The organism is Janthinobacterium sp. GW822-FHT07H10 (assembly GCF_058798675.1).
On sequence record NZ_JBXAKS010000003.1, the window covers coordinates 54,227 to 111,394 of the forward strand.

The following is a 57,168-nucleotide window of genomic DNA, read 5'->3' on the forward strand; positions in this document are numbered from 1 at the left end:
TTCCGCGTCACACAACAAGGTGGGGGTGAGCAAGCCGCGATTCAAGAGGCGGTCGCGGCCCACACGCAGCATCGATTCATTGATATCGGTCAACCAGACTTCGCCCGTGGGGCCCGCCTGCTTGGCGAACGCTTTCGACAGGTCGCCCGTGCCGCCGGCGATGTCGAGCACCTTGAAACCAGGGCGCACGCCCGCGTTGGCAATCGTAAACGTCTTCCACAGACGGTGCAGCCCGCCCGACATCAAGTCGTTCATCACGTCGTATTTGGCAGCGACGGAATGGAACACCTTGGCGACTTCGCGCACTTTGTCGTCTTCTGCAACTGTTTTGTATCCGAAATGGGTCGTATTGGTCATGGTAGGCAGTCTGTTTGAACTTGCGTGCATTATACAAGCGGCAGGCGCATTTCCCCGTGACGCCGGAGAAGGTATTGCCTTTCGACCGCATTCGAGGCCAGCATTGCCGCCCGGGCATACGCCGCCAGCGCCCCCGCGCGGTCGCCCTGGCGGCGCAGCAGGTCGGCCCTGGCCGCGTGCAGGTAGTGCGACTGGGCCAGGCTGGGCACGGCTTCCAGGCGCGCCAGCCATGCCAGCCCATGTTCGGCGCCATGCGCCATGGCGCAGGCGATGACGGCATTAAGCAAGACCAACGGTTCCGGCTTGTGCCGCAGCAAGGCGCCGTACAGGGCACTGATCTGGCGCCAGTCCGTCTGCCCGGCCGTGGCGGCCTTGGCATGCAGGGCGGCAATGGCCGCGTGCAACTGGTACGCCCCCGGCGCCCGGGCCGGCAAGGCTTGCTCCAGCAGCGCAAGCCCTTCGGCGATCAAGTCAGCGTGCCACAGGCGGCGATCCTGCTCTTCCAGGGTCAGCAGATAGCCTGCGGGCGACAGCCGCGCCGCGCCGCGCGACGCCTGCAGCAGCATCAGGGCCAGCAAGCCCTGCACTTCCGGCTCGCCGGGCAGCAAGGTATCGAGCAGCCGTCCCAGCCGCAGCGCTTCCGCGCACAGGTCCGGGCGCAGCAAGGCGTCGCCGCCGCTGGCGCAATAGCCTTCGCTGAACACCAGGTAAATCACGTGCATGACTTGCGCCAGCCGCGGCGGCCAGTCCGGCGCCGGCGGCAACTCGAACGGGATGGCCGCCTCGGCGATCTTGCGCTTGGCGCGCAGCAGGCGCTGCGACAGGGCCGCTTCGGCCAGGCCAAAGGCGCGCGCGATCTCGCCCGTGGACAGGCCGCACAGGGTGCGCAGGGCCAGCGCCACCTGCGCCTCGGGCGCCAGCGCCGGATGGCAGCAGATGAACAGCAGGCGCAAACGGTCATCCTCGATGGCTTGCGCTTCCTCCGCCTGGGCTGCCGACAGGCTGGACAGCACGGCGTCGGCATCGATGACGCCCTTGCCCGCGCGGCGCACGTGATCGAGGGCCGCGTGGCGCGCCACCGACGTCAGCCAGGCCGCCGGATTATCGGGCACGCCCGCCTGCGGCCACAGTTCCAGCGCCTTGCGGCACGCTTCCTGCAACACATCTTCCGCCAGGCCCAGGTCGCCGAAGCGCCGCATCAGGCCGGCCAGCACCTTGCCCCGCTCCTGGCGAAAGACGTGTTCGACGGCCGAGGTGGCGTCGCCGCCCATGCTCACGCCGTGACGGGCCGCACTTCGATGGTACCCAGGGATGCTACCGGGCAACGCCCGGCCCAGACCAGCGCCTCGTCCAGATTGGCACAGGCCAGCAGGTAGTAGCCGCCCAGCTGCTCCTTGGTTTCCGCGAACGGCCCGTCCGTGACGACAGGTTTGCCATTGCGCACCCGCACGCTGGTGGCGCTGCCCACGGGCGCCAGCTCGCCGCCGCCGCGCAGCACGCCGGCCGCCTCCAGTGCCTGCGTGTAACTTGCGAACTCGGCCATCAGGCTGGCCATCTGCCCTTCCTCCATCGCTTCATAACGCGCCTCGTCGGCGTAGATCAGGATCATGTATTCCATAGTCTCTTCTCCAAAAGAAAAATGCCCGCAAGCGCGGGCATCCATACGACGAACGGGGCGGCGGCAATCCGACAAGATTACCGCATTATTTTTTTAGCTTAATGTTTATGCCCGCAGCTCGGTCCGTGGACATGGCCGGAAGATTGCTTGACCGTCATGTCCGCCTTGGCGTCGCGGCCGCTGTCGCCGGGGTAGCCGGCCGCCGTCAGGCGGTCCAGGTAATCCTGCCACAGCTTTGGCTGTTCCACGCCCAGCTTGTACAGGTAGGCCCAGGTGTACAGGCCGGAATTGTGGCCATCGCTGAAGGTCGGTTGCACGGCGTAGTTGCCAACCGGCTCCAGGCCGGTGATGCCGACCAGGCGTTTTCCTAACTGCAAGGTTTCCTGGCCCTTGCCATGGCCCTGCACTTCGGCCGACGGCGAATACACGCGCAGGTATTCGAACGGCAGCGCGAATTCGCTGCCATCGTCGAAAGCCACGTCGAGCACGCGCGACTGGTTGTGCACGGTCAAGCCGGTCGGTTGGGGTGTTGCTACTTTTTCAGTCATGACAATACTTTATGCGGATAAACGTTGAATGATGGCATCGCGCAAGGCCGGCAACAGGGCGCGGCGCGCGGCCAATACCTCGGGCGCCGTCTCGCGCTGCACCACGGCCCAGCTCGGGCTGGGGAAATGCGCATCGTCGCGGTAGCGGGGAATCACGTGCCAATGCACGTGCGGCGTCATGTTGCCGAAACTGGCCACATTGACCTTTTCCGGCTGCATCACTTCACGCACGGCCAGCTCGACTTGCCACACGACTTCCATGACATAGTTGCGCTCGCCCGGCGTCAAATCCGTCATTTCCTTCACATGCCTGTTCCAGATCACGCGGCAAAAGCCGGGATAGGCAGGATCGTCGACGGCCACCACGGACAGGCGTTCGCTGCGCCACAGCAGGGTCTCCAGACCCTGCTTGTTGGCGTAGCCGTCCAGCAGGCTGCACAGATCGCAGGTCACACCAGCACCCGCTCGATGCCGCCGTCATTGGCGCGTTTCACGTAATCCGGCATCCAGTTCTCTCCCAGCAAGTGTTTGGCGATCTCGACGACGATGTAGTCGGCCGTCGTGCCCGAATCATCATTGTAGCGCGACAAGCCTTGCAGGCACGACGGGCAGCTGGTGAGGATTTTCACGTCACCCGTGAAGCCATCGCCGCGCAGCTTGTCGGCGCCCTTGACCATTTCCTCTTCCTTGCGGAAACGCACTTGCGTGGAAATGTCCGGGCGCGTGACGGCCAGCGAACCCGATTCACCGCAGCAACGATCGTTCTTCTCGATCTTCACGTTGTCCACCGTGCTGATCAGGGAATTGATGGTCTTGCCCGATTCCTGCAGCTTCATCGGATTGTGGCAAGGCTCGTGGTACATATAGCGCGTGCCGTTGACGCCTTCCAGCTTGACGTTTTTCTCCAGCAAATACTCATGGATATCCATGATGCGGCAGCCGGGGAAAATCTTTTCAAACTGATACGTGGCCAGCTGGTCGTAGCAGGTGCCGCACGACACGAGCACCGTCTTGATATCCAGGTAATTGAGCGTGTTGGCCATGCGGTGGAACAGGACGCGGTTGTCCGTCATCATCTTCTCGGCCTTGTCGAACTCGCCCGCGCCACGCTGCGGATAACCGCAGCACAGGTAGCCAGGCGGCAAGACCGTCTGCACGCCCACTTCCCACAGCATCGCCTGCGTGGCCAGGCCCACTTGCGAGAACAAACGCTCCGAACCGCAACCGGGGAAGTAGAACACGGCTTCCGTATCGGCCGTGGTCGTCTTCGGATTGCGGATGATCGGGATGACTTTATCGTCTTCGATGTCGAGCAGCGCGCGCGCCGATTTCTTCGGCAGGTTGCCCGGCATCTTTTTATTGATGAAATGGATCACCTGCGCCTTGACGGGCGGCTTGCCCGTCGATGGCGGCGGTGCCTTGGTTTGCTTCTTGGCAAATTTCTTCAACAAATCGTGGCCCAGGCGCTGCGCCTTGTAGCCCCAGCCGATCATGACCTTGCGCGTGGCATTGATGGTCACGGGATCGGTGGCGTTGAGGAACATCATCGTGGCCTTGGTACCAGGATTAAAGCTCTTCTTGTCCATCTTGCGCAGCAAGTTGCGCATGTTCATCGACACGTCGCCGAAGTCGATATTGACCGGGCAAGGCGTGACGCACTTGTGGCATACCGTGCAATGGTCCGCCACGTCCTCGAATTCCTCCCAATGCTTGATGGAAATACCGCGGCGCGTCTGCTCTTCGTACAGGAACGCTTCGATCAGGGACGACGTCGCCAGGATCTTGTCGCGTGGCGAGTACAGCAAGTTGGCGCGTGGCACGTGCGTCGAGCACACGGGCTTGCACTTGCCGCAGCGCAAGCAATCCTTGACGCTGTCGGCGATGGCGCCGATATCGCTTTGCTGCATGATCAGCGATTCATGGCCCATCAGGCCGAACGATGGCGTGTAGGCATTGCGCAAGTCGGCGCCCATGCCTGGCAGGTTCAGCAATTTACCCTTGTTGAAACGGCCTTCCGGATCGATGCGCTGCTTGTAGCTGCGGAACTCGCCGATTTCCTCTTCCGTCAGGAATTCCAGCTTGGTGATGCCGATACCATGCTCACCGGAAATGACGCCGTTGAGCGAGCGGGCCAGGATCATGATGCGGCCCACGGCTTCGTGGGCGTCCTGCAGCATTTCGTAATTGTCCGAGTTGACGGGCAAGTTCGTGTGCACGTTGCCATCGCCCGCATGCATGTGCAGCGCGACAAACACGCGCGAACGCAGGATGCGCGCGTGGATGGCGGTGGCCTCGTCGAGGATCAGCTTGAACGCGGCGCCGTTGAAGATCTGGCGCAGCTGGGCGCGGATTTCCTGCTTCCAGGTAATGCGCACGGTGCGGTCCTGCACCACGTCAAACAGGGTGGCGGCCGGCTGCGTTTCCAGGCGCGCATCGAAGACGGGCAGCAAGCGCTCCATGCCCAGCTCGGCCAGTTCGCCCTTCACGTCGGCCAGCGGACGGTCCAGCTGTGCCAGCAGATAGGTCCAGCGTGCCGTGACTTGCGCCAGCAACTGCTGCGCCTGCTCAGCACGGTCGCCCAGCATTTCCGCATCGTCGACACGGTCGTCGGACGCGTCGTCGCTCTTGCCAACAGGCAAATTACCCTTGCCAAAGAATTCGCTCAAGGCCTCTGCCAGCTGCAGCTTGTTCTTGATCGACAGCTCGATATTGATGCGTTCGATGCCATCCGTGTATTCGCCCATGCGGTTGAGCGGGATCACCACGTCTTCATTGATTTTAAAGGCGTTGGTATGCTTGGCAATGGCGGCCGTGCGGGCACGATCGAGCCAGAATTTCTTGCGCGCCTCGGGGCTGACGGCCACAAAGCCTTCGCCCACGCGCGTGTTGGCGATGCGCACCACTTCCGACGCCGCCTGGGCGACGGCGTTTTCATCGTCGCCGACGATGTCGCCGAACAGGGCCATCTTCGGCAGCACACCCCGTTTCGACTTGGTGGCGTAGCCGACGGCGCGCAGGTAGCGCTCGTCCAGATGCTCGAGGCCCGCCAGGCGGATGGTCGTGTATTGCTCGCCCTTGGCCGGCAAGCCATCGAGGTAATCCTTGATTTCCACGATCGACGGGATCGCATCGCGCGCCTGGCCGAAGAATTCCAGGCAGACGGTGCGGGCGAATTTCGGCATCTTGTGCAGGATCCAGCGCGCCGACGTGATGAGGCCGTCGCAGCCTTCCTTCTGGATGCCCGGCAAGCCGGCGAGGAACTTGTCCGTCACGTCCTTGCCCAGGCCTTCCTTGCGGAACTTGCGGCCAGGAATTTCCAGGATTTCCGTCTTGAACGGTGCGTTCGGCTTGGTGGCCTCGCGCGTGCTCGGGTGGCGCCATTCCAGCTGGAAACGTGCCAGCGCGATATCGTGGATCTTGCCCAGGTTATGGTCGAGGCGCGTGACGTCGAGCCAGTCGCCGTTCGGGTCGACCATGCGCCACGACGCCAGATTGTCGAGCGCCGTGCCCCACAGCACGGCTTTCTTGCCGCCCGCATTCATGGCGACATTGCCGCCGATGCAGGAAGCGTGGGCCGAGGTCGGATCGACGGCAAACACGAAACCGGCCTTTTCCGCCGCTTCCGATACCTTGTTCGTGATCACGCCGGCGCCCGAATTGATGGTCGCGTACTCGTGCGTGAGGCCGGGCAAGACCGTCATTTCCACGGCGCCCAGGGTGATCAGCTTTTCCGTGTTGATGACGGCCGACATCGGTGTCAGGGGAATCGCGCCGCCCGTGTAGCCGGTGCCGCCGCCGCGCGGGATGATGGTCAGTCCCAGCTCGATACAGCCCTTCACCAGGCCGGCCATTTCCTCTTCCGTGTCGGGCGTGAGCACGACGAACGGGTATTCCACGCGCCAGTCGGTGGCATCGGTCACGTGCGACACGCGCGTCATGCCGTCGAAGCGCACGTTGTGCTTTTCCGTGTAGCGGCCCAGTACCTTGACCGTGCGCTTGCGCAAGTCGTAGATCTTGCGGAATTCGTCGCCAAAATCGGCCACGGCCTTGCTGGCCGCCTTCAGCAGCAGCTCCACATTGGCACTGCGCGCCTTGGCGACTTCCGGCGCTTCGCCACTGGCCGCGACGTCGCTGCCGGCCGCATCGATGCCCAGGCGGCGCTTGTCGACCTCGGCCAGGCGATGATGCAAGGCATCGATCAAGCCCTGGCGGCGCTTCGGATTGTCGAGCAAGTCATCCTGCAGGTAGGGATTGCGGCGCACGACCCAGATGTCGCCCAGCACCTCGTACAGCATGCGGGCCGAACGGCCCGTCTGGCGGGCGCCGCGCAGCTCGTCGAGCAGGCGCCAGGAATCCTCTCCCAACAGGCGGATGACGATCTCGCGATCGGAAAACGACGTGTAGTTATACGGGATTTCGCGCAGGCGGCTTGCTGCGGGACCATTGGGCGTTTCTGCCAGTAAAGCTTGGATATGTGCGGGAGCGTTCATGGAGTGTGGTGACGATGTGGACTGGACCCTAAAGACCCATTTTATCTTATTGCGCCGCACCATGCGGGAACAGCCTTATGCCGCCCAAGGTTTAAGCAGGGTCGGCACAACCATAGCAAATATGGTCAAGCCACAATTTCCATGAATAAAAAATCAGTCCCCTTGCCTTTTTCGCGCAAAAATGCCAAGAATCAGACTCGACCACAAACTATCAAACTGCCCAAAAACAGGGCAAACAGGCGTTGCAATGCACACGATACGGCATCGCCATCACGCCAGCATTTGCCCGATCCGGTGCCAGACGCCATCGGGCACGTACAGCAGCAAGCCCGTCATCGTCAGGTAACGCGCGCACTTGCCGACGGCCATGTACGCCACGCTGGGCCAGAACGGCAGCTTGAGCCAGCCTGCCAGCGTGCACAGCGGGTCGCCCACGAGGGGCAGCCAGGCCAGCAGCATGGTCTTGGCGCCATAGCGGGCCAGCCAGCGGAACCAGCGCGTGTTGCGCTCCTTGGCGAACGCCTGCTTGGCCCGGTAGCCCATCCAGTAATCGACGATACCGCCCAGCGTGTTGCCCAGGGTGGCGACGGCAATGGCGGCCCAGAACAGGGAAGGATTGGCCTTGATGACGGCAAAAACGGCCGGCTCTGAGCCGAGCGGCAACAAGGTGGCGGAAATAAAGCTGATCAGAAAGACCGAGGTCAGCCCGACTTCCGGCGCTGCAATCAGTTGCAGCAACCAGGCGATTGCGGATTCGATCATTGAACACTTCGCGATGCGGTAAGGCTCTCCATTATAATGAAGAGCAGCTTGGGCGCCGCACAAACCGCGCCTGCCGGCAAGGGCGCACCCGCCCCGCGTTCTACACAGCATGATTGTTGCCTGGTTATCCGCCGCGGCACAGCCGATATCGACCACCACGCTCCAGCAAGAGACTGTCACAGTAGAGACGCATCGACCTACTGTGGTAGGCTCATCGTCCCTGGCCCAGAATCACTCGCTTGCAGACTATGAACATCGACTACCTCAAGAAAATCCTGACCGCCCGCGTCTATGACGTTGCCTCCGAAACGCCGCTGGAACTGGCCCCTGCCCTGTCGCAGCGCCTGAACAACCAGATTTACTTCAAGCGCGAAGACATGCAAAGCGTGTTCAGCTTCAAGATTCGTGGCGCCTACAACAAGATGTCCAAGCTCAGCGAAGCGGACCGCAAGCGCGGCGTGATTTGCGCCTCGGCCGGCAACCATGCCCAGGGCGTGGCCCTGTCGGCCGCGCGCATGGGTTGCCGCGCCGTCATCGTCATGCCCACCACCACGCCGCTGGTGAAAGTCGAGGCCGTCAAAGGACGGGGCGGCGTGAACGTGGAAGTGGTGCTGCACGGCGAATCCTATACGGATGCCTACAACCACGCGCTGACCCTGGAAAAGGAGCAGAAGCTGACCTTCGTGCACCCGTTCGACGATCCGGACGTCATCGCCGGCCAGGGCACGATCGGCATGGAAATCCTGCGACAGCACGCCGGCCCCATCCATGCCATCTTCGCCCCCATCGGCGGCGGCGGCCTGATCGCCGGCATTGCCGCGTATGTAAAACAGATCCGTCCCGACATCAAGATCATCGGCGTGCAAAGCGTCGATTCGAACGCCATGGCCCGTTCGCTGAAGGCCGGCGAGCGCGTCACCCTGAACGACGTGGGCCTGTTTGCCGACGGCACGGCCGTGCGCCTGGCCGGCGAGGAAACCTTCCGCCTGGTGCAGGCCTATGTCGATGAAATCATCACGGTCGACACGGACGCCATCTGCGCCGCCATCAAGGATGTGTTTACGGATACGCGCTCGATCCTCGAACCGTCGGGCGCACTGGCCGTGGCCGGCGCCAAGGCGTACGTGGAGCGGGCCAGCCTGTCAAAGCACCCGGTCAACCATGAAACCCTGATCACCATCGCCAGCGGCGCGAACATGAATTTCGACCGCCTGCGCTTTGTCGCGGAACGGGCCGAGCTGGGCGAATTCCGCGAAGCCGTGTTTGCCGTCACCATGCGCGAACAGCGGGGCAGTTTCAAGCGATTCTGCTCGCTCATCGGCGCGCGCAACGTGACGGAATTTAACTACCGTATCAGCGACGAGAAGGAAGCGCACGTGTTTGTCGGCATCCAGATTGCCGACCGGCATGAATCGGGCGTGCTGGCGAAGAAATTCGAAGAGCACGAATTCAAGACCCTGGACCTGACGCATGACGAGCTGGCCAAGTCGCATATCCGCCACCTGGTCGGTGGCAAGAGCCGGCTGGCGCAGGATGAGCTGCTATACCGCTTCGAGTTCCCCGAGCGCCCCGGCGCACTCATGCGTTTCCTCGACAGCATGGCGCCGAACTGGAATATTTCCCTGTGTCATTACCGCAGCCAGGGCGGCGACGTGGGGCGCATCCTGATCGGCCTGCAAGTGCCGCCCGATGAAATGGGCGAATTTGCCCGTTTCCTCGATACCCTCGGCTACCGTTACTGGGATGAGAGCAGCAATCCCGTCTACAAACTGTTTTTAGGATAGATGGCGAATCGCCCCGGTATTTGCACCGGGGTGAAATAGGCTACCATGCGTGCTTGACTGAACTTCGCCACACGACCATGACCACCACCAACGACCTCGCCGAACAATCGCCCCTGGGCAAAAGCTCCGCCTACCGCACCGATTACGCGCCGGAATTGCTGTTTCCCATTCCGCGCCAGGGCAAGCGCGACGAGCTGGCATTGCACGGCACGCTGCCATTCTTCGGCCTCGACATCTGGAATGCCTACGAACTGTCGTGGCTGAACCAGCGCGGCAAGCCGCAAGTGGCCATTGCCAAGGTCAGTGCGCCGGCCGATTCGCCCAACATCATCGAATCGAAGTCGTTCAAGCTGTACCTGAACTCGTTCAACCAGACCCGGCTCGAGAATCCGCGAGCGCTGTTGACCCTGCTCAAGCAGGATCTGTCCAAAGGCTTTGGCGCCCCCGTGCAAGTGGAACTGACCTTGCAGGAAGACTTCGGCAAGCTGAAGATGGGCGAGTTCGACGGCGTGCTGCTGGATCGCCTGGACCTGGAAATCACGCAATACACGCCATCGCCGCAGTTGCTGAAGGCGGCCCTGGATGAAGCGCCCGTGGAAGAAAAACTCGTCTCGCACCTGTTGAAATCGAATTGCCTGGTGACAGGCCAGCCGGACTGGGGCAGCGTGCAGATCGAGTACGCGGGACCGCAGATCGACCAGGAAAGCCTGCTGCGCTACCTGATCGGTTTCCGTGAACACAATGAATTTCACGAGCAATGCGTGGAGCGCATCTTTGTCGACATCTTGCGCCAGTGCAAGCCACAGAAACTGTCCGTGTACGCGCGCTATACGCGTCGTGGCGGACTCGACATTAATCCGTGGCGCAGCAACTACAGCACGGGCACCGTGCCGGGCAACCTGCGCAACGCGCGCCAGTAGCCTCACGCGTCCGTGCACAAACAATGCCGCAGGGAATACACGCTGTGTTTTAAAACAACGTTGCGGTCATACTCTGAGGCATCATAAAAGCGCTGAAAAGTCGGAAAATCGGCATTCAGCGACGGAAAAACCGGCGCGCCCCGTGTTTTTAATCAGGAAATAGCCGATACACCCCGATGTTATTTTTTTGCTAAAATGAGGGTGACATGGGCCGTAGCGCCCACTGCGCCCGCAGCGGGCGTATACTGTTGAGAATTGGCGTTACAGGCCGCGGAAACAGGCCTATAATTCGGCTCGCAAGCCCTCTGCGCATTGCACCATTTCATTGAGTGTCATGACTAATCTTAGCAAAATACTATCTCTCGAAAATGTCCTGTTGGATCTGGAAGTGTCCAGCAAAAAGCGCGCTTTCGAGCAAGCCGGCCTGATCTTCGAAAACAATTACGGCATCGCCCGCTCTACCGTCTCGGACAATCTGTTTGCCCGTGAACGCCTGGGTTCGACTGGCCTCGGTCATGGCGTGGCCGTGCCGCATGGCCGCATCAAGGGCATGAAGACGCTGAAAGCGCCACTGGGCGCCTTCGTGCGCCTGGCCGAGCCGATTCCGTTCGAGTCGCCCGATGGCAAGCCCGTCAATCTGCTGTTTTTCCTGCTGATTCCCGATCATGTCACCCAGCAACATCTGGAAATCCTGTCGGAAATCGCCGAAATGTTTTCCGACGACGCCTTCCGCACGGCCCTGGCCACGGATCCGGAACCGAAATCCGTGCATTCGCGCATCGTCAATTGGCAACCTAGTCTTCAAGCGGCGGGTTAAACTTCAGGTATTCCTCCACTCCTGAAGAAGACTGCCATGTTGCAAACGCCGCTGACGATACAACGCCTGTACGACGACAATCGTGAAAGTCTGCAACTGGGCTGGTTCGCCGGCTTCCCCGGCGGCGAACGCCTGATCTCGGGCGACGTCTCGTCAGCCGCCGACCAGGTGGGCCACTTGAACCTGATCCATCCGGGCCGCATCCAGGTCTTCGGCCACCAGGAAATCAATTACTACCAGCGCCTGAAGGTCAATACGCGCACCCACGTGATTGGCGAGCTGATCGCCGGCGGTCCGCCCGCGCTGATCATCGCGCAAGGGCTGGAAACGCCACCCGACATCCTCGCCATCTGCGACGAGCAAAACATTCCCCTGTTCTCGACCCCGCTGCCGGCCGCGCAGGTGATCGACTTCCTGCGCGTCTACCTGTCGAAGAAGTTGGCGCAGCGCATCATCATGCATGGCGTGTTCATGGACGTGCTGGGCGTCGGCGTGCTGATCACGGGCGACTCGGGCCTGGGCAAGAGCGAACTGGGCCTGGAACTGATCTCGCGCAGCCATGGCCTGGTGGCCGACGACGCCGTCGAGTTCTCGCGCATCGCGCCGAACATGATCGAAGGCCGCTGCCCGCCCCTGCTGCAAAACCTGCTGGAAGTGCGGGGCCTGGGTTTGCTCGACATCAAGGCCATCTTTGGCGAAACGGCCGTGCGCCGCAAGATGCGCCTGAAACTGATCGTGCACCTTGTGCGCCGCAACGCGCTGGAAGAGGAAGTCGAGCGCCTGCCATTCCTGTTTCCCACGGAAGACGTGCTGGGCTTGCCCGTGCGCAAGGTCGTCATCCCCGTCGCCGCCGGCCGCAACATCGCCGTGCTGCTGGAAGCGGCCGTGCGCAATACCATCTTGCAACTGCGCGGCATCGACACCTTGCAGGAGTTCATGGAGCGGCAACGACTCGCCATGAGTGGCGATTAATGTTGCCAAGGAGTCCGCCCTTGCAAGGGCGAACCGTGACGCAGGCACGCAGCCATGCTGCGTCAGTTCCCTGCTGCACCAACGACTCGCCATGAGTGGCGATTAATGTTGCCAAGGAGTTCGCCCTGGCAAGGGCGAACCGTGACGCAGGCACGCAGCCATGCTGCGTCAGTTCCCTGCTGCACCAGCAACGCGCCATGAGTGGCGATGACTGCTGGAGGCAGACCCGTCGACAATAATTAAATGTAACCAATACTAAGACCCCAAATGCAATAATTTGTAAAGATAATTGCCTTCGAGGCAGAGGGCCGATCTTTATTGTATGATCGGCGTATGCATATTGTCCTTATTACCGGAATATCCGGCTCCGGCAAATCCGTGGCACTCAATGTGCTGGAAGATACCGGCTACTATTGTGTCGACAACCTGCCGCCGGCGCTGCTACCCAGCCTGGTGCAAACCCTGCTCGATGAAGGCGCGCCGCAACTGGCCGTGGCCGTCGATGCGCGCAGCGCCGAGTCGCTGACCAGCCTGCCGCACAATGTAGCGCTGCTGCGCGACCAGGGGCATGACGTGAAGGTCATGTTCCTGACAGCCACCACGCACTCGCTGGTGGCGCGCTTCTCGGAAACGCGGCGCAGCCATCCGCTGTCGCATGAACTGCGTCCGAACCAGAACCCGGCCAGCCGCCGCACCCTGATCGAATGCATCTCGGAAGAGCGCGAACGCCTGTCGGCCATCGAACAGCTGGGCCATGTGATCGACACCTCGGAACTGAGCGCCAACAAGCTGCGCGCCTGGATCAAGGATATCGTCGCCTCCGAACGGGCGCCGCTGACCCTGTTCTTCGAATCGTTCGCCTTCAAGCTGGGCGTGCCGCTCGATGCCGATTTCGTCTTCGACGTGCGGGCCCTGCCGAATCCCTATTACGACCTGGCCTTGCGCCCGCTCGACGGCCGCGACGCGCCCGTGATCGCCTTCCTCGATGCGCAACCGAGCGCACTCGAGCTGCTGGCCGACATACGCACCTTCATCGAGAAATGGCTGCCATCATTCAAATCCGACAACCGCAGCTACCTGACCGTGGCGCTCGGCTGCACGGGCGGCCAGCACCGCTCCGTGTACATGGCGGAACGGCTGGCGCAGTATTTCAGCCCGAATGAACGCGTCGTCCTGCGCCACCGCGAACGTAGCTAGAACGCCAGGCGACCGCGCGTCGCTTGTATGTGGCCCTGTTAATTCAGATGGCAAAGCGGATGCACTTGCGCCGGCCAGACCGGTGCAAAGAAGCGCGCCACCATGGCCGCATCGACCTCGTCCAGGCTGGCCGGCTGCCAGCGCGGCGCATTGTCCTTGTCGACCACCAGCGCGCGCACGCCTTCGAGCACCTCGCCATGCGCAAAATTGTGGCGCACCAGCGTGCGCTCCATGCGCAGGCAATCGGCCACGCCCAGGTGTGCGCCGCGCTGCAGTAATTCCAGGGTGACCGACATCATCAGCGGCGAGCGCAAACGCATTGCCGCCAGCGCCTTGGCCGCGAACGCACTGTCATCCTGCGCCAGCGATGCCATGATGGCCGCCACGGAAGCGGCACTGAAATGGCGGTCCAGCGCCGTGCGCGCGGCCGCCAGCACAGAGACGCCAGCCTGCGCCTGGAATGGCGCCGCCAGGGCCTTGATGGCCACCGGCAAGCCTTCACCGGGCGTCGACTCGAACAGGGCCGTCAGCGCCTCCATGGCCGTCTCCGGCAGATACACATCGGCCAGGCCTGTATACAGCGCATCGGCCGCGCCGATGGTCAGGCCCGTCAAGCCCAGGTACAGACCCAGCTGGCCAGGCAGGCGCGACAGAAAATAGCTGCCGCCCACATCGGGGAACAGGCCAATATTGACTTCTGGCATGGCCATGCGCGTGCGGCCCGTCACGATGCGCAAGCGGTTGCCGGGGCCGGCCTGCGCCACGCCCATGCCGCCGCCCATCACCACGCCATCCATCACGGCGATATACGGTTTCGGATAGAAATGGATTAAATGATTTAAAGCATATTCTTCTGTAAAGAAATCTTCCAGCAATGCACTGCCACCCTGCGGCGTGGCCCGGCCCGCATCGTAAAAGAAGCGGATGTCGCCGCCGGCGCACAGGGCTTTTTCGCTGCTCGAGCGTATCACCACGGCGTCCACCTGCGGATCGTCGCGCCAGGCCAGCAAGGCGGCACTCATGGTGCGCACCATCTCCAGCGACAGGGAATTCAAGGCTTTCGGGCGGTCGAGCACGATGTGCGCGGTGCGGTTGCGGATGGAGGTGTGGACGAAGTCGCTCATGGCAGGCAGGCAAGAAGTGAAAGTGCCAACATTCTAGCGCCTGCAGGAGCAACCTTGCGTTCGGCCAGGCGATCCGTGCGCAAGGGTGACGGGCGCAAAAAAGGGCGCAAGATGTGCGCCCTTAGTTGATCACAACTGCGAGAAGCGGGTGGCCTTAGACGGCGACGACGGCTTCATCCTCTGAGTTGTCTGGCAGATGCTTGATCGCCTCTTTACCGTGCCCTTGCACTTTGCTTTTGTATTTCATCACTTGCCGGTCCAGCTTGTCGATCAGGGTATCGATCGCGGCATACAGGTCTTGCGCCAGGCTTTCCACATAGACGGTCTTGCCACTCAGACGCAGGTTGACTTCGGCCTTTTGACGCTTTTCTTTCTCTTTGAGGTTGTCCACGGTCAGAATCACGGCGATATCGATAACGTGATCGAAATGACGTTTCACGCGCTCCAGCTTCGTTTGTACGTATTCACGAATGGCTGGTGTCACTTCGAGATGATGTCCGCTGATGGTGAGATTCATACACACTCCTAAAGATGATCGGGTTCGTGCGGTATCCATCGTATCCGGCCCGCAGAGGAACCGAAAAAACTACAAGCACTTACGCAGACTCACTGGCGGAATTTTCAACGCTTCCCGGTATTTGGCAACAGTACGTCGCGCAATCACCATGCCTTGTTCTCCCAGCATGTCCGCAATCTTACTGTCGGATAAAGGATTTTTAGGGTCTTCTGCTCCTGTCAGTTGCACGATCAATGCCCGTATCGCCGTCGATGACGCTTCGCCCCCCGCTTCGGTGGCGACGTGGCTACCAAAGAAATATTTCAACTCGAACATGCCGTGCGGGGTCAGCATGTACTTTTGAGTTGTTACCCGCGAGATAGTACTCTCGTGTAAACCCAGTGTATCAGCTATTTCACGGAGCACAAGGGGGCGCATGGCAACGGCCCCATGCGAGAAAAAGTTCTTTTGTCTTTCTACTATCGCCTGCGCCACGCGCAGGATCGTGTCGAAGCGCTGGCGCATATTCTTGATCAGCCACTTGGCTTCCTGCAACTGTGCACCCATGGCGCCTTCGCCCTTGCCCTGCTTGAGCAGGTTGGCATACATGGCATTGACGCGCAGGCGCGGCATGACGTCATTGTTCAGCGTCACCTGCCAGCCATTGCGCGCGCGCTTGACAACCACGTCCGGCACCACGTAGTCGGAAACGTCGGAGGCGAACACGGCGCCCGGGTGCGGATTGCACAGGCGAATCACGGTCTGCGCCTCGCGCAAGTCTTCGTCGTCGCAATCGAGGGCTTTTTTCAGCTTGTTGAAATCGCGCTGGGCAAACCAGGCCAGGTGCTTTTCCACGATGACGATGGCCATGCGGCGCGTCACCAGGGCGATATGCGGCAAACGCTTGATTTGCAGCGCCAGGCATTCGGAGGCGTTGCGCGCCCCCACGCCTGGCGGATCGAAGCTTTGCAGCAGCGCCAGTGCCGTGCGCAGCTCGTCGGCGTCGATGTCCAGCTCCGCCGGCAGGCGCGCCAGGATGTCGTCGAGCGACTCTTCCAGGTAGCCATTGTCGTCGAGGGCGTCGATGATCAGCTCGACCAGCGCGCGGTCGCGCAATTCTAGCACCGTCACGCGCATCTGCTCCATCAGGTGTTCGCGCAAGGTGCAGTGATGGGCTTCGAGTTGCGGACGGGCATCTTCGTCGTCGGGCGCCTTGCCACGGCTCGCTTCGCTCCAGTCGCTGTCGCCGCCATCCATGGCGGCCGGACTCTCGCCCGCCTCGCCGTCAAACCCATCCGCTTCGGCCGGCGCGGCGGGCGCCTCCTGGCTCGGTGGCTGAGGCGGTGCCTCGGCCGGCGCGGCCGTCGAACTCAAGGCGCCATCGGACAGCAGGCGCAACGAGCGGTCGAGCGGATCGTCGAGACGCTCGAGCAGGGGATTGTCCGTCAACAGCTGCTCTAGCTCCTGGTGCAATTCCAGGGTAGACAATTGCAACAGGCGTATCGATTGCTGCAACTGCGGCGTCAGTGCCAAGTGCTGCGAGGTGCGCAGCTGCAATGATTGTTTCATTGGCTCACATGCGGAAGTGTTCGCCCAGATAGACCCGGCGTACCGACTCGTTCGCGATGATGTCGTCGGGGCGTCCCGACGCCAGCACCGAGCCCTGGTTGATGATGTAGGCACGGTCGCAGATACCCAGCGTCTCGCGTACATTATGGTCGGTGATCAGCACACCGATATTGCGCTCCTTCAAGAAACGCACGATGCGCTGGATTTCGATCACGGCGATCGGATCGACGCCGGCGAACGGTTCGTCGAGCAGCACGAAACGCGGGTCCGTGGCCAGCGCACGGGCGATTTCCACGCGGCGGCGCTCGCCGCCCGACAGCGACAGGGCCTGGTTCTCGCGCAGCTTTTCAATCTGCAAGTCGGCCAGCAATTTATCCAGGCGCTCCTCGATCTCGGCCTTCGTCAACGGACGGCCTTCGACGGTCTGGATTTCCAGCACGGCGCGGATATTGTCTTCCACCGTCAGCTTGCGGAAAACGGACGCTTCCTGCGGCAGATAGGACAGGCCCATCTGCGCGCGGCGGTGGATCGGCAGCCTGGAAATATCCACGCCGCTGATATCGATGGTACCGCCATCCGACGGCACCAGGCCGACGATCATGTAGAACGAGGTGGTCTTGCCGGCGCCGTTCGGCCCCAGCAGACCCACCACTTCACCGCATTCGACTTGCAGCGAAACATCATGCACGACTTGCCGCTTGCCATAGGTCTTTTGCAGCCCGCGGACGATCAGGGTACTGCCGCAACGTGTATTTTCCATTATTTCTTTCCTGGCGCGGGCGCCGCCGGCGCTTTCTCCGCCGCGGGTGCCTTGGTCTTCGGCTGGATCACCATGCGCACGCTACCGGCGCCCGGGGCGCTGGTGCCGCTGTCACTGTTTTCCATCTTGAACACTTCGTTGCGGCTGTCATATGAAATGAAGGCGCCATTGGCCACATCGGTGATTTTCGTGCCTTCCAGGCGCGTCAGCTTGGCCTTGGAAAACAGTTTCACCACTTCCGTCTTGTTATCGTATTCCACGCGCTCCGCTTCGCCTTCGACCCACAGGTCGCCCGCGCCATCGCGCTTCTGGCGGAAGGTGGCCAGCTTGCCCGGATCGGCCCAGAAGGTGATGAACTGGTAGCCTTGCGGGTCTTCCGTGATCAGGGCCCGCCCCGCCTTCATGGTCAAGGTGCCCTTCACCAGCACCACGTCGCCCGTCAGAGTACGGACTTGCTTGATGTCATCCATCTGGCCGCGCTGGGCCGTGATGACGGCTTCCTTCTCGGAATCGGCCTTCTCGGCATGCGCCGCACCCATCACGCCCAGCGAGCAGACGGTCGACAATAGAGTCAACAGCAAGATGTTCTTCATATTATGGTTTCCTTGTTTCATTCTGTCAGTGTGCCGCCGCGGCCGGGCGCGGTTTCGGCGGGAGGACGATGCGCAGCGCCTGCTGCACTTCCACCACACCGGTGGCGTTATTGGCTTTCATGCCCACGCCGGTCACGTGGGAGACCCCCATCAGCATGTCGACCGGCACGTCCGTTTCCATGCGCTCTTCATCGGGGAACACCGTCAGTGCTTCCGTCTTGAGCGTCAGGTTCTGCGCCTTGGGACTGGCCACGCGGTCGATCACGACCTTGCGGTGCAGCTGCAATCGGGTATTGCCCTCGTCGATATGCGCCAGCTCCGCGTTCATGTTCATCGGCGGCATGCCGGGCGTCAGCTTGCGCACGAAAGGCTGGTCGATATCGGATGAATCATCGGCCGGGTAATGCGTGAGCTTGGTGCCGGATACGATATAGCTGGGCTTGCCAGTCAAATCCATGCGCACCAGGCTGAAATTGGTGATGAAATAGTCGGGTTCGTCCAGGTGCTTGCTGGCCGTGATGTCCTGGCCATTCTTGTTCATCACTTCGAGCAGCCAAAAGCTGCCCAGCGCGAACACGACCGCTCCCAGCACGGTAAAAATCATGCGCCAGCGATGGGCGCCTCCTGGCTTACGCATATTGCTTCACTCTTTCAAATGTTACTGGCGGCAAGGCTCGCGCCTCACTCCAGGAACGGCGCCATGACGCGCGCATAGTTGTCCTGTGCACGCAGCAGGAATTCGCAAATCTCGCGCACGGCGCCACGGCCGCCGCCGGCCTGCGTCACGTGGTGCGCCAGGCCCTGCACTTCCGGGCGTCCGCCCGGCACGCTGACGGCAAAACCGACGCGCTTGAGGATGGGTGCATCGATGACGTCGTCGCCGATATAGCCGCATTGTTCTTCCGTCAAGCCCGTCAGCGCCAGCAATTCGCGAAACGGCGTCAGCTTGTCGTGGCCGCCCTGATGCACATGGGTAATACCCAAATCTTGCGCGCGGCGCGCCGTGATGGCCGAGCGGCGCGCGCTGATGATGGCCGTCTGCACGCCCGATTCCTGCAGCAGCTTGATGCCCAGGCCATCATACACATTAAACGTCTTCATCATTTCGCCGTCCGGGCCGAAATGCAGGCTGCCGTCGGTGAGCACGCCATCGACGTCAAAGATCATCAGTTTGACCTTGGCCGCGCGCGCCAGGTTGTCCGCCACGCTCTCCATCAGATCACCTTCGCTTGTGTCAGGTCATGAATATGCAGTGCGCCGACCAGTTTGCCATCGGCGTCGACCACCAGCATCTGGTTGATGCGGTACTGCTCCATCACGGCCACGGCATCGACGGCCAGGCGCTCGGGCGCGATGCTGCGCGGCTGCGCATGCATGACGTCGCGGATCGCCACTTTCGTGAAATCCTGCACGCGCTCGAACATGCGGCGCAAGTCGCCGTCGGTAAACACGCCCACGGGGCGGTTGTCCGCGTCGACGACAGCCGTCATGCCCATGCCCTTCTTCGTCATTTCCTCTAGCGCCTGCAGCAACGATGCTTGCACGGCGACTTTCGGCACCTGCTCGCCGCTGCGCATGACGTCATGCACGTGCGTCAGCAGGCGGCGGCCCAGGGCGCCGCCCGGGTGCGAGCGGGCGAAATCTTCTTCCTTGAAGCCGCGCAAATCCAGCAGCGCCACAGCCAGCGCATCGCCCAGGGCCAGGGTGACGGTGGTGCTGGCCGTCGGCGCCAGGTTCAGCGGACAGGCTTCTTTCTCAACAGAAATATCCAGATGCACATCGGCCAGCTGGGCCAGGCTCGAATTCGGCTTGCCCGTCATGGCGATCAGCACGCCGCCCATGCGCTTGACGACCGGCATGATGGCCATCAGTTCGGACGATTCGCCCGAATACGATATGGCAATAAACGCATCGTCCGAGGTAACCATGCCCAGGTCGCCATGGGCCGCTTCGGCCGGATGCACGAACATGGCCGGCGTGCCGGTGGAAGCGAGGGTGGCGGCAATCTTGCGCGCGATATGGCCCGACTTGCCGATGCCCGAGACGACGACACGCCCCTTGCATTCTAGCAACATTGCCACGGCGCGGCCCACACTGTCGTCCGTGGCCAGGCGCGCATGCAGCGCAACGATGGCGTCGGACTCGATCTGCAGGGTGGTGCGCGCCAGCGCCACGGCGCGCTCGGTGGTCGCCTGCATGTCAATTCGATCAAAAGCTTTCAGCATTGTTTTTTCATGGGTTACACTCATGCCCAAAGTATAAACGAATTAGGAAAGCAAAAAACTTGCCAGTCACAACAAACAACGATTTCCACTGAGCTTCCCGGGCAACCCATGTTTTCCTCGCTTGAACTGACCCTGATGTTACTCGGCAGCGCCGTACTGGGCGTGGTCGCTTTCAGAATGTTGCATTTGCCGCCCATGCTGGGCTACCTGGCGGTCGGCATCGTCATCGGCCCCCATGCGCTGGGCCTGGCGGCGGAAAACGAAGCGAGCCATACGCTGGCCGAGTTCGGCGTCGTCTTCCTGATGTTTTCCATCGGACTGGAATTTTCGCTACCCAAGTTTCTCGCCATGCGGCGCATCGTCTTCGGCCTCGGCATGGCGCAAGTGGTCACCACCATCGTCGCCACCGTCGTCTTCGGCTGGTTCGTCGCCCGCTACCTGTCCGCCTACATCCACCTGAGCTGGCAAGCCGCATTCGCCCTGGGCGGCGCGCTGGCCATGTCGTCGACGGCCATCGTCTCGAAAATGCTCACGGAACGGCTGGAACTGGAAAGCGAACACGGCCGCAAGATCATCGGCATCCTGCTGTTCCAGGACCTGGCCGTCGTGCCTTTGCTGATCCTCATTCCCGCCCTGACGCGCGATTCGGACAACCTGGCCGAAACCCTGGCCTGGGCCGGCGGCAAGGCGCTGGTCGTGCTGATCTTGCTGCTGTTCATCGGCCAGAAGATGGTGCGCGGCTGGCTGACCATCGTCGCCAAGCGCCGCTCGCAAGAGCTGTTCATGCTCAACCTGCTCCTGATCACCCTCGGTGCGGCCTGGATTACGGAACGGGCCGGGCTGTCGCTGGCCCTGGGCGCCTTCGTGGCCGGCATGCTCATTTCCGAGACGGAATTCAAGCATCAGGTGGAAGAGGATATCAAGCCATTCCGCGACGTGCTGCTGGGCTTGTTCTTCATCACTGTCGGCATGCTGCTCAATATCCGCGTCGTGCTCGACAACTGGTGGCTGGTGCTGCTCTTGCTGTGCGGCCCCGTGCTGCTGAAGTTTGCCCTGATCGCGGGCCTGGCCCGGCTGTTCGGCTCGTCGACGGGCGTTTCGCTGCGCACGGGCCTGGCGCTGGCGCAGGCGGGCGAATTCGGCTTCGTCCTGCTGAACCTGGCCGGCGGCATCAAGCTGATGGACCCCTTCGTCGTGCAGGTGGTGCTGGCGTCGATGGTGCTGTCGATGCTGGTGGCGCCCTTCCTCATCGCCAAGTCGGACGCCATCGTCATGAAACTGGCGGCCAACGACTGGATGATGCAGTCGCTGGCGCTGACCAGGATCGCCACGCGCACCATGGCGTCGCAAAAACACGTGCTGATCGCCGGCTTCGGGCGCAGCGGGCAAAGCCTGGCCACCCTGCTGGCGGAAGAAAAGATCGAATACCACGCGCTGGACCTGGACCCGGAGCGGGTGCAGGAGGCGCAGCTGGCGGGCGCCCACGTATCGTATGGCGACGCGGGCCGGCGCGAAAGCCTGGTGGCGGCCGGCATCTACCGCGCCAGCGCCGTCGTGATCACGTATGCCAACACACCGTCGGCGCTCAAATTATTGCATTTGCTCAATGAGCTGGCGCCCACCTTGCCCGTCATCGTGCGCAGCCACGATGACAGCGACCTCGACCGGCTGAAAAAGGCGGGCGCGGCCGAAGTGGTGCCGGAATTGATGGAAGGCAGCCTGATGCTGGCCTCGCACGCCCTGATCATGATGGGCGTGCCGCTGCGCCGCGTCGTGCACCGCGTGCAGGCGGCGCGCGAAGAGCGCTATGCGTCGCTGCGCGGCTATTTCCACGGCACCAGCGACGCCGGCGACGATGCCGAGCTGGAACGCCTGCACACGGTCACCGTCAGCGACGGCGCCCAGTGCGTGGGCTTGCCCCTGAGCACGATCGACGTGGCCGCCTGCGGCGCCTTTGTGACGGCCATCCGCCGCGGCCGCGGCCGCCTTGAAGTCACGCCCGAGACCCAGCTGGCCATCGGCGACGTGGTGGTGCTGCGCGGCACAGCCGACGCCGTAGCCAAAGCAGAAACATTGCTACTGAAATAATTATTCGCCCTGCGCCTGCCAGCTGACGACACGGTTGCGTCCACCGGCCTTGGCCTGGTACAGGGCCTGGTCCGCGTGCGCCACCAGTTGCTGCGCCACGGCTTCGATGGCTAGCAGCGCCGCGTCCGCCTCGAGGCTGGCCACGCCGATCGACACGCTGACCCACGTTTGCGCGCTGCCCGGCAAGTCGAACATGGTGTCGGCGATGCTGGCGCGGATGCGCTCGGCCACGAAAGTGGCGCTATCGAGGTCGGCATCGATCAGCAGCACGACGAATTCCTCGCCGCCGAAGCGTCCCAGCGCATCGGAGCGGCGCAATTCCTTGCGGATGCGCGTGGCCACTTCGCGCAGCACTTCATCGCCGCCCTGGTGGCCATGCGTGTCATTGACCAGCTTGAAGTGGTCGATGTCGATATACATACATGAAATACAATAATTCTGGCGCCGCGCGCGGGCGATTTCCTCCAGCAGGCGGCGGTCGATATAGCGCCGGTTGTAGACGCCCGTCAGCGAATCGGTCAGGCCGATGTATTTCAGCATTTCATTGCTGATCACGTTTTCCAGGCAAATGGCGATGATGGATGCCATGTGCTTGATGAAATCCGTGCCCAGCGCGGGCGTAAAACGCGTCACGTCGCTGCTGGCCAGGTTCAGGCTGCCGATCAGGCGCTTGTTGCGCAGCAAGGGCACCAGCGCCACGCTGCGCAAGGGAACGCTGATTTCCGGAAAGCGCGGGCCATGCACGGCCGCGTCGAACGCCCCCAGCAGCGGCATGGGCGGCAGGGCCGCCTCGCCCTCGGCCACGGACGCTTGCGGCGCAAATCCCAGCTGCGCCACTTCATGCACGAACAGCAACTGCGGGAAGGCGCTGAAGTCGACGCCCAGCTTTTCCATCACCAGCACGATATCGTCATCCTCGTCGAGCAGGCTCAGGGTCACGCCGTCGAGGTCGGAAATCACGGGCAAGGTGCGAAAAATGGTGCCGATCAATTCGGGAAACGTGGACGCGCCGACGATTTCCAGGTCGAACGCCTGGTGGCGGCACATGATGTCGTGGTTGCGCTCGACCTGTTCCAGCAGGAAAGCCATGCGCGCACGCAAGGCCTGGTTCTCGGCTTCGAGGCTGGCAATGCGCTGGGCCGGCGCGTTGGCATCGCTCCCCGGCTGGCCTGGCTCTGGCGAAATTGCTTGATTCATAGAAACCTTAAACCCTTGTGTGCGGGCGCCATGCTTAAAATGCCAGTTCGAAACCGATGTCCTGCCCCACCACGATACGCTCATCGCCGCCTTGCGTGACGATGGCATTCATGCCGAAGCAGATGGCGCCGTCGAGCTCGGGCTTGGCGCGGTAGCCGTACATGACGTCGAGCGGGTCCGGTCCCGGCACGCCCGTGGCCTGGTCCACCGAGGGAATCGGGCAGCGCGAACACGGCTTGACGGGTTTGAGCACGGTGGCGCCAAATTGCAGGAAGTCGGCGTAATCCTCTTCGAAGGGGCCGATGCCGCCGATCACCAGGTTCGGCCGGAAACGGTTCATCGGCAGCGCGTCGCGGCCGGCAGCGCGCAGCTTGTCATTGACGTCATCGAGCGAGGCGGCACCGGCGACCAGCACGGGGTAGCCATCGGCAAACATGGTCGACGCGGCCACGCCATCGGTCCACTTGGCGCTGGTGGCGCGCACTACGTCCGGGTGGAAGCGCACGAGGCGGCACGGCACGCCGATGGCATTGGAAAACCAGGCGGCCGTGACGTCGTCGCAATCGTAGGCGCGCAGCGTATCGTCCCACACGTGCACGTCCAGCATGGGCGCGCGTTGCGGATCGGGCAAACCCAGTTCGATTTCCAGGCGCAGCATGCCCGGCGCGCGCAGCTCCAGCGTGGTGGCCTTGATGCGCGGCACGATCAGCGCCATGCGCGGGTGTTCGCGCTGGGTCAGGAAGCGGCCCTGTTCGTCCACCACCATCCATTCGCGGTCGAACACGTGCTCGCTCATCAACCCGGTATGCGTCAGGATCGCCTCGCGCAAGTGGATGCCGGCGCAGGATTTGATGGGGTACAGAATGATGTCGGACAGGATAGCCATGGGCCAGGGCAGTATCTCAGCTTCTGCCAGGAAATTGTTCAGAAGCGAAGTATGGCAGCAAAGCGGGCAAGCGTAAATCGGCCAAGTAGGTCGTGGGAAATTATTGTGACGTTATGACGAACAGAACCGGATGCTCTGCTAGGCGCCCGCTGCTGGCAGTGCAAGCACTGCCAGCAGCGGGCAAGGCCGCAGGGCGCCGGGCATGGAAGTCGGACATCCAATAATTTATTACGCCCTGCTTAAGCTCAGCCGATAAGGCTGGCCCGGCGCAGCGGCGATCAGTACGTGTAGAAGATACGCTGGATTTCTTGCGTGCTATTCGTCTTGGTCAAGGCCAGCATCAGCAGGATGCGGGCTTTTTGCGGGTTCAGCGTATCGGAGACGACACTATCGAGTTCATCGTCATTGGCTTCGCCATTGCGCGCCACGATACCCTGGCCGACGCGGCTCGAACGCACGATCAGTACGCCCTTCTGGCGCGCTTCCACCAGGGCCGGCTTCATTTGCGCGGCCACGCTGCCATCGCCCACGCCCGCATGGATGATGCCCTTGGCGCCGGCGGCGATGAAGGCGTCGATGCCGACGCGGTTCATATTGGCATAGCCGTAGACGATATCCACTTGCGGCAAGGCATCGAGCTTGCTGATGTCAAATTCCGCTTCCAAGGTGTGCTTGCGCGTCGACTGGCGGTAAAAGAAGGCCTTGCTGCCCTGGATGTAGCCGAGCATGCCCAGTTCCGGCGACTTGAAGGTGTCGGTGGTGGACGTGTTCGTTTTTGTCACTTCGCGCGCGGCGTTGATCTGGTCGTTCAAGGCCACCAGCACGCCCTTGCCCACGGCTTCCTTGCTGCCCGCCAGCATGACGGCGTTGTACAGGTTGATCGGGCCATCGGCCGAGATGGCCGTCGATGGCCGCATGGCGCCCACCACCACCACCGGTTTGTGGCTCTTCACGGTGAGGTTCAGGAAATACGCCGTTTCCTCGATGGTGTCGGTGCCGTGCGTGACGACCACGCCATCCACCTCGGGCGACGCCAGCAGCACGTTGATGCGCTTGGCCAGGGTCAGCCAGTGTTCGTTGCCCATGCTTTCGCTGGCGATCTGGAACACTTGCTCGCCTTTCACGTTGGCCACTTTCTTCAGTTCCGGCACGGCGGCGATCAGGCGCTCGACGCCCACGGTGGCCGAGGTGTAGCCGACGGTGGTGGTGCTGTCGGCGCCGCTGCCGGCGATGGTGCCGCCCGTGGCCAGGATCACCACGTTCGGCAATTTGACGGCCGCTTGCTGCGCGCGCGCAGGCGAGGCGGCGACAAAGCCCATCAGCAAGGTAGCCAGCATCAGCTGTGCACAAGAATGGAATTTACGTGAAAACATGGTGCTCCTGTGAGGTGATATGTCAAAGATAACAAAGTCGTGTGCAAATTATATGTCATCGCTGCCCGGACAAATCCCCAATTCATCCAAGCCGCGCAAACGTGCGCGCCCGCCCATGCGCTACAGTGGCGCCATGTCCACACACTCCCGCTCCTGACCATGCGACGCCGCCTTGTTCCCGCCCTGCTCCTGGCCACGCTTGCCGCCTGCTCCACGCAGGTGGAACTGCGCATGGCGGCGCAGCAGGAACAGTTCGGACGCGCAGCGGCCAGCCAGGGCGACTGGGCGCAAGCCATGCGCAGCTACGCGGCGGCCGTGGACAATGTCGAACTGGGCCGGGGCGACCTCGCGTGGCAGGCGCGGCTGCATCACCAGGCGGGACGCGCCGCCAGCGCCGCCTGCCGCTACGACGCGGCCGAATTTCATTTTCGCAATGCCATCGCGCTGGCGAAACGCAGCACGCAATCGAGTGCCCTCAGCTACAAGGCACTGATCGACCTGTATGAACGCCAGGGCAAGACGGCGGAAGCGCTGGCCGTGCGCAACGAACTGGGCTGGCATCAATCGTGGGCGCTGGGCGCGTTTGCCGACCTGGAATCGCTGCCTGTCGGCCAGCCTTGCGGCACGCCGCCCTAGCCGCACTGCATGGGAGTTGGTCGATGCACATCGCACGCACGTTGCTGGCAACATCCGTTCTCTGCGCCGCGCTGGCGCCGGCGTATGCCGCCGAACCCGCCCTGCCCCTGTGGGAAGCGGGCGTGTTTGGCGGCACGGCCGTCACGCCCGCCTATCCCGGCGCCAGCGAGCGCTCGACGCGCACGCTGGCCCTGCCCTATCTGATTTATCGCGGGAAAGTGTTGCGCGCCGACCGCTCCGGCGTGGGCGCGCGCCTGTTCGATACGGACCGACTCGACTTCGATATCGGTTTCGCGCTGTCCTTGCCGGCCCGCTCCAGCGACGTGCCGGCCCGGCGCGGCATGCCGGACCTCGGCACGCTGGTGGAATTTGGCCCGCGCCTGAAGGTCAAGCTGGCCGAACCGACCCGCAATAGCCGCCTGGGCCTGGAGCTGCCCTTGCGCGCCGTCATCGAAGCGCGCGGCGGCCTGCGCCGCCAGGGCGCCACCTTCGAACCGCGCCTCGTGTACGCGCTGCAAGGCGATGACCAGGCGTGGCAGCTGGACGCCAGCGCCGGCGCCGTGCTGGGCAATGCCGCCATCAACGACTATTTTTATGGCGTCAGCCCCGCATTTGCCACTGATCAACGCCCTGCATACGCGGCCAAAAGCGGGCTGATGCTCACCCGCCTGGGCCTGGGCGGTTCGTACCGGCTGCACCCGGACTGGCGCGCCCTTGCCTTTGTTCGCTACGATACGTACACGGGCGCCGCCAACCGCGCCAGTCCGCTGCTGCGCCAGAATAGCGGCACCTCGGCCGGCATCGGCCTGCTGTGGACGTGGCGCCGCTCGGGCAGTCCAGCGCGCGGCGCCGATGACTAATCGGCGCAGACAAAAAATATTGCATCCAAGAAAAAATTATAGATAATGGCAAGTCTGGCTTGCGTGGCATCCGCCGCGCGCCAGCACATTGTCCATGGCCGCCAGCAAACTCATTCCCATTACCCTGCTTGCCGCGCTGTTGCCCGCGTGCCGCAGCATGCCGCCGTATGCCGGGCCGCACGGCCCCGGCACGCCCGCCATCATCGAGGCTTACCAGTCGCCGCTGAGTTTTTGCGGCTTGCTCACGCCCGGCGTCTGCCATGCCGATATCTTGCTGATCGATAAAAGCAAGCTGGCCAGCGAGGCGCCCGAAATCGCGCTCGACGGCGGTCAGCACCGCCTCGTCGTGCGTTGCCTGAGCAATACAACCCTGGCCACGGGCGGCAATGAAACCTCGATCCACATGTTCCGCATGCATTTCCAGCCCGGCGCCCGCTACCGCTTCGACGCCAAGGTCATCGACAACCGCTGCCAGCTGGCCATTGCCGACAAGGCCAGCGGCACGCGCAGCGAAGCGCTGGAAACGTATTAAAAGTCCATCGTCCCCGACAGCATGAAGGTACGCGGCGCGCCCAGGCCCAGGCTGGTCCATTGCGGCAGCGCCCAGTACGCCTTGTTGCCCACGTTGCTGACGCTGGCGCGCAAGGTCAGGGGCCGGCCCGCCGCGCGGGTGGCGTAGCGCGCACCCAGGTCATACACGGTACGGCCCGGTACCGACAGGGAATTGTCCTCGTTGATGTATTGCTTCGACGCCGACGTCGCGTTCGCCGTCAGGGTCAGGCCCGGCACGGGTGGCGCATCCCATTCCACGCCCAGCTTGGCCTGCAGCCTGGGCACGCCGGCCGCCTGCTTGCCCTGATTGACGCCGTTATTTGTCCTCGCCAGGGTTGGATCCACGTACGCGACGCCGCCCATCAGGCGCACGTCGCGCACGGGCGAACCGAAGAAGCCCCAGTCGATGCCGCGGTTGCGCTGCTCGCCGCCAAATGAAAAGACATTGCTGACGGGGTCGACATAGCTGCTGGGCCGCTTGATTTCATACACGCTCAGCGTATGGGCGAATTCTCCCAGGTCGAGCTTGACGCCAGCCTCCATCTGCCTGGACTTGTATGGCGCAAAGACCTCCCCCGCGTTGGCCGCCGTCATGGGCGCTGTCGCCCCCTGGCTCAAGCCTTCGATGTAATTGGCGTACAGCGACAGATTCCTGGCAGCCTTGACCAGCAGGGCGGCGGCCGGCGTCGTGGCGGCCGCGTCATAGCGCGAAGTGCGCGCACCCGACTTCACGTTGAAACTGTCGTTGAGCACTTCCTGGCGCCGCAAGCCCACCGTCAGCTGCACTTGATCCTGCGCAAACGACAGCGTATCGACGAGGCCATAGCTGGCCAGGCGCAATGTCGTCTTCGATATTTGCGGTGCGTCAAAGCGCGTGGCCGGACCCCAGACGGGATGATAGATATTCGTGATCCAGTCCTTGTCCAGCACATTGCGGCGGCCGAACTGCTTGTCCGTATGGTGGTAATACGTGGCGTTCGCCGCCCATTGGTGGCCAACGCCTCCCGTGCGGAACTTACCCTTGACGCCCGCTTCCGCCGACTGTTTTTCCAGGTTGAACCCCAGGTCGGCCAGGTTGGTGCGGTAGTCGCCGGCCGTATTGAATACCTGGATCAGGTAGGCGCCCGTCGACTGGTAGTCGGCCTTGCTGGCGCCGATGGCCGCATACGCCATCACGTGTTCGTTGACGTCATACTCGCCGCGCAGCATCGCGCCCTTGTCCTTCGTGTCATAGAAGGCCCAGCTGGGATTGAGCAAGGTCTCCGCTTTCGGCGGACGCGGCACGGGCAAGCCGGCGGCCAGGTTGACACCCCGGTTCAAGCCCCGCGCGCGGTCTTCGCTGCTGTAGAGGTCGGCGGAAAGACGCGCGCCGTCGCCACGCCAGTCGAGCCCCACGGAGGCGAGCTGGGTCTTCTTTTTCTGGTGGTCGATGGCGCCGTCGCCATCGCGGTAGACGCCATTGACGCGGATGCCGAATTGTTTATGCTCGCCAAAACGATTTCCCAGATCAATATGGCCGCCCCACTGCGCATCGGACATGTACGACGCCGTCACGCGGGCCAGCGGCGCCTCGCCCGCGCGCTTGGGCACGAGGTTGATGCTGCCGCCCACCGAGCCGCCCGGTGGCATGCCATTGAGCAAGGCCGATGGCCCTTTCAGCACTTCGATGCGCTCGAACATTTCGGGCGACGTGCGGTACACGGGCGAGATGCCGAACAGGCCGCCAAACGCGACATCGCTGGTGCCGGAACTGAAACCGCGAATCGAGTAATTTTCGCCGATGATGCCCGTCATGCCGCTGCTGAAAACGGTGGGATCCGTGGCCGAGATCACGTCGGTGATGTCGCGGGCCTGGCGGTCTTCGATGAATTTATCCGTATAGCTGATGGTGTTGAACGGCGTTTCCATGAAATCCTTGTCGCCCAGAAATCCAACGCGGCCGCCGGACGCCACCTGTCCGCCCGCGTAGGCATCGGTCACGCTGTTGCCTTTGCCCCAGACCGTCACGGCCGGCATAGTTGCCGCCGCCTCGGCCGCCGCGCCCTGCGCCTGCAGGCTCTCGCGGCGCACCGTGTAGCTGCCATTACCTTCGCGCACGGCCTGCAAGCCGTGGCCGCGCAGCAAGGCGTAAAAACCCTCGGCCACGCCGTAGCTGCCCGACAGTCCCGCGCTGCTCTTGCCTTGCAGCAGCGCCGCATCCACCGTCAGCTCCACGCCCGCCTCCGCCGCGAAGGTGTTGAGCGCCAGGCCCAGCGAACCGGGCGGCACGCTGAACGCTTGCCGCGCTGGCGCCGCTTGCGCGAACGCCGGCGGCGCCGCCATGCCCAGCGCAGCGACGCCCAGGCCCGTCATCAGTACCAGTTGCACGGCGCCCGCGATGCGGCTCAGGGTCAAAGCAGGATGGCGCGCGACAGCCTGGCTCGGTGATGGGAGGTGGCGTGTCGCCATGCGTGTTGACATGAAAAGTCCTTTTCAGATGGAATGATTGCTTGTTCTCACCCTATCTCCCGAACGAAAAGGCAAAACCCTCAATGCAAATACGACTCATTACGAAAAAATAGTCTCTATCATTGATAGCCCTTGAGCACATCGTCGATCAGCAGTTTCAGCGACGTCACGCTGGCCGCCGTGATGTACCAGGCATCGGCATCGACGAAGACGACGCGGCCGTTCTTCCAGGCATTGGTCTGGCGCAACAGCGGATTGGCCATCTGCTCGGCCGTCATGACGGGACGGCGCTCCATCACGGCCGTGCGGTCCACCACGTAAAGGATGTCGGGATTGGCTTGCTGGATGAATTCGCTGGATATCGGCTGGCCGTGCAAGCCCGCCTCGACGGCCGTGCTGGCCGGCTTCACGCCCAGCGCGTCGAAGACGAAGCCGTAGCGCGACTGCACGCCAAACGCGCTGAAGGCGCCGTTGTTGTGCATCACGATCAGGGCCTTCTCGGGACGTTCCTGCGTCACCTGGCGCACCGCGGCCACCTTCGCATCGAGCTCGGCGGCTTTCTGGCGGGCCACGTCTTCCTTGCCGAAGATGCGTCCCAGCGTCAGCAGATGCTCCTTGACGACGTCAATGTGCTTGCCCTGGCTATTCTGGAAGTCCACGTCGAAGTGCAGGGTGGGGGCGATCTGGCTCAGCTCCTTGTAGTGGTTGGCCTGGATCGACGTCATCAGCACCAGGTCTGGCTGCAGCGCATGCAGATGCTCGAGGTTGGGCTGCACGATGGCGCCCAGGTCGCGGATGCCCGCGTCGTCCTTGTAGCGCGTGAGGAAATGCGGCACGTAGTCCTTCACCATGCCGGCCACGGGCACGCCCAGCTGGTCGAGGAAATCGACCTCGTTCATGTCGAGCACGGCCACACGGTGCGGACGGTGGGGTATCACGGTCGCGCCCAGCTTGTGTTCGATCGTGATGGGAGTAAACGCTTGCTGCGCGGCGGAAGCGGCAGGCGCCGGCGGCGTGCTCGCCGTCTTGTCGGCGCAGCCCTGCAAGGCGGCCACGGCGGTGAGCAGCACGGCAAGCGCGCAGAAAGGTTGGTTCCAGATCATATCAAGCTCCTGTGGGGGTAAAGTAATTGCAGACGCAGCCGCGTTCATTGCGCACGATGTCGAAATCGATGTCGTACAGCGCCCGCAAGCGCTCCCCGGTCACGACCTCGTGCGCGGGACCGGAAAAGCGTACGCTGCCGCCCTGCATGGCGACGATGTGGTCCGAATAGTTGGCGGCGAAATTGATGTCGTGAATCACCAGGATCACGGTGCGCCCGTGTTCGTCGCACAGGCGGCGCAGCGCGCGCATGATCTGCACGGCGTGTTTCATGTCCAGATTGTTGAGCGGCTCGTCGAGCAGCAAGATATCGGTCTGCTGGGCTATCGTCATGGCCAGGAAAGCCATCTGGCGCTGGCCGCCGCTCAGTTCATCGACATACGCCAGGCGTAAATTGTCGAGCGACAGGAATGCGATGGCCTCGTCGATGGCTTGCCGGTCCTGCGCCGTCAGCGCGCCACGGCTGTAGGGAAAGCGGCCGAAGGCGACCAGCTCCTCCACCGTCAGGCGCAGGTTGAAATCGGGCGCCTGGCGCAGGGTGGCCACTTGCCGCGCATAGTCCTTGACCTTGATGTGCGCGATGCTGCGCCCGCCGATCGTGATATCGCCGCTGCTCGGCTCCAGCAGGCGCGCGATGAGCATCAGCAAGGTGGTCTTGCCGGCACCGTTGGGACCGATCAGGGACGTCACCTGTCCCTTGGGGAACTGCGCGCTGACGTTGGCCAGCACGCTTTTGGCGCCATAGGTTTTGGCGATATGTTTGACGTGGATCATGCTGTGCCTCGGGTGCGGACCATGAGCGCAAGGAAATACGCGCCACACACCAGGTTGACGAGGATGCCGACGGTGGTCCGGTAATTGAAAACGTGCTCGACCAGCAGCTGGGCGAGCAAGAAGATGGCGATGGCGATGGCGCATCCCAGCGGCAAGGTGACGCGGTGGCGCGCCGTGCGGGCCAGCGCATACGTCGTGTTCGCCACGAAGATGCCCATGAAGGCCGTCGGCCCCAGCAGGCTGGTCGACACCGCCACGAGCACGGCGATCAGCGCCAGCTGCAGCCGCACCATGCGCCGGTAATCGACGCCGAGCGAGATCGCCTGCTCGCGCCCCAGCGCCAGCACGTCGAGCGCCGGCAAGGTCCTGAAGGCCACCAGGCAGGCGGCGCCCACGAGCAGCGCCGATGCCAGCAGTTGCCCGGGCTGCGCCCTGTTGAACGATGCCTGGCTGAAACCTTGCAAAATGGCAAATTCACCGGGACTGATGCGCAGCTGGATGAACTGGGTAAACGTGCCGAGCACCATGGTCAGGACAAACCCCAGCAGCAACAGGAAATACACATTGTTCTTGCCATCACGAAACAGCCAATAGTGGATGGCCCAGGAATAGGCGAGCATCAGGGCGATGGACAACATGAAATTGCCGTCCTGCCCCAGCAGCAGCACGCTGTGCATGCCCATCGCGAGAACCAGCAGCGACTGCAGCAGCACATACACGGCCTCATAGCCCATGACGGCCGGCGTCAGGATACGGTTGCCGGCGATGGTCTGGAACACGATGGACGAGACAGCCACGCAGACGCCGCCGATGGCGATGGCGGCCAGCCGCGCCAGCCGTTTCGGGATGATGTAAGCGAAGTCCAGATTCGCGCCGAGGAAGAGGAAAGCCAGCGCCAGCGCGGCAACGGCCAGCCAGAGCGCCTGCCGCTTGAGCACGCGCTTCATCGCCGCCCCCGGATGATCAGCACGAGGAACAGCACGCCGCCCACGCCGCCCGCCGTCAGGCCGATCGGCACTTCGAACGGGTAGATCAGCAATCGCCCCGCGATGTCGCAGGCCAGCAGCAGCGCGGCGCCGCCCAGCGCCACGATGGGCAGGGTGCGCGCCAGGTTGTCGCCGTAGCGCAGCGCCACCAGATTGGGAATGGCCAGGCCGACGAACGGGATCGCCCCCACCGTGATCACCGTGGCCGCCACCGTGACGGCCACCAGCACCAGGCCCAGCGCCACCGTGGCGCCATGGTTCAAGCCCAGGCTGGTAGCCATGCCCTCGCCCATGCCCAGCACGGTAAAGCGCTGCGCGTACAGGTATGTGAGGGCGACGATGGGCAGGACCAGGTAGATGATTTCATAGTTGCCCTGGACGATCCGGGAAAAATCGCCAAGCAGCCAGCCCTGCATGCTTTGCAGGATATTGTTGCGGTAGGCATAAAACTCGGCCACGGCGCTGAGCACGCCGCCATACACGAGGCCGATGACGGGCACGAGTATCGTGTTCTTGAAGCGGATGCGGCGGATCAGGGCCACATACACGAGGCTGGCGGCAAGGCAGAACACCAGCGCGAACGCCATCTTGCCGGCCGTGCCCGCCGCGGGCGCGGCCGTCAGCGACACGAGGATGCCCAGCTTGGCCGCATCGAGGCCGCCCGACGTGGCCGGTTCGACGAATTTGTTGCGCACGATGTGCTGCAGGATGACGCCGCAGACGGACAGGCCCACGCCTGTCAGCACCAGCGCCGCCAGACGGGGCAAGCGGCTGGCCGTCAGGGTCAGCCAGGCATCGCCGGACAGCGCGTCGGACAGCGCAAACAGCTGCGTCCAGGCAATGTCCCGCGCGCCCACCAGCAGCGAAGCACAGCACAGCAGGAAGAACAGGAAAAGCAGACGCGCGCGTGTCAAATGCCGGACTCCGTTCCAGGCTGGCGCGCGGGCGCGGCGATGCGCCAGCCCTTGGCCGCCTGGCGCTGGGCCAGGAAATGCGCATACAGGCCGTTCTGCTCGCGCAGGATGTCCGGCGCGCCCTGCTCGCGGAGCGTGCCGCCATCGAGCACGACGATCTGGTCGGCCATGGCCACCGTCGACAACTGGTGCGCGATGACGATCACGGTGCGCTTGCCGCGCAGCCGCGCCAGCGCTTCGGCGACGGCGGCCTGGTTTTCCGCGTCAAGCGCGGCCGTCGCTTCGTCGACGAGCAAAATCGGTGCATCCTTGACCAGCGCGCGGGCAATCGCGATACGCTGGCGCTCGCCCCCGGACAGGCGCGCGCCCCCCTCGCCCACAGGCGTAGCGAGCCCCTGCGGCAAGCGCGCGATGATCTCGGCCACCCCTGCCTGGCGCGCCGCCTCCAGCACTTGCGCATCGCTGGCGTCCGGCTTGCCGATGCGGATGTTGTCGCCGATGCTGCCCTGGAACAGATAACTGTCCTGGAAAATCTGGCTGATCTGGCCTGCCAATTGCTCGCTGGACATGGCACGCACATCGACGCCGCCCACCAGCAGCGCGCCCTGGCTGACGTCGAAGAAGCGCGCGATCAGCCGCACCAGGGTGGTCTTGCCGGAACCGGAAGCGCCGATCAGCGCCGTCATGCTGCCCGGCGCAATATGCAGATTGATGCCCGTCAATACGTCGGGCTGATCCTGTGCATAGCGGAAAGCCACGTCGCGCAGCTCGACCGCGCCATCGCGCGGCGCTTGCGGCGCGGCCGCTTCCGGCAGCGGCTGCACGGCGAGAATGGCGCGCGCCGCATCGAGCTGGCCGCGCGCGCCGCGCAGCACTTCGCCATAGCTGGCCACTTCCTGCAGCGGATCGACAAGGCGCACCACCAGCAGCAACGCCACGATGACGGCAATGGCATCCTTCGCGTCGACTGCACCGCCCAGCAGGCTGTTCAGCCACAGCGCGGCGGCGACCAGCAAGGCGGCGAAGATGGCTTGCACGGCCCACGCGTTGAGCACGGCCGACAGTGACGACAGGTAAATGAGCCGCGTACCCGAGGCGCGCTGCTCGTCGATGGCTTGCTGCAGGAAGCGCGTGCCGCCGCCCTCGCCGCTGCCGTCGCCATTGAAGGCGCGCAACACGGACTGCGCTTGCGCAAACTCAATCAGGCGCTGGCTGGTCTGGGCAAAATGCTGGTGGTAGGCGTCGTCGGCGCGCTGCCCCATATGCGCGGTAAGCCGCAAGGTGCCGGCCAGGATGGGCAGCGCCAACAGGGCGATCAGGCCCAGCTGCCAGTGCAGCACGAACAGCGCGGCGATCAGCACCACGGGCGTGACGGCACCGCAGATCAGCGGCGTCAGCACGTGCGCTGGCAGCTGGGCCACATTCATCATGCCTTGCGTGATGACATGGCCGAGACGCGCCGTGTTTTCCGGCGTGAACCAGCCGACAGGCAGGCGCGCCACGTGGTCGCCGAGGCGCTGGCGTGCGCCCCGCAAGACCGTCACGCCGACGCGCACGCCTGCCCTTTCCACCTGGCGCCGCCAGGCCCAGCAAGCCGCCAGCCCGGCCAGCAGCACGAGCAGCCACAGCGCCGCGCCCCCCGTATCGCCGGCCAGCAGCTGGCCCAGGGCCAGCACCAGCGCCGTGACGGTGAGCCCGCTGAGCAGGCCATAGGCAAGCGCCATCCACGCATAGCGGCGGAAGACGGGCGCATCATCGCCCAGCAATTGAATAAAAGTCTTCAGCATGACGGGTGCGCCTCTTCCTGGAATTCCTGATAGCCGCCCAGCGCCCACAGTTGCGCGTAGCGCCCCTGGTCGGCGAGCAAGGCGGCATGGCTGCCCTGCTCGACGATGGCGCCATGTTCGACGACGATGATGTGGTCGGCGTGCATGATGGTGTCGAGCCGGTGCGCGATCACCAGCAAGGTGCGGCCGCGGGCAAAGCGCGACAGCGCATCCTGGATCGCCACCTCGTTTTCGGCATCGGCCGCCGCCGTGGCTTCGTCGAGCACCAGCACGGCCGGATCGAGCAGCACGGCGCGGGCGATGCTCACGCGCTGCAGCTCGCCGCCCGACAATTGCGCGTCTTCGCCGATCACCGAGTCGTAGCCGCGCGGCAAGGCCAGGATGCGCTCATGGATGTTCGCCAGGCGCGCCGCTTGCTCCACCTCGTGCCCGCTGGCCGCCGGCCGGCCCAGCGCGATGTTCTCGCGCACGCTGGCGTGGATGAGGCGCACTTCCTGCAGCACGAAGCCGATGCGCCGGTACAGTTCGGACGTGGCGATGTGCCGCAGGTCGACGCCGCCCAGGGTGATGCGCCCTTGCGTCGGATCGAAAAAGCGCAGCAGCAGCCGCGCCAGGGTCGATTTACCGGACCCGGAAGCGCCGACGATGGCTGTGACCGTGCCGGGCTGCAAGGTAAAACGGATGTCCGACAGCACCTTGTTGTGTCCATCGTAGGCATAGCTGACGCCTTCCACGCAAATTTCCGTGCCAGCTGGCAGCTGCTGCTCGTCGGGCGCAGGCTGCGCCAGCACGGGCGTCTCGAGCAAGGCCAGCACGCGCTGGGCGGCGCCGGTGGCGTTGTTGAGGTCGTGCGTCAGATAGTGCAGCAGCAGCATCGGCGCGGACATGCCCGGCGCCACGAGGGCGAACGGCAGCACGTCGACGGGCGCCATCCAGCCCAGCACCACGAATACGGTGCCGGCGATCACCACCACGCCCAGCACGGCCACGGGTGCGATCAGGGCGTTGGCGTTGGCCATCGAGCCCACCAGCGGTCGCGTGAAGGCGGCAAAAGCGTCCGCAAACCCATCGACGGCCGCGCGGTAGCTGCCGTGCGCGCGGCCCGTGGCACCAAACGCCTTGACCACGGGAATGCCGTTGACGAACTCCACCACCGCATTGTTGATGCGCCCCATGCCGGCGACGAATTGCTCCATATTGCCTGCGCTGGCCTTCATGGCCTTGCCGAAGAACAGGAAAAAGCCGGGAAAGGGCAGGATGGCGATGATGGCCATGCGCCAGTCCATGGCAAACAGGTAGAGCAGCGAAATCAGGATGGCGCCCACGGCGCGCCCCGTCGTCGTATAAAAATGCGCGGTGAGGCTGTGCAGGGTGTTGATGTCGTCCTGCATCGCCTGCTTGACCTCGCCCGATGCCCGGCTGGTGAACCAGCCCAGCGGTACTTGCCCCAGGCGCTGCATGGCTTGCAGGCGCAGATGGTGGGTGATGCGGTTGTCGGCCAGGTGCGCGGCCAGTTCGCCCAGCGCGAGCAGCGCCATGCCGGCGAACAGGCAAGCGACGCTGGCGAGGATGGTGGGCCAGATGTCGGCTGCCGACAGCGCGTCCGCAGGGACCAGGGCCATTCTTGCCAGGTGCGCGATGCCGGCCAGCGGCACCAGCGTGAGCATGCTGCCCACGCCGGCCAGCACGGCCGCGACGATCAGGCGCCCGCGTATGGGGCTCAATATCCGGCGGATCGGGCCGGCTTGTTTGGGTGCGGCCGGGGCCGCGTCATGGGTGCTCATGAAAAAAGGACAGGCATGGTTTCAAAAGAAAAGAGTGGCTCTCACCCTATATCCCGAACGAGAATGCCAAACCCTCAATCGGGCGCCGCATCCCATGCAAAAAACCTCAGGATGCGGCCTGCACGGTTACCCAGTAGCGCGTGCGCGCCAGGATCTGGATGGGCAAGGCCAGCGCCAGGTTGTGCAGGGCGCGGTCCGTGTCGCGCAGCGGGAAGACGCCGTTGACCTTCAGTGCGGCCACGGCCGGATCGCAGCGCAGCAGGCCGGGGCGGTAGCGGGCCAGTTCGGCGATCAGGGCATCGAGGCGCATGTCGTCGGCCACCAGCATGCCGCGCGCCCAGGCCGCGGCGCTGGCGGAGACGGGCGCCGCAGACTGCACGATGTCGGCCGAGAAGACGGCGCCCTGCCCCATGTCGATACGCACGGGGCGGTCGGGCGCATGCGCGAGGCGCACCTCGACGGCGCCCTCGAACACGGCGACCATCGACACGTGCTCTTCTTGCCGCAAGGTAAAACGCGTGCCCAGCGCCCGCACGGTGCCGTGGCGGCTTTGCACGCGGAAAGGCCGCTGCGCCGCATCGTGCGCCGTCGTGACGAGGATTTCGCCGGCCCGCAAGAGCAGCAGGCGCTCGCTGGCGTCGAAACGCACGTCGATGGCGGATGCCGAGGCCAGCATCACGCGCGTGCCGTCGGGCAGGATCATCTCGCGGATCTCGCCGGTGGCCGTGCTGTGGCCGGCCGTGGCGACTTGCCAGCTGTCCGTGCCGCGCAGCGCGTACGCCATGCCGCCCACTGGCAGGATCAGCGCCAGCAGTTTCAGGGCGCGGCGGCGGTTCAGGTGGGCGGCGGGCGCCGGCGCATGCAGCGCATGCCTGGCCGCGTCGCGCGGCACGCCGTGCAGCTTGCCCTCGAACGCCTGCAGGCGGCGCCAGGCAAGGTCATGATGCGGGTGGGCGGCGCGCCAGCGGGCACATGCGACCTGGTCCGCGTTGCTGGCGTCATCGGACCACAGGCGGGCCATCCACTCGGCCGCCCGCTGGACGATGGCGGCATCGATGATGGCGCCATCGTCGCCAGTACGGCTGTCGGGCAGCGGCATGGCCATGCGGGTTCAGTGTCCCGGGCCGTGCAAGGCCTGGTAGCAGGCCAGCAAGCCGGCGGCGATGTATTTTTCGACGGACGAGACGGACACCTGGAGTTCGGCGGCGATGTCGCGGTAGCTCATGCCGTCCAGCTTGCACAGCAGCAAAGCCTTGCGCGCCTTCGCAGGCAGCTGCTGCAGCACGGCGTCGATTTCCGTCAGCGCCTCGAGCACCAGCGCGCGCTCTTCCTCGGACGGCGCCAGCGCCTCGGGCACGAGGGCCAGTACTTCCAGGTAGGCCGCCTCGATCTGGCGGCGCCGGTACAGGTCGATCACCATGCCGTTGGCGATCTGCGTCAGGTGACGGCGCGATTCCCCGGCCGGCGGCACGCGCCCCGTCTTCATCAGGTGCAGGTAGACATCGTGCGCCAGGTCGGCCGCATCGAAGGCATTGCCCAGCTTGCGGCGCAGCAAGCCGCGCAGCCAGCTATGGTGGTCGGTGTACAGACTGCTGACTTGTTGCTGAAGCGCTAACTCGGCGGTGCCCACGATACCCTTCCTGTTGCCATGGCCACCGTATGATGGCGCATCGAATTATAAATGAGAATTATTCTCATTATATACGGAAGCACAAGGCCGCCGCAACCGGGCGACTGCGGGCACGTCAATCCGCAAGCCATCGGCGCCCCATCAGCAGGCGATAAAAAACCCTGCAAACCAGGGATTTGCAGGGTTCATTGACGCCCCATGCCCAGGCAGGGGGCCAGCGTCGGGAATTAGACGTTGAACAGGAAGTTCAGCACGTCGCCATCCTTGACCACGTATTCCTTGCCCTCGGCGCGCATCTTGCCCGCTTCCTTTGCGCCCGCTTCGCCCTTGTAGGCGATGAAGTCGTCATAGGCGATGGTTTGCGCGCGGATGAAGCCGCGTTCGAAGTCGGTGTGGATCACGCCGGCTGCCTGTGGCGCCGTGGCGCCGACGGGGATGGTCCAGGCGCGCACTTCCTTCACGCCTGCCGTGAAGTAGGTTTGCAGGCCCAGCAGCTTGTAGCCGGCGCGGATCAGGCGGTCCAGGCCTGGCTCTTCCATGCCCATGTCGGCCAGGAAAGCGCCCTTGTCGGCATCGTCGAGGTCGGCGATTTCCGCTTCCAGTGCCGCGCAGATGGCGACGATAGGCGCGTTTTGCGATTGCGCATAGGCCGTCAGCTGGTCCAGCAGCGGGTTGTTGGTGAAACCCGTGTCGGACACGTTGGCCACGAACATGGCCGGCTTGGCCGTGATCAGGCACAAAGGCTTGATCAGCTCCATTTCGTCGGCGTCCAGGCCCATCGCGCGCACCGGTTTGGCGTCGTTCAGGTAAGGCATCATGCGTTCCATGATGGCCAGCAGCTTGGCCGCGTCCTTGTCGCCCGAACGGGCTTTCTTGTTTTCGCGGTGGATGGCTTTTTCCACGGTGCCCATGTCGGCCAGCGCCAGTTCGGTCTGGATGACTTCGATGTCGTCGAGCGGGTTGATCTTGCCGGCCACGTGGATGACGTTGTCATCTTCGAAGCAGCGCACGACGTTGACGATGGCGTCCGTTTCGCGGATATGCGACAGGAACTGGTTGCCCAGGCCCTCGCCCTTCGATGCACCGGCCACCAGGCCGGCGATGTCGACGAATTCCACGATGGCGTTGACCATGCGTTCCGGCTTGACGATCGCGGCCAGCGCATCCATGCGTGGATCCGGCACTTCGACGACGCCGACGTTCGGCTCGATGGTGCAGAACGGATAGTTTTCAGCCGGAATGCCGGCTTTCGTCAGTGCATTGAACAGGGTGGACTTGCCGACGTTCGGCAAGCCGACGATACCGCATTGGAGACTCATGGAAAACCTTTAATAATCAAAGCACATGGCGCCGTCTATCGGCGTGCTTGCCGTGCTGTTAGGGAAACGGGGCGATTGCTCACCATTTTCCGGGGATAGTGCGTATGCTGCATTTCAAGGGGTCAATTGTACCCGTGTCACGCGCGCTTCAAAAGCCTGATGATGGCCAAACGACGCCTATGCAGGCGCATCGTGTTGTCATCAGGCCGTATGCAGCTTCATCGTCGCCGCCTCGAACTTGCCGTCGACAATCAGCGGCATGACTTGCAGGGACTTCTCGATGGCTTGCTCGATCAGTTCCTGGTCTTCGCGGCGCGGACGGTGCAGCACGAAATCGGCCACCTGCTGCTGCAGGCTCAGGGTGCGCGGATGGCCGATGCCGAGGCGCAAGCGCCAGTAATCCTGCGTGCCCAGCGCGGCCGTGATGTCCTTCAAGCCATTGTGGCCGCCGGCCGAGCCGCCCTTCTTCAGGCGCGCGATGCCCGGCATCAGGTCGAGTTCATCATGCACCACCAGCACTTCATCGGCGGCAATCTTGAAGAAACGCGCCAGCGCGCCCACGGACTGGCCCGAGCGGTTCATGAAAGTCAGCGGTTCGAGCAGCCAGACTTCGTTGCCGCCAATCGACGTTTTCGCCAGCATGGCGTTGTAGCGCGAATCGCGCTGCAAGCGCGTGCCGGGCAAGCTGTTGGCAAGGTTGTCCACCAGCCAGAAGCCGGCATTGTGGCGGGTTTGTTCGTATTCGGGTCCCGGATTGCCGAGGCCGACGATCAGGCGTATGGGCATGGCTGTGTCTGCAGTGTAAAAACGTATTATCGGTGAAAACGGGCGGAAAAAAACCCGCCGGGACGAACCAGGCGGGTTTTTCCTTGCGACTACCGCATGACTGCGGCGGCAGAATTACTTCTTGTCAGCAACAACTTCAGCAGCAGCGGCTTCAGCAGCAACGTGGCCAGCCGGTACCGAAGCGGTAGCGATGGTCAGGTTGGCGCCGTGGGTGACAGCGGTCACGCCAGCTGGCAGGACCAGGTCGCCGACGTGCAGCGAGTGACCGACGTCGATGTTCGACAGGTCAACGTTGATGAATTCTGGCAGTTGGCCTGGCAGGCACGAAACTTCGATTTCGTTGGCAACGTGGCTGATGGTCGCGCCATGCAGTTTGACTGCTGGGGAAACGTCAGCGTTGATGAAGTGCAGAGCAACTTTCACGTGGATAGCTTGCTTAGCGTCAACGCGCTGGAAGTCAGCGTGCAGAACCAGTTGTTTGTATGCGTGGACTTGGAAGTCGCGCAACAGAACTTGCTGGGAAACGCCGTCGATTTCCAGGTCCAGGATGGACGAGTGGAAAACTTCTTTTTTCAACGCGTGGTACAGGGCGTTGTGATCCAGCGAGATCAGCACCGGGGCTTCAGCGCCACCGTAGACGATACCAGGGGTTTGGCCGGAAATGCGCAGGCGGCGGCTCGCTCCGGAACCTTGCAATTCGCGTTTAAATGCGATAACTTTCATGTGAAACTCCAAGAAGAACAAGGCTTGCGCCTTGTGTTATGAAGACTCCCGCGACCAGGAATCCTCGAAAATGGGCGCATATGCGCCCCGAAAACTAAAACACTGCGGCGCAACAGGCAAAAAGCCGGTCGCGCCGCAGGCATTACGTCTGTTTCTGTTTACCGAATTAATCGATAAAGAGGGAAATAACCGAATCACCCTTGATGATGCGCTTGAACGTCTCGGCCAGCAGCGGCGCGCACGTCAATTGACGGATCTTGCCGCAGGCCAGGGCCGCTTCGGACAGGGGAATCGTGTCGGTCACGACCAGCTCATCGAGTGGCGAAGCCGAAATACGGTCGATCGCCGGGCCGGACAGCACCGCGTGCGTGCAATACGCCACGACTTTTTTCGCGCCGCGCTCTTTGAGCACTTCGGCAGCCTTGGTCAGGGTGCCTGCCGTGTCGACCATGTCATCCATGATCACGCAGTTGCGGCCTTCGACTTCACCGATGATGTTCATCACTTCGGACACGTTCGCTTTTGGACGACGCTTGTCGATGATGGCCAGGTCGCAGCCCAGGCGTTTTGCCAGGGCGCGCGCACGTACCACACCGCCGACGTCCGGCGACACGACCAGCAGATCCTGGTAGTTTTTCTTTTGCAGGTCGCCCAGCAAAATTGGCGAAGCGTAGATGTTATCGACAGGAATATCGAAGAAACCTTGGATTTGGTCGGCGTGCAGATCCATGATCAGGACGCGCTCGACACCGGCTTCTTCCAGCATGTTCGCCACCACCTTGGCCGAAATCGCCACACGCGCGGAGCGTGGACGGCGGTCTTGGCGGGCGTAGCCGAAGTAGGGAATCGCGGCGGTGATGCGGCCAGCGGAAGCACGTTTCAAGGCATCAACCATCAGCATGATTTCCATCAAGCTGTCGTTGGTTGGAGCACAGGTGGATTGCAAAACAAAAACATCCTTGCCGCGCACGTTTTCGTTAATCTCGACCATTACTTCGCCGTCAGAGAATTTCGAAACGTTTGCTTTACCGAGAGGGATGCCGAGGTTTTTTGCGACCCCCTCTGCTAACGCTGGATTCGCGTTGCCGGTAAAAACCATCAGGTTTTCGTAAGCCATGGGAGTCCCAAGAGGTGATATAGAAGTCTTGAAAAGCACTAACCGGGCATAGGCCCGGTCAGTCATTGTTTAGAATATGCCGCGTGGCGACATATCTGCTTTTTCCCGTACTGGACGCTAACTTCGCATCGACAGACTACGGTGAAATGGGTGGCAGGGGAAGAAGGATTCGAACCTTCGCATGCTGGAATCAAAATCCAGTGCCTTAACCAGCTTGGCGATTCCCCTACGCAACTGACTGCTTGCCGTCATGTTGGCCAGTATTATACCGACTATTTGACGCTAAGCAAAATCTTTTTTTGCTGTTTACTTTAATTCACAACACCGTGAGCATCGGGTGACGATTTAGCGCTTTTGCCTTCCAGGCTACCCAGACCGGTGGCACATTGCTGAGCACCGCATCTGCTTCTTCCGCACTGGAAAACGCACTAAATACACAAGCACCGGAACCAGTCATCCTGGCCTCACCGTAAGCACCCAGCCATTCTACCGCATCTGCTACCGGCTTGAAAAGACTGCATGCCACTTGCTGTAAATCATTTTTACCGAACCCGCCCGCATCGTTTCCTTCTGCGAGGTGCCTGGAAAAGTCCGCTATTGTGACGGCTTCGGTATTCCTCGTCAAGCCTTCCGCGCAAAAAATTGCCGCGGTGGGCACTTGCACGCCCGGCTCGATCACCACATACCAGCATTCGGGCGTGGCGACGGGCTGCAAGGCCTCCCCCACGCCTTCGGCAAACGCGTTCTCGCCAAAGATGAAAAACGGGATATCGGCGCCCAGCGGCAAGCCCAGCGCCATCAATTCCTCGCGCGTCAATCCCGCCTGCCACAGGCGGTTCAGCGCCATCAGGGCCGTGGCCGCATCGGACGAGCCGCCGCCAAGGCCGCCGCCCATGGGCAGCACCTTGTCGATGGCGATGTCTACGCCGCGCGGCAAGGCGCCCGTGCGGCGCAGCACTTCCGCCTGCAGCAGCTGCGCGGCACGGATGATCAGGTCCTGCTCTTCCGGCACGCCGGCCAGCGCCGTCACGCGGCGTATCGCCGTATCGTCGCGCAGCGCGAAATGCAGGGTGTCGCCATGGTCGAGCAACTGGAACACCGTCTGCAGCAGGTGGTAGCCGTCGGCGCGGCGGCCGTTGACGTGCAGAAATAAGTTCAGCTTGGCCGGGGCCGGGCAATTGTTCAGGGTCGTCAGTGTCATGGTGCGGGTGCGGAGGGAGCGGGATCGAGCACGATGCGCAGCGACACGGCGTCGGCCTGGGCGCTGGCATTGCGTTCGGCATCGATACGCCGCGGTTGGGGCAAGCTGCCCGGTGCATTGTCGGACGCATTTTGCCCTACTTCCTGCCACGACACATAGCGCAGGCGCCAGCCATCCTTGGTCGTCACGCTGTCGTTGGCCGGCGAAGCGACGAAGCGCTTGCCGTCGGCGCCCACGGCATAGCCCTGCAGCCAGTCGCGCAAGCCCGATACGGGCAGGGACCAGCCCAGCATCTGCGCGCTCAGGGCATCGACGTCGGGCGCGCGGCGCGGCGCCTTGCCGCTCTGCGTCAGCACGGCCTCGTGCGGCGTGACGGCGATGGTGGCCAGGGTGCTGCCCACGGGCGAGTACAGAGTCACGTCCGTGCGCTGCGCCGTCTGCTGCCAGTTGAAATTGACGGTGGCCGATTCAGGCTTGTCCTCCTTCTGGTACACGACGTTCAAACGGCCCGTCAGCTCCACCTGCTCGCGGTAAGGCGCGACAGCCTTGCCCGATGGCGCGGCGCCGGACGAGAAGGGCGAGGTCAGGGTCGAGCAGGCCGACAGGGCCAGGCAGAGAGCGGAGAGCGCAAGGAGATTTTTTGGCATGGGCACAAGGAAAAACCAGCGCCATGGCGCTGGTTTGATAGTTGAGTTAATCGATTCGATCACAAGCTGACATTCAGGCGCGCCAGGGTGCTTTTCAGCGCATCGTTCTTCGGATCCTTGCCTTGCGCCTCGCGCCACAGCTTCTGTGCCTCGTCCTTCTCGCCCTTCTGCCACAGCACTTCGCCCAGGTGGACGGCGATTTCCGGATCGCTGCGCACGGCGTAGGCGCGGCGCAGCGCGTTTTCCGCCGCGGCCAGGTTGCCCATGCGGAACTGTACCCAGCCCATGCTGTCCATGATGAACGGGTCGCCTGGCGCCATCTGCAAGGCCTTTTCGATCAGGGCGTGGGCTTCCGACAAGCGGATGCCGCGTTCGGCCAGCGAGTAGCCGAGCGCGTTATACGCGTGCTGGTTGTCGGGCGCCAGCGCCATCACGCGACGCAGGCTCGCTTCCATCAAGTCCAGTTTATCCAGGCGCTCGGCCAGCAGGGCATAGTCGTACAGCAGTTCCGGGTTGTCGGGGAAGCGCAGCAAGGCGTTTTCCAGCACCGTATAGGCGCTTTGCACATAGCCGGCGTCGCGCAGGAATTGCGCGTCGACCAGCAGCACCTGCGCCTGGCTTGCCGGGTCGTCCGTTTCGATTTCCGACAGCGCCTTGCGCGCCGCATCGAGATTGCCGCCACGGGCGATCAGTTGTGCGCGGCGCAAACGGGCATCGACATAGCCGGCCGAGGCGCTGTTGTCGACCTTGTCCAGCCAGGCGATGGCGCCGGCCATGTCGCCGCGCGTTTCGGCAATCTGCGACAATATCATCAGGGCCTTGAACGGATCGCGCGTGTCGCCGGGGGTTTTCTCGAGCACGGCCAGGAAGCGCTTGAAGTACTGCTCGGCGCCCTTGGTGTCTTCCAGCTGCAACGCCACGATGCCGAGCGCATACAGGGCGGCCACGTTATCGGGCTGGCTTTTCAGCAGCAGCAGGAATTGATCGCGCCCCGGTTCGAGCTGCTTCTGCTCGACCAGCAGGCGCGCATAGGCGGCGCGCACTTCGACCGCGTCCGGATTCTTTTCCAGGAAGGCGGCCAGCACCTTGCCTGCCGCCTCGGGCTCGCCCGTCACCTGCGCCAGGGTCAGCGCGGCCAGCTCGGAATTGGGCTTGATGGCCAGCGCCTTGTTCGCTTCGCCGATGGCGCGCTCACGCTCGCCGATCGACAGGGCGCCCTGCGCCAGCACCAGGTGCGCCTCGAACATGTCCAGGTAGGGCTGCACCAGGCGCGTCACCATCGAGTACGCATACAGCTTGTCGTTCGAGCGCGAGAGGATCTGCTGCATCTGGAACAGGGCCACGCCGCGCGCGCCGGGCGGCGCATTGGCCAGGCGCTCGGCGAAAATCGGCTCGGCTTCCTCGATCTTGTCGGTCAGGACGACGAAACCGAGGAAGAACTGGGTCGCCTCGTCGGATTCGGGCGCCAGTTCGCGCCACAGGCGGATGGCAGCCAGCGCCTCGCCGCCCTGCTTGGCCGCCAGCGCCATTTCGGATGCGCGGCGCGCCAGGCGCGGGTCGCGCGTCTGCTGCGCCGCCACCATCATGGTCACGTACGGCCCCTGCCACTGGCCGCTCTTGAATTCCATTTCCGCGCGCGTCAGCTTGTACAGCAGGTCGCTGCTCAATTCGACCTTGGGCAAGCCGTCCGCCTTGGCGCCCTCGCTGGATTCGGCACCCGCTTCCTGCGGCGCGGCGGGTGCGGCCGCAGAGGGGCTGGCCGCGGCATCGGCAGGGGCGACAGGCGTCTGCGCCATGGCATGCGTGGCCATCAGGGCGGACAAGGTTACAATGGCGAAAGCGTTTTTCAAAGGCTGATCCTGGCTATACGGCAAAGTTTGATTCTACGCCCAACCCGATCATTGCGTACTTCACGTATGTAACGAAATATATACGTCAGCGTGAGGCAAGGTGTACGGGCCCGCCGCCGGCCTGCAATCCAGCTGTTTTTGACCCAGTTTCCATACGTCCGAGCCCTATGCCAGAATTGCCAGAAGTCGAAGTCACACGGCGCGGTGTCGCGCCCCATCTCGAAGGACGCGCCGTGCGCTCCGTCGTGCTGCGCCGCGACGGCCTGCGCTGGCCCTTCCCTCCCGCCCTGGGCGAGCAATTGTCGGGCCAGACCATCGGCCTGACGGGGCGGCGCGGCAAATACCTGCTGATCCACTTCCGCCACGGCACCCTGATCATCCACCTGGGCATGTCGGGCCACCTGCGCGTGCTGCCGCCTGGCACCGAGGCGCAAAAGCACGACCATTTCGACCTCGTCGTGGAAGACGCGGACGGCGCCAGCCAGGTGCTGCGCATGACGGATCCGCGCCGCTTCGGCGCCGTGCTGTGGCACGACGAGGCCGACGGCCCGCTCGACAGCCACGTGCTGCTGCGCGGCCTGGGCACGGAACCGCTGGAGGGCGGCTTCACGGGCCAGTTGCTGTTCGAGAAAACGCGCAACAAGGGCAGCAGCATCAAGCAGGTGCTGATGGCGGGCGACATCGTCGTCGGCGTGGGCAATATCTATTGTTCCGAAAGCCTGTTCCGCGCCGGGATCAACCCGAAGACGCCAGCCAAGCGCATCGGCCTGGCGCGCTATGAGAAACTGGCGCAGGCGATCCGCGACGTGCTGGCCGAAGCCATCGTGCAAGGCGGCAGCACCCTGCGCGACTTCATCGGCGTAAACGGCCAGTCCGGCTACTTCCAGCAGACGTATTTCACGTACAACCGCACGGGCAAGCCATGCCGCGTGTGCGGCGCGCCGATCCGGCAAATCGTGCAGGGCCAGCGGTCCACGTTTTACTGCGTGCATTGCCAAAAGTAAGTCACTCGCAAAGGGAGCCAGATGGTCAGGGACTTGGAACAATACAGCGCATGGCGCCAGGACGTGCTGGCCGCCTTGCAGGCTTACCGGCAGGCCGCCAGCGCGGCGGGCCTGGTCGACGGCGCCTCCGCGCTGCGCCTGGCGCGCTGTGTCTCCCGCCTGCTCGATGACCGCCTGTCCGTGGCCTTCGTGGCGGAATTCTCGCGCGGCAAATCCGAGCTGATCAACGCCATCTTCTTTGCCGACTACGGCCAGCGCATCCTGCCCTCGGGCGCGGGACGCACCACCATGTGTCCCACCGAGCTGCTGTACGACGCGGCCTGGCCGCCGTCGATCCGCCTGCTGCCCATCGAGACGCGCGCGCAGAACCTGTCGACCAGCGACTACCGCGACCTGCCCGCCGCCTGGACCGTCCTGCCCCTGAACATCGATGCGGGCGGCGACATGCAGGAAGCCATCCGCCAGGTCAGCCTGACGAAAAAAGTCGGCGTCGAGGAAGCGGCGCGCTACGGCCTGTACGACGCCGACGACGCGGATGCGCCGGCCATGCTCGACGAGGAAGGCCAGGTGGAAATCTCGATGTGGCGCCACGCCATCATCAACTTCCCCCATCCGCTGCTGAAACAGGGCATGGTAATCCTCGACACGCCCGGGCTGAACGCCATCGGCACTGAGCCGGAACTGACGCTGAACCTGATCCCGAATGCGCATGCGGTGCTGTTCATCCTGGCGGCCGACACGGGCGTCACGCGCAGCGATATCGAGGTATGGCGCAACCATATCGGCGCCGGCGCCGGGCGCCTGGTGGTGCTCAACAAGATCGACAGCATGTGGGATGAATTGCGCGGCGACGCCGAGGTGACGCAGGCCATCGAACGCCAGCAGGCCAGCGTGGCACATCTCCTGACGCTGGACGCGGGCCAGGTCTTCCCCGTCTCGGCGCAAAAGGCCCTCGTGGGCAAGATCAACCACGACGCGGCGCTGCTGGAAAAAAGCCGCCTGCAGGCGCTGGAAACGGCCCTGTTCGAAGGCCTGATCCCCGCGCGCAAGGACATCATCCGGCACCAGCTGGGGTTCGACCTCGATGCGATTCAAGCGGCGCAGCAGGTACAGGCGGCGGCGCGCGCGCGCGGCATCGCCGAGCAGCTGCACGAGCTGCATAGCCTGCGCGGCAAGAACCAGAGCGTGATCGCGCACATGATGCGCCGCATCGATATCGAGAAGAAGGAATTCGACAGCAGCCTGTTCAAGCTGCAAGCCACGCGCGCCGTCTTTACGCGCCTGTCGACGGAGCTGTACACGAGCCTGGGCATGGACATCGTGCGCGACGATATCGACGACGTGCGCGCCGCCATGCAGCGCAGCCGTTTCTTCACGGGCCTGCGCGACGCCATGCGCCAGTATTTCGAACGCATCGCCCGGAACCTGGACCGCTCGGAAGGCAAGACCGCCGAGATCACGGAAATGATGCAGGTGATGTACCGCAAGTTCGCCACCGAACATGGCCTGGCGCTGGCCGTGCCGATGCCGTTTTCGCTGGCCCGCTACCGCCAGGAGATCGCCGATATCGAAGCCGTGTATCACAAGCAGTTCGGCACGGCGACCCTGATTACCACCAGCCGCGTGGTGCTGATGGAGAAATTCTTCGATACCATCGCCTCGCGCGTGCGACGCAGCTTCGCGGCCGCCAACGACGACGCCAGCGCCTGGCTGAAAGTCATCATGGCGCCGCTCGAAGCGCAGATCGTCGAATACAAGGAACAGCTGAAACTGCGCTTCGCCTCGATCCAGCGCATCCACGACGCCACGGGCAGCCTGGAACAGAAGATCGCCGGCTTTGAAGCCAGCCTGGCGGCGCTCGAACGCGACAAGGCGCAGCTGGCGCAACTGGCCGACACCTTGCGCGCGGCCAGCGCGACATAAACAACATCAGCAACATCGAACAACAGAACACTGGAATCCTGCATGAAACGTCTGCTGCATCCGCTGACGCCCTCCCCGGGCGCAGCTCAGTTTGAAAACGCGCCTGAAAACTATGTCGACCCGACTTTTTCCGCCACCGTCATCGCCTGGCAAAAGCAGCATGGCCGCCATGCGCTGCCGTGGCAAAACACGCGCGACGCCTACCTGATCTGGCTGTCAGAAATCATGCTGCAGCAAACGCAGGTCACCGCCGTGCTCGGCTACTACGCGCGCTTCCTCGAACGCTTTCCCACCCTGCGCGAGCTGGCCGACGCGCCCGTGGAAGACGTGATGGCGCAATGGAGCGGCCTCGGCTACTACACGCGGGCGCGCAACCTGCACAAATGCGCACAACGCGTGGTGGCCGAATACGACGGCATCTTCCCCAGCGACCCGGCCCTGCTGGCCGAGCTGCCCGGCATCGGCCGCTCGACGGCCGCCGCCATTTCCGCGTTCTCCAGCGGCACGCGTGCAGCCATCATGGACGGCAACGTCAAGCGTGTCTTTGCGCGCACGTTTGGCATCGACGCCTATCCAGGCGAGAAACGGGTCGAGGAAGCCATGTGGCGGCGCGCCGAAGCCCTGCTGCCGGAAACGGGCATCGAAGCCTACACCCAGGGCTTGATGGACTTTGGCGCCACCCTGTGCACGCGCAGCAGCCCCGATTGCGGCCGCTGTCCGCTGCAGCCGCGCTGCGTGGCCTACGCCACCAACCGCACCAAGGACCTGCCCGTGCGCAAGCCGAAGAAAACCAGTCCGGAAAAGCACGCCGTGATGCTGGTCGTCATCGACGACGGCCAGGTGCTGCTGGAACAGCGGCCCGGCTCCGGCATCTGGGGCGGCCTGCTGTCGCTGCCCGAGCTGGACGGCCACGTGCTGGCCGGCGAAGCCGCACCACGCGCCATCGACGAGGATGCGCTGGCGCGCGCCGTAGCGCCCTTCGGCGAAATCGAGACGCAGGAGCGCTTGCTGCCTATCGTTCACGTCTTCACGCACTACAAGCTGCACATCGTGCCCTGTCGCATCACCCTGGCGCGGCGCCTGGCGCTGGCAGGGGAAGCGTCCCACGTCTGGTATGACGGCGCCAGGATCGCCGACGCGCCGCTGCCGGCGCCCATCAAGAAACTGCTGCTGGACCTGTTCGGCGATGCGCGCCAGGCGCAGCGCAGCATGTTCTAGTGCGGCGTTTTGTACTGCTCGCGCTGGCGGCGCTGTGCCTGCACGGCGCCCATGCCGCGGATGACCTGCCCGAGGTGCGCATCGGCGTGCTGGCCTACAAGGGCGGCGACGCCGTGCAGCAGGACTGGTCGTACGTGACGCGCCACCTGCAAGCCAGCATTCCCGGCGTGCGTTTCGTGCTGGTCGACTATGACCAGGCGGGATTGACGCGCGCCGTGCAGTCGCAAACGATCGCCTTTGCCGTCACCAGCAGCGGCCATTACGTGGCGCTCGAACACAGCGACGGCGCCAGCCGCATCGCCACGCTCGAATCGCCGTGGACGGATACGCCGCGCCTGGCCATCGGCTCGGCCATCGTCGTGCGCAGCTCGTCGCCGCTGCATGACCTGGCCGACCTGGCGGGCAAGAACGTGATGGCGGTGGCGCCTGACGCCTTCGGCGGCTACCAGATCGCCGCGCGCGAATTGCGCGAAGCAGGCCTCGATCCCGCGCACGATTTCGCCAGCCTGCGCTACAGCGGCTTCCCCTCGCAACAGATCGTCGAGGCCGTGCGCGCCGGCCGCATGGATGCGGGCATCGTGCGTACCTGTTTGCTCGAGCAGATGGTGGCGCGCGGCGAAGTGCAGGCAGACGAGCTGCGCGTGATCACGTCGCGCCCGGTGCCCGGTTTTCGCTGCGCCACCTCGTCGCGGCTGTATCCGGACTGGCCGTTCGTGGCCTTGCGCCAGACGCCGGCGCCGCTGGCCAAGCAGGTGGCGCTGGCCCTGCTGGCCATGCAGCGCACCAGCGAAGGCTATAGCTGGACGGTGCCCAGCGATTACCAGATCGTCGATGAACTGTTCCGCGAACTGCGCATCGGCCCCTACGCCTACCTGGACAAGCTGACCTTCGAGACGGCGCTGCGCCGCTACTGGGGCTGGATGCTGCTGGTGCTGGCCCTGCTCGTTGCGTGGGCCGTGCACACGGTGCGCGTGGAATACCTGGTCAGCCGGCGCACGGAGCAGCTGCGTGCGGCCCAGCACCAGCAGCGCGCGCTGGAAGAACAGGCGCGCCAGCGCCAGGCCACGCTCGATCACACGGCGCGCCTGGCGATCCTGGGCGAAATGGCCAGCGCCATCGCCCACGAATTGAACCAGCCGCTGGCGGCCATCGGCAATTTCGCGCGCGGCATGGCGCGCCGCATCGCCGCCGGCCGCCTCGATGCGGCGCCGTTGCTGGACGGCGCGCAGGAAATCGCCACGCAAAGCGAGCGCGCCGGCGCCATCATCCGGCATATCCGCGCGATGGCGCAAAAGCGTCCCGCGCACAGCACGGCCTTCGCCCTGGCCGACGCCGTGGAGCAAGCCGTAGCCCTGTTCCGCGCCGCCCATCCGCAAGCGAACATCCGCTGGTCTCGCGAGGCCGCCAGCCCCGCCGTGCGCGTGCTGGCCGACCCGCAGCAAGTGCAGCAGGTACTGCTGAACCTGCTCAAGAATGCGCTCGATGCGCAGATGGAAAACGGCAATCCCGAGCACGCCATCGGCGTGCTGCTGCACCGCGAAAACGGCGCCTGCATGGTGGCCGTGCGCGACGCCGGCTGCGGCCTCGCCACGGAACAGATGGCGCGCCTGTTCGAACCGTTTTTCACCACCAAGGCAGAAGGGCTGGGCCTGGGCATGTCGCTCAGTAAAAGCATCATCGAATCGTTCGGTGGCAGCCTGTCGGCCCACGCCAACGCCGATGCGCCGGGCTTGACGGTCTGGTTCCGCCTGCCCGAAGATAGCAATATGGAAGCAGACCAGGAAAGACACGAGGAAACACCATGAATGAAAGCGATGCCATCATCTTTGTCGTCGACGACGACGCCGCCATGCGGCGCTCGCTGGCCTACCTGTTCGACTCGGCCGGCTGGAAAGTGGAGACGTTCGAGTCGGCGCGCGACTTCCTGCGGCGTTACGATGGCCATGCGCCCGGCTGCCTGCTGCTCGACGTGCGCATGCCGCTGATGAGCGGACTGGAACTGCAGCAGGAACTGTCGCGCCACGCCATCTCCCTGCCCGTGATTTTTTTGAGCGGCCACGGCGACCTGGCGATGGCCGTGCAGACGATGAAGGCGGGCGCCTGCGATTTCCTGGAAAAACCGTGCAAGGACCAGGTACTGCTCGACGCCGTGACGCGCGCCGTGGCCCGCAGCCTGGACGAAGGCCGCAGCGCCGCCAGCACGCATACGGCACAGGCGACGCTGGCGACATTGACGGCGCGCGAGCGCGAAGTGGCGCTGCTGATGGCCGAAGGCAAGGCCTCCAAAGTCATCGCCCGCGAGCTGGGCATCAGCGACAAGACGGTGCAGGTGCACCGCCATAACACGATGGAAAAACTGGGCCTGCATTCAGCAGCCGAGGTGGCCCGGCTGCTGATGGCCGGCGGACAAATCTAGGCCCGCACGATACGCGCCGGCAGTCCCTGCCGCACCGACGTGCCCGAGACGGGATCGACAAACACGTTCTTGTCGCCGCGGCTCGGGTCCGTCAAACCCAGGTCGTTCAAGTTGATGCCGGCGCCGATGGCCGGCTCGTCGGGCTGGCGCAGCTTGCCGATGCGGTGGGCCCTTGCGCCGTGCTCCTTGTGGCCGAAGCCATGTTCGACGGCGATCACGCCACGCTGCACGCCATGGCGCAGCATCACCGTGGCCCTGGCCCTGCCGCCCGGCGTTTCCAGATAGATCTCGTCGCCATTTTCCAGCTTCAGCCGCGCCGCATCGTCGGGATGCACGGCGACGGGATTGTCGGGATGGATGCCGCGCAGGCGCCGCGCGCCGATGCTGTACGAGTTTTGCAGCGCCGATTTGAAGCTGATCAACTCGAACGGCCACTCGCTGGCCGGATACGCCTTGCGCACGGGCGTGCCATCGGCAAACGCCGCCACGCGCCAGGCGGGCGTACCGGGAAAACGCTTGCCGCTCAAGCTGTTCTTGCTCACGCCCAGGCCCTCGTTGTACAGCATCATCGGTTTCAGATAACGGTGCGTGGACCAGTCCTGCGGATACGGCGTTTCGTCCGCGGCCGGCGCGGGAACGACCGGCGCCTTGGGGTTCGCCGGCGGCGGCAGGCGCAGGCCGAACATCTCGCCATAGCTCTGGTAGCGCCCTCCCCGCGCCAGCATGAAGGCCACCTTGCGCCACTCCTCCGGCTTCAAGGTGCGTTCCAGTTCCGGGCGGATGCGGGCCACGCCGGAAAGCGCAATATCGTCGTCGCTCGCCTCCGGCACTGGCGTTTTTCCTTGCCAGGCGATGTTGGCGCCGCCGCGCAGATACCAGTCTTCCGCGCATTGCAGTGGGAAGCGCCGGCCCTCCATATCCTGCAAGGCCTCGGGGCCGAAGCCAGGCAAGTCCATCGTTTTCGCCAGCGCGATGAAGAACGATTCCATGCAGATGGTCTGGCCATCGGGCGTCTTGTGCACGCGCGGTTCGGCCACCGGCCAGCGCGCCGTGCTCATCTTGACTGGCATGCCGCCCCAGGCGCCCGCCCAGCCCCAGCTTTCGTACAGCAAGGTATCGGGCAGCAGGTAGTCGGCAAAGGCCGAGCTTTCGTTGATGAACGGGTCAATGGCGACGATCAGGGGAATCTTCTTCGGATCGGCCAGTTCCTTGCCGATCTGCGCGCGCAAGCCCGTGATGCCATACACAGGATTGCAGCTCCACAGTATCAGCGCCTTCAAGGTGTACGGATAGCCATTCATGGCGCTGGTCAGCCACTCGGTAGCCAGCGCGGGCGCGTTCGGATACCACGGCGCCCTGGCCGGATACGCCTTGCCCGCTTCTTTCTTCAGCTTGAATTCCGAGGTTTTCTCATACGGCACATTGCGTCCGATCGGCATGCCGGCCGCCTTGATCTCGCCATCGAAACTCTCGAGGTTGTAACGCGGGCCAGGGCCCGCATCCTTGAAGCTGCCGCCGTTGACGAGGGTGCCGCCCTTGCGGTTCAGATTGCCGATCAGGGTATTGAGCATGACCAGCGCATACGCGTTATAAAAGCCCGCGCCCGACATCATGCCGCCGTGCGCATTGACGGCGGCGCGCTTGCCATGGCTGGTCAGTTCCCGCGCCAGGCCTTCGATGATGTCGCGCGCAATGCCGCAGGCGGCCGCGTATTCATCCATGCTGTGGCGCTGCGCTTCCTCGTTGAGCATCGTCATGGCCGTCTTCAGGTGCACGGGCGCGCCGGCGACATCCAGCGGGCCATCGAAGAACAGCCGCGCCTCGCCCCTGGCCGCGCTGTGCGGCACGATCGCTTGCGTGGCGGCGTCGATCACGCAGAACGGGTCGCCATCCTTGTAGCGCTCTTCTTCCGCCAGTTCCACCGCGCCGATATCGGAGCCGCGCAGGTAGCGGCCATCGCGCGGGTGGCCCTTTTCGTTGATGACCAGGTGCGTGGCGTTGCACCAGGCGGCCTCGCCCGCCGCTTCGGCCACCTTCAGGTTGGGCTGTGCGAGGAAGTGACGGTCATAGCGTTCCTGCTCGATGATCCAGCGTATCATCGCCATGGCCAGCGCGCCGTCCGTGCCCGGCTTGATCGGTACCCAGCGGCTACGGTCGCCCGCCGCCAGGCTGTCCGCGTTCGTCAGCACAGGGTCGACCACGACGTAGCTGAAATCGCGCTTGCCCGAGCGGGCCTTGGCGATCAAGGTGCCCTGGCGCTTGAACGGATTGCCCGCATTGCCCGGCGCCGTGCCGACGAAAATGCAAAATTCCGTGTTTTCCAGGTCCACTTTCGCATGCGGCATTTTCTTCATGTCGCCGAACATGGCGCCCGACCCGCTGCGGTAGGCGCCGCCGCAATACGAACCATGGTTGACCAAGTTCAAACTGCCGTACGACTGCTTGAAAAAGCGCGTGCCGAACGCCAGGCGGCCATCGTCGGTGCTGCACATCAGGCCCACCTGGTTCACTTGCGGGCCCAGTTCCGGCTGCGCCGCATCGATCGGCTTTTCCAGCTCGCGCAAGGCGCGCAAGCCCTGCACGTGGCCTTCGCCAAACAGGTCGCCCCCTTCCGTCACTTCCTTGACCAATTGGTCAAAGGCGATCGGCTCCCAGCGGCCACCGCCGCGCGGCCCCACGCGCTTCATGGGCGCCAGCACGCGGAACGGCGACTCCATCTGTTCCAGCACGCCGTTGCCGCGGCCGCAAGCGGTGGAGCGGCCTTTCAGCCCCTTTTCCTCGAAGCGCGACAGCGACACGAAGCTGTCGCGTATCGGCGTGGCATACGGCAGCGCCGGGTCGGCCGACATGGGGCTGTACGGATTGCCCGCCACGCGCAGCACCTTGCCGCTCTTCTTGTCGAGGCGCACGCGCACGCCGCAAAACGTGGTGCAGCCCATGCACATGGTGTAGCTCACTTGCTGGTCCGGATTGACGGTCAGCTTGCCCGTGGCCGTGTCGACGGAAAACTCGGGCGGCAGGGAATTGCCATGCAGTTTCTGCACAGGTTTATCTTTACCCAGCGCGTGGTCGACCATGCGGCCGGCCGTGGTGGAAAAACTGGCGGCAAACGCGGCCAGGCCGCCACCGATGGCGCCGTAGCGCAGCAGCTTGCGGCGCTTTTCTTCCTCGGCGCTGCGGTCTTCCTGCGGGTCTGGTGTGGTGTGATCGTTCATGATTCTCTCCTTAATGCGTGGCCATGGCGGGACGGGTGCGCGCCGCTGCGTGCGACATCGCGGCACGGCCAGCCCATGGCAAAAATTCCAGCATCAGCAACAGCAGCGAGATCCACAGGCCGGCCGTGCCGATGATCCCCAGCAAGCCGTCGTTCCCCATCGGCAGGTGGTAGTCGTACAGGCCGGCGCCCGTTTTCGGGATCGTCTGGCCGCCGATGAAGATCGTCCAGCGCATCATCCATGCGCTGTGCAGCGCGATCAGGCCATTGGCCAGGCCGCTCGTGGCAGGACGCCAGATGGCCAGCGCCATCGGCACGATGGACGACAGCACTGCCCAGACGGCCGTGAACTGCCATTGCGGCATGCCGGCCACCTGGGTAAATGCCATGCTGTGGCTGGCGCTCACGCCGGACAGACTGACGAACAGCCAGCCGCCGCCCAGGGCCAGCACCAGCGCCAGCGACAGGGCCAGCGCGCGGTTCAGCGATACTTCGAGCGCCA

Annotated in this window: 50 protein-coding genes and 1 tRNA gene (2 of these 51 only partly in view); 14 read left to right on the forward strand and 37 right to left on the reverse strand. The window is 63.7% G+C overall.

Annotation, left to right across the window (positions count from 1 at the left end; all coding sequences use genetic code 11):
* The 7 genes from ubiE to AC1RDJ_RS08025 all read right to left on the reverse strand — a co-directional run.
* Nucleotides 1-357 carry the start of a bifunctional demethylmenaquinone methyltransferase/2-methoxy-6-polyprenyl-1,4-benzoquinol methylase UbiE gene (gene ubiE / locus AC1RDJ_RS07995; RefSeq protein ID WP_034753359.1) on the reverse strand. The gene continues 378 nt to the left of window position 1, outside the view, so the window shows 357 of its 735 coding nt (coding positions 1-357); its start codon is at nucleotides 355-357; the stop codon falls past the left edge of the window.
* Nucleotides 358-386: 29 nt separating this feature from the next.
* Nucleotides 387-1,628 (reverse strand): RNA polymerase sigma factor, encoded by a 1,242-nt coding sequence (locus AC1RDJ_RS08000; protein WP_493027176.1) that lies wholly within the window; start codon nucleotides 1,626-1,628, stop codon nucleotides 387-389.
* A 2-nt stretch (nucleotides 1,629-1,630) separates the two neighbouring features.
* Entirely contained in the window at nucleotides 1,631-1,975 is a 345-nt protein-coding gene (locus AC1RDJ_RS08005; RefSeq protein WP_493027177.1) for a YciI family protein, read from the reverse strand.
* A 98-nt stretch (nucleotides 1,976-2,073) separates the two neighbouring features.
* Nucleotides 2,074-2,523, reverse strand: coding sequence for a gamma-butyrobetaine hydroxylase family protein (locus tag AC1RDJ_RS08010; protein WP_071325598.1), 450 nt, complete (start codon nucleotides 2,521-2,523; stop codon nucleotides 2,074-2,076).
* A gap of 9 nt (nucleotides 2,524-2,532) precedes the next feature.
* Nucleotides 2,533-2,976 (reverse strand): HIT family protein, encoded by a 444-nt coding sequence (locus AC1RDJ_RS08015; RefSeq protein WP_289887502.1) that lies wholly within the window; start codon nucleotides 2,974-2,976, stop codon nucleotides 2,533-2,535.
* The gene (locus AC1RDJ_RS08020) at nucleotides 2,973-7,013 is read right to left on the reverse strand and encodes a DUF3683 domain-containing protein (RefSeq protein WP_493027178.1); all 4,041 of its coding nucleotides are present in this window, start codon (nucleotides 7,011-7,013) and stop codon (nucleotides 2,973-2,975) included. Before AC1RDJ_RS08020 ends, AC1RDJ_RS08015 begins: the two co-directional genes overlap by 4 nt.
* Before the next feature lie 270 nt (nucleotides 7,014-7,283).
* Complete coding sequence (locus tag AC1RDJ_RS08025; RefSeq protein WP_493027179.1) at nucleotides 7,284-7,775, reverse strand: YqaA family protein; 492 nt, start codon at nucleotides 7,773-7,775, stop codon at nucleotides 7,284-7,286.
* Nucleotides 7,776-8,023: 248 nt separating this feature from the next.
* Here AC1RDJ_RS08025 and ilvA point away from each other — a divergent pair, with 248 nt between their 5' ends.
* From ilvA to rapZ, 5 genes are all read left to right on the forward strand, one after another.
* Nucleotides 8,024-9,559 (forward strand): threonine ammonia-lyase, biosynthetic, encoded by a 1,536-nt coding sequence (ilvA, locus tag AC1RDJ_RS08030; protein ID WP_289887505.1) that lies wholly within the window; start codon nucleotides 8,024-8,026, stop codon nucleotides 9,557-9,559.
* 77 nt (nucleotides 9,560-9,636) lie between these two features.
* The gene (gene queF / locus AC1RDJ_RS08035; protein WP_493027405.1) at nucleotides 9,637-10,479 is read left to right on the forward strand and encodes an NADPH-dependent 7-cyano-7-deazaguanine reductase QueF; all 843 of its coding nucleotides are present in this window, start codon (nucleotides 9,637-9,639) and stop codon (nucleotides 10,477-10,479) included.
* 334 nt (nucleotides 10,480-10,813) lie between these two features.
* Entirely contained in the window at nucleotides 10,814-11,296 is a 483-nt protein-coding gene (locus AC1RDJ_RS08040; RefSeq protein ID WP_071325603.1) for a PTS sugar transporter subunit IIA, read from the forward strand.
* Between the two features lie 36 nt (nucleotides 11,297-11,332).
* Nucleotides 11,333-12,268, forward strand: a complete 936-nt coding sequence (gene hprK / locus AC1RDJ_RS08045; RefSeq protein WP_034753337.1) for an HPr(Ser) kinase/phosphatase — start codon at nucleotides 11,333-11,335, stop codon at nucleotides 12,266-12,268.
* A gap of 333 nt (nucleotides 12,269-12,601) precedes the next feature.
* On the forward strand, nucleotides 12,602-13,465 hold the full coding sequence (gene rapZ, locus AC1RDJ_RS08050) for an RNase adapter RapZ (RefSeq protein ID WP_071325604.1): 864 nt from the start codon (nucleotides 12,602-12,604) through the stop codon (nucleotides 13,463-13,465).
* A 38-nt stretch (nucleotides 13,466-13,503) separates the two neighbouring features.
* On the opposite strand, the gene AC1RDJ_RS08055 is transcribed toward rapZ, so the two are convergent.
* The 8 genes from AC1RDJ_RS08055 to AC1RDJ_RS08090 all read right to left on the reverse strand — a co-directional run bounded on the left by AC1RDJ_RS08055 (nucleotide 13,504) and on the right by AC1RDJ_RS08090 (nucleotide 20,232).
* Nucleotides 13,504-14,589, reverse strand: coding sequence for an enoyl-CoA hydratase/isomerase family protein (locus tag AC1RDJ_RS08055; protein WP_493027180.1), 1,086 nt, complete (start codon nucleotides 14,587-14,589; stop codon nucleotides 13,504-13,506).
* 154 nt (nucleotides 14,590-14,743) lie between these two features.
* Nucleotides 14,744-15,106 (reverse strand): ribosome hibernation-promoting factor, HPF/YfiA family, encoded by a 363-nt coding sequence (gene hpf, locus AC1RDJ_RS08060; protein ID WP_071325606.1) that lies wholly within the window; start codon nucleotides 15,104-15,106, stop codon nucleotides 14,744-14,746.
* A gap of 69 nt (nucleotides 15,107-15,175) precedes the next feature.
* On the reverse strand, nucleotides 15,176-16,654 hold the full coding sequence (locus AC1RDJ_RS08065) for an RNA polymerase factor sigma-54 (protein ID WP_071325607.1): 1,479 nt from the start codon (nucleotides 16,652-16,654) through the stop codon (nucleotides 15,176-15,178).
* 4 nt (nucleotides 16,655-16,658) lie between these two features.
* Complete coding sequence (gene lptB / locus AC1RDJ_RS08070) at nucleotides 16,659-17,414, reverse strand: LPS export ABC transporter ATP-binding protein (RefSeq protein ID WP_071325608.1); 756 nt, start codon at nucleotides 17,412-17,414, stop codon at nucleotides 16,659-16,661.
* A complete protein-coding gene (gene lptA, locus AC1RDJ_RS08075; RefSeq protein ID WP_071325609.1) occupies nucleotides 17,414-18,007 on the reverse strand; it encodes a lipopolysaccharide transport periplasmic protein LptA in 594 nt (197 codons plus the stop codon). Before lptA ends, lptB begins: the two co-directional genes overlap by 1 nt.
* A gap of 25 nt (nucleotides 18,008-18,032) precedes the next feature.
* Nucleotides 18,033-18,644, reverse strand: coding sequence for an LPS export ABC transporter periplasmic protein LptC (gene lptC / locus AC1RDJ_RS08080; protein WP_071325610.1), 612 nt, complete (start codon nucleotides 18,642-18,644; stop codon nucleotides 18,033-18,035).
* A 44-nt stretch (nucleotides 18,645-18,688) separates the two neighbouring features.
* Nucleotides 18,689-19,222 carry a KdsC family phosphatase gene (locus tag AC1RDJ_RS08085; protein ID WP_071325611.1) on the reverse strand — a complete coding sequence of 178 codons (534 nt, stop codon included), beginning with the start codon at nucleotides 19,220-19,222 and terminating at the stop codon, nucleotides 18,689-18,691.
* Nucleotides 19,222-20,232 (reverse strand): KpsF/GutQ family sugar-phosphate isomerase, encoded by a 1,011-nt coding sequence (locus tag AC1RDJ_RS08090; RefSeq protein ID WP_083412032.1) that lies wholly within the window; start codon nucleotides 20,230-20,232, stop codon nucleotides 19,222-19,224. The genes AC1RDJ_RS08085 and AC1RDJ_RS08090 overlap by 1 nt, the downstream gene beginning before the upstream one ends.
* Nucleotides 20,233-20,340: 108 nt before the next feature.
* Here AC1RDJ_RS08090 and AC1RDJ_RS08095 point away from each other — a divergent pair, with 108 nt between their 5' ends.
* A complete protein-coding gene (locus AC1RDJ_RS08095; RefSeq protein ID WP_493027181.1) occupies nucleotides 20,341-22,320 on the forward strand; it encodes a monovalent cation:proton antiporter family protein in 1,980 nt (659 codons plus the stop codon).
* Here AC1RDJ_RS08095 and AC1RDJ_RS08100 read toward each other — a convergent pair whose 3' ends face one another.
* The 3 genes from AC1RDJ_RS08100 to AC1RDJ_RS08110 form a co-directional block, all read right to left on the reverse strand.
* Entirely contained in the window at nucleotides 22,321-23,517 is a 1,197-nt protein-coding gene (locus AC1RDJ_RS08100) for a GGDEF domain-containing protein (RefSeq protein ID WP_493027182.1), read from the reverse strand. It lies immediately after the preceding gene.
* A gap of 34 nt (nucleotides 23,518-23,551) precedes the next feature.
* Complete coding sequence (locus AC1RDJ_RS08105) at nucleotides 23,552-24,403, reverse strand: MOSC domain-containing protein (protein ID WP_493027183.1); 852 nt, start codon at nucleotides 24,401-24,403, stop codon at nucleotides 23,552-23,554.
* Between the two features lie 278 nt (nucleotides 24,404-24,681).
* The gene (locus AC1RDJ_RS08110; protein WP_071325615.1) at nucleotides 24,682-25,776 is read right to left on the reverse strand and encodes a type II asparaginase; all 1,095 of its coding nucleotides are present in this window, start codon (nucleotides 25,774-25,776) and stop codon (nucleotides 24,682-24,684) included.
* Nucleotides 25,777-25,935: 159 nt separating this feature from the next.
* Between AC1RDJ_RS08110 and AC1RDJ_RS08115 the strand changes: the two genes are divergently transcribed.
* The 3 genes from AC1RDJ_RS08115 (at nucleotide 25,936) to AC1RDJ_RS08125 (ending at nucleotide 27,804) form a co-directional block, all read left to right on the forward strand.
* On the forward strand, nucleotides 25,936-26,412 hold the full coding sequence (locus AC1RDJ_RS08115; protein ID WP_156894973.1) for a hypothetical protein: 477 nt from the start codon (nucleotides 25,936-25,938) through the stop codon (nucleotides 26,410-26,412).
* Between the two features lie 23 nt (nucleotides 26,413-26,435).
* Entirely contained in the window at nucleotides 26,436-27,272 is an 837-nt protein-coding gene (locus AC1RDJ_RS08120; RefSeq protein WP_493027184.1) for a MipA/OmpV family protein, read from the forward strand.
* Nucleotides 27,273-27,366: 94 nt separating this feature from the next.
* Nucleotides 27,367-27,804 (forward strand): hypothetical protein, encoded by a 438-nt coding sequence (locus AC1RDJ_RS08125; protein ID WP_071325617.1) that lies wholly within the window; start codon nucleotides 27,367-27,369, stop codon nucleotides 27,802-27,804.
* Here the strand turns inward: AC1RDJ_RS08125 and AC1RDJ_RS08130 are convergent.
* The 17 genes from AC1RDJ_RS08130 to AC1RDJ_RS08210 form a co-directional block, all read right to left on the reverse strand.
* Complete coding sequence (locus tag AC1RDJ_RS08130) at nucleotides 27,801-30,272, reverse strand: TonB-dependent siderophore receptor (RefSeq protein WP_493027406.1); 2,472 nt, start codon at nucleotides 30,270-30,272, stop codon at nucleotides 27,801-27,803. The two genes, AC1RDJ_RS08125 and AC1RDJ_RS08130, sit on opposite strands and share 4 nt — an antisense overlap.
* A 119-nt stretch (nucleotides 30,273-30,391) precedes the next feature.
* On the reverse strand, nucleotides 30,392-31,375 hold the full coding sequence (locus tag AC1RDJ_RS08135) for a siderophore ABC transporter substrate-binding protein (RefSeq protein ID WP_493027185.1): 984 nt from the start codon (nucleotides 31,373-31,375) through the stop codon (nucleotides 30,392-30,394).
* A 1-nt stretch (nucleotide 31,376) separates the two neighbouring features.
* Nucleotides 31,377-32,147, reverse strand: coding sequence for an iron ABC transporter ATP-binding protein (locus AC1RDJ_RS08140; RefSeq protein WP_071325620.1), 771 nt, complete (start codon nucleotides 32,145-32,147; stop codon nucleotides 31,377-31,379).
* Complete coding sequence (locus AC1RDJ_RS08145; protein WP_493027186.1) at nucleotides 32,144-33,094, reverse strand: iron chelate uptake ABC transporter family permease subunit; 951 nt, start codon at nucleotides 33,092-33,094, stop codon at nucleotides 32,144-32,146. Before AC1RDJ_RS08145 ends, AC1RDJ_RS08140 begins: the two co-directional genes overlap by 4 nt.
* Nucleotides 33,091-34,047, reverse strand: coding sequence for an ABC transporter permease (locus AC1RDJ_RS08150; protein WP_493027187.1), 957 nt, complete (start codon nucleotides 34,045-34,047; stop codon nucleotides 33,091-33,093). Before AC1RDJ_RS08150 ends, AC1RDJ_RS08145 begins: the two co-directional genes overlap by 4 nt.
* A complete protein-coding gene (locus AC1RDJ_RS08155; protein ID WP_493027188.1) occupies nucleotides 34,044-35,834 on the reverse strand; it encodes an ABC transporter ATP-binding protein in 1,791 nt (596 codons plus the stop codon). Before AC1RDJ_RS08155 ends, AC1RDJ_RS08150 begins: the two co-directional genes overlap by 4 nt.
* Nucleotides 35,828-37,618 carry an ABC transporter ATP-binding protein gene (locus tag AC1RDJ_RS08160; RefSeq protein ID WP_493027189.1) on the reverse strand — a complete coding sequence of 597 codons (1,791 nt, stop codon included), beginning with the start codon at nucleotides 37,616-37,618 and terminating at the stop codon, nucleotides 35,828-35,830. The genes AC1RDJ_RS08155 and AC1RDJ_RS08160 overlap by 7 nt, the downstream gene beginning before the upstream one ends.
* Before the next feature lie 106 nt (nucleotides 37,619-37,724).
* The gene (locus AC1RDJ_RS08165; RefSeq protein WP_493027190.1) at nucleotides 37,725-38,723 is read right to left on the reverse strand and encodes a FecR domain-containing protein; all 999 of its coding nucleotides are present in this window, start codon (nucleotides 38,721-38,723) and stop codon (nucleotides 37,725-37,727) included.
* 6 nt (nucleotides 38,724-38,729) lie between these two features.
* Complete coding sequence (locus AC1RDJ_RS08170; RefSeq protein WP_071325625.1) at nucleotides 38,730-39,248, reverse strand: sigma-70 family RNA polymerase sigma factor; 519 nt, start codon at nucleotides 39,246-39,248, stop codon at nucleotides 38,730-38,732.
* Nucleotides 39,249-39,475: 227 nt separating this feature from the next.
* A complete protein-coding gene (gene ychF, locus AC1RDJ_RS08175) occupies nucleotides 39,476-40,567 on the reverse strand; it encodes a redox-regulated ATPase YchF (protein ID WP_071325626.1) in 1,092 nt (363 codons plus the stop codon).
* Nucleotides 40,568-40,768: 201 nt separating this feature from the next.
* Nucleotides 40,769-41,353: an aminoacyl-tRNA hydrolase gene (pth, locus tag AC1RDJ_RS08180; RefSeq protein ID WP_071325627.1), complete on the reverse strand. Its 585-nt coding sequence runs from the start codon at nucleotides 41,351-41,353 to the stop codon at nucleotides 40,769-40,771.
* A gap of 114 nt (nucleotides 41,354-41,467) precedes the next feature.
* On the reverse strand, nucleotides 41,468-42,076 hold the full coding sequence (locus AC1RDJ_RS08185; protein ID WP_034753273.1) for a 50S ribosomal protein L25/general stress protein Ctc: 609 nt from the start codon (nucleotides 42,074-42,076) through the stop codon (nucleotides 41,468-41,470).
* 166 nt (nucleotides 42,077-42,242) lie between these two features.
* Complete coding sequence (locus AC1RDJ_RS08190; protein WP_034753270.1) at nucleotides 42,243-43,193, reverse strand: ribose-phosphate pyrophosphokinase; 951 nt, start codon at nucleotides 43,191-43,193, stop codon at nucleotides 42,243-42,245.
* Between the two features lie 151 nt (nucleotides 43,194-43,344).
* Nucleotides 43,345-43,421: transfer RNA gene (locus AC1RDJ_RS08195), tRNA-Gln, on the reverse strand.
* Between the two features lie 88 nt (nucleotides 43,422-43,509).
* On the reverse strand, nucleotides 43,510-44,394 hold the full coding sequence (gene ispE, locus AC1RDJ_RS08200; RefSeq protein WP_071325629.1) for a 4-(cytidine 5'-diphospho)-2-C-methyl-D-erythritol kinase: 885 nt from the start codon (nucleotides 44,392-44,394) through the stop codon (nucleotides 43,510-43,512).
* Nucleotides 44,391-45,041 (reverse strand): outer membrane lipoprotein LolB, encoded by a 651-nt coding sequence (locus tag AC1RDJ_RS08205; RefSeq protein WP_071325630.1) that lies wholly within the window; start codon nucleotides 45,039-45,041, stop codon nucleotides 44,391-44,393. The genes ispE and AC1RDJ_RS08205 overlap by 4 nt, the downstream gene beginning before the upstream one ends.
* A 59-nt stretch (nucleotides 45,042-45,100) precedes the next feature.
* Nucleotides 45,101-46,891 (reverse strand): tetratricopeptide repeat protein, encoded by a 1,791-nt coding sequence (locus AC1RDJ_RS08210; RefSeq protein ID WP_493027191.1) that lies wholly within the window; start codon nucleotides 46,889-46,891, stop codon nucleotides 45,101-45,103.
* 167 nt (nucleotides 46,892-47,058) lie between these two features.
* Here AC1RDJ_RS08210 and mutM point away from each other — a divergent pair, with 167 nt between their 5' ends.
* The 5 genes from mutM to AC1RDJ_RS08235 are packed head-to-tail and all read left to right on the forward strand — an operon-like array spanning nucleotide 47,059 to nucleotide 53,452.
* Entirely contained in the window at nucleotides 47,059-47,895 is an 837-nt protein-coding gene (mutM, locus tag AC1RDJ_RS08215; protein ID WP_289887538.1) for a bifunctional DNA-formamidopyrimidine glycosylase/DNA-(apurinic or apyrimidinic site) lyase, read from the forward strand.
* A gap of 21 nt (nucleotides 47,896-47,916) precedes the next feature.
* Nucleotides 47,917-49,818: a dynamin family protein gene (locus AC1RDJ_RS08220; protein WP_493027192.1), complete on the forward strand. Its 1,902-nt coding sequence runs from the start codon at nucleotides 47,917-47,919 to the stop codon at nucleotides 49,816-49,818.
* Nucleotides 49,819-49,860: 42 nt separating this feature from the next.
* On the forward strand, nucleotides 49,861-51,036 hold the full coding sequence (gene mutY, locus AC1RDJ_RS08225; protein WP_493027193.1) for an A/G-specific adenine glycosylase: 1,176 nt from the start codon (nucleotides 49,861-49,863) through the stop codon (nucleotides 51,034-51,036).
* A complete protein-coding gene (locus AC1RDJ_RS08230; RefSeq protein ID WP_493027194.1) occupies nucleotides 51,036-52,841 on the forward strand; it encodes a sensor histidine kinase in 1,806 nt (601 codons plus the stop codon). Before mutY ends, AC1RDJ_RS08230 begins: the two co-directional genes overlap by 1 nt.
* Entirely contained in the window at nucleotides 52,838-53,452 is a 615-nt protein-coding gene (locus AC1RDJ_RS08235; protein WP_493027195.1) for a response regulator transcription factor, read from the forward strand. Before AC1RDJ_RS08230 ends, AC1RDJ_RS08235 begins: the two co-directional genes overlap by 4 nt.
* On the opposite strand, the gene AC1RDJ_RS08240 is transcribed toward AC1RDJ_RS08235, so the two are convergent.
* Nucleotides 53,449-56,667, reverse strand: coding sequence for a molybdopterin dinucleotide binding domain-containing protein (locus AC1RDJ_RS08240; RefSeq protein ID WP_493027196.1), 3,219 nt, complete (start codon nucleotides 56,665-56,667; stop codon nucleotides 53,449-53,451). The two genes, AC1RDJ_RS08235 and AC1RDJ_RS08240, sit on opposite strands and share 4 nt — an antisense overlap.
* Nucleotides 56,668-56,677: 10 nt before the next feature.
* Nucleotides 56,678-57,168 carry the final stretch of an NrfD/PsrC family molybdoenzyme membrane anchor subunit gene (gene nrfD / locus AC1RDJ_RS08245; protein WP_493027197.1) on the reverse strand. The gene runs 634 nt beyond the window's last position, so only the last 491 of its 1,125 coding nucleotides appear in the window; its start codon lies off the right edge, out of view; it ends in the stop codon at nucleotides 56,678-56,680.

Bases quoted from the DNA above. Each gene is read 5' to 3' on its own strand.
- AC1RDJ_RS08000 (WP_493027176.1), bottom strand. From the start codon at position 1,628: ATGGGCGGCGACGCCACCTCGGCCGTCGAACACGTCTTTCGCCAGGAG.
- AC1RDJ_RS08005 (WP_493027177.1), bottom strand. From the start codon at position 1,975: ATGGAATACATGATCCTGATCTACGCCGACGAGGCGCGTTATGAAGCG.
- AC1RDJ_RS08010 (WP_071325598.1), bottom strand. From the start codon at position 2,523: ATGACTGAAAAAGTAGCAACACCCCAACCGACCGGCTTGACCGTGCAC.
- AC1RDJ_RS08020 (WP_493027178.1), bottom strand. From the start codon at position 7,013: ATGAACGCTCCCGCACATATCCAAGCTTTACTGGCAGAAACGCCCAAT.
- AC1RDJ_RS08025 (WP_493027179.1), bottom strand. From the start codon at position 7,775: ATGATCGAATCCGCAATCGCCTGGTTGCTGCAACTGATTGCAGCGCCG.
- ilvA (WP_289887505.1), top strand. From the start codon at position 8,024: ATGAACATCGACTACCTCAAGAAAATCCTGACCGCCCGCGTCTATGAC.
- queF (WP_493027405.1), top strand. From the start codon at position 9,637: ATGACCACCACCAACGACCTCGCCGAACAATCGCCCCTGGGCAAAAGC.
- AC1RDJ_RS08040 (WP_071325603.1), top strand. From the start codon at position 10,814: ATGACTAATCTTAGCAAAATACTATCTCTCGAAAATGTCCTGTTGGAT.
- hprK (WP_034753337.1), top strand. From the start codon at position 11,333: ATGTTGCAAACGCCGCTGACGATACAACGCCTGTACGACGACAATCGT.
- rapZ (WP_071325604.1), top strand. From the start codon at position 12,602: ATGCATATTGTCCTTATTACCGGAATATCCGGCTCCGGCAAATCCGTG.
- AC1RDJ_RS08055 (WP_493027180.1), bottom strand. From the start codon at position 14,589: ATGAGCGACTTCGTCCACACCTCCATCCGCAACCGCACCGCGCACATC.
- hpf (WP_071325606.1), bottom strand. From the start codon at position 15,106: ATGAATCTCACCATCAGCGGACATCATCTCGAAGTGACACCAGCCATT.
- AC1RDJ_RS08065 (WP_071325607.1), bottom strand. From the start codon at position 16,654: ATGAAACAATCATTGCAGCTGCGCACCTCGCAGCACTTGGCACTGACG.
- lptB (WP_071325608.1), bottom strand. From the start codon at position 17,414: ATGGAAAATACACGTTGCGGCAGTACCCTGATCGTCCGCGGGCTGCAA.
- lptA (WP_071325609.1), bottom strand. From the start codon at position 18,007: ATGAAGAACATCTTGCTGTTGACTCTATTGTCGACCGTCTGCTCGCTG.
- lptC (WP_071325610.1), bottom strand. From the start codon at position 18,644: ATGCGTAAGCCAGGAGGCGCCCATCGCTGGCGCATGATTTTTACCGTG.
- AC1RDJ_RS08085 (WP_071325611.1), bottom strand. From the start codon at position 19,222: ATGGAGAGCGTGGCGGACAACCTGGCGCGCGCGGCCAAGGTCAAACTG.
- AC1RDJ_RS08090 (WP_083412032.1), bottom strand. From the start codon at position 20,232: ATGCTGAAAGCTTTTGATCGAATTGACATGCAGGCGACCACCGAGCGC.
- AC1RDJ_RS08095 (WP_493027181.1), top strand. From the start codon at position 20,341: ATGTTTTCCTCGCTTGAACTGACCCTGATGTTACTCGGCAGCGCCGTA.
- AC1RDJ_RS08100 (WP_493027182.1), bottom strand. From the start codon at position 23,517: ATGAATCAAGCAATTTCGCCAGAGCCAGGCCAGCCGGGGAGCGATGCC.
- AC1RDJ_RS08105 (WP_493027183.1), bottom strand. From the start codon at position 24,403: ATGGCTATCCTGTCCGACATCATTCTGTACCCCATCAAATCCTGCGCC.
- AC1RDJ_RS08110 (WP_071325615.1), bottom strand. From the start codon at position 25,776: ATGTTTTCACGTAAATTCCATTCTTGTGCACAGCTGATGCTGGCTACC.
- AC1RDJ_RS08115 (WP_156894973.1), top strand. From the start codon at position 25,936: ATGCGACGCCGCCTTGTTCCCGCCCTGCTCCTGGCCACGCTTGCCGCC.
- AC1RDJ_RS08120 (WP_493027184.1), top strand. From the start codon at position 26,436: ATGCACATCGCACGCACGTTGCTGGCAACATCCGTTCTCTGCGCCGCG.
- AC1RDJ_RS08125 (WP_071325617.1), top strand. From the start codon at position 27,367: ATGGCCGCCAGCAAACTCATTCCCATTACCCTGCTTGCCGCGCTGTTG.
- AC1RDJ_RS08130 (WP_493027406.1), bottom strand. From the start codon at position 30,272: ATGGCGACACGCCACCTCCCATCACCGAGCCAGGCTGTCGCGCGCCAT.
- AC1RDJ_RS08135 (WP_493027185.1), bottom strand. From the start codon at position 31,375: ATGATCTGGAACCAACCTTTCTGCGCGCTTGCCGTGCTGCTCACCGCC.
- AC1RDJ_RS08140 (WP_071325620.1), bottom strand. From the start codon at position 32,147: ATGATCCACGTCAAACATATCGCCAAAACCTATGGCGCCAAAAGCGTG.
- AC1RDJ_RS08145 (WP_493027186.1), bottom strand. From the start codon at position 33,094: ATGAAGCGCGTGCTCAAGCGGCAGGCGCTCTGGCTGGCCGTTGCCGCG.
- AC1RDJ_RS08155 (WP_493027188.1), bottom strand. From the start codon at position 35,834: ATGCTGAAGACTTTTATTCAATTGCTGGGCGATGATGCGCCCGTCTTC.
- AC1RDJ_RS08160 (WP_493027189.1), bottom strand. From the start codon at position 37,618: ATGAGCACCCATGACGCGGCCCCGGCCGCACCCAAACAAGCCGGCCCG.
- AC1RDJ_RS08165 (WP_493027190.1), bottom strand. From the start codon at position 38,723: ATGGCCATGCCGCTGCCCGACAGCCGTACTGGCGACGATGGCGCCATC.
- ychF (WP_071325626.1), bottom strand. From the start codon at position 40,567: ATGAGTCTCCAATGCGGTATCGTCGGCTTGCCGAACGTCGGCAAGTCC.
- pth (WP_071325627.1), bottom strand. From the start codon at position 41,353: ATGCCCATACGCCTGATCGTCGGCCTCGGCAATCCGGGACCCGAATAC.
- AC1RDJ_RS08185 (WP_034753273.1), bottom strand. From the start codon at position 42,076: ATGAAAGTTATCGCATTTAAACGCGAATTGCAAGGTTCCGGAGCGAGC.
- AC1RDJ_RS08190 (WP_034753270.1), bottom strand. From the start codon at position 43,193: ATGGCTTACGAAAACCTGATGGTTTTTACCGGCAACGCGAATCCAGCG.
- ispE (WP_071325629.1), bottom strand. From the start codon at position 44,394: ATGACACTGACGACCCTGAACAATTGCCCGGCCCCGGCCAAGCTGAAC.
- AC1RDJ_RS08205 (WP_071325630.1), bottom strand. From the start codon at position 45,041: ATGCCAAAAAATCTCCTTGCGCTCTCCGCTCTCTGCCTGGCCCTGTCG.
- mutM (WP_289887538.1), top strand. From the start codon at position 47,059: ATGCCAGAATTGCCAGAAGTCGAAGTCACACGGCGCGGTGTCGCGCCC.
- AC1RDJ_RS08220 (WP_493027192.1), top strand. From the start codon at position 47,917: ATGGTCAGGGACTTGGAACAATACAGCGCATGGCGCCAGGACGTGCTG.
- mutY (WP_493027193.1), top strand. From the start codon at position 49,861: ATGAAACGTCTGCTGCATCCGCTGACGCCCTCCCCGGGCGCAGCTCAG.
- AC1RDJ_RS08235 (WP_493027195.1), top strand. From the start codon at position 52,838: ATGAATGAAAGCGATGCCATCATCTTTGTCGTCGACGACGACGCCGCC.
- AC1RDJ_RS08240 (WP_493027196.1), bottom strand. From the start codon at position 56,667: ATGAACGATCACACCACACCAGACCCGCAGGAAGACCGCAGCGCCGAG.